This window comes from Pseudomonas sp. RW3S2, from assembly GCF_014268955.1.
Classification (GTDB): domain Bacteria; phylum Pseudomonadota; class Gammaproteobacteria; order Pseudomonadales; family Pseudomonadaceae; genus Aquipseudomonas; species Aquipseudomonas wayambapalatensis.
In genome coordinates, this window is record NZ_JABWRM010000012.1 from 57497 (window position 1) to 115167 (window position 57671).

Below are 57671 nucleotides of genomic sequence, written 5' to 3' on the forward strand. Positions count from 1 at the left end.
TTCTGCAAGGATCACCATGACGCTCGTCAAACTGACTGCCGTCGCCCTGCTGGCGTTGACCCTCGGCGCCTGCCAGAGCTTGTTCACGCCCAACTATCGCGCACCGCTCGAGGTCAAGCGCGAAGCCTGGGAGCACGTCAAACCCGGTTGCAGCGAGCGCGATTGCCCGCTGGTGAACATCGACACCGTACACTTCCCGGCGCTGCCCAAGCTCGATGCCATCGTCGAGCGTCGCTTGCTGCAACTGACCGAAGACAACCAGCGCGGCACCGCACCCACCACGCTGCAGCAGTACGAGCAGCAATACCTGGCCAGCGCGCAAGCGCGCAACAGCAGCTACCTGCAGGCCAAGGTACGCGAGCAGCATGACGGACTGGTGATCGTCGAGCTGTCCAGTTACCTGGACAGCGGCGGCGCCCACGGCATGCCAGGGCGGGCCTTCATCAACTATTCACGCAAGCAGGACAAGGTCCTCACGCTGCAGGACATGCTGGTGCCCGGCCAGGAGGAGACCTTCTGGAAGACCGTCGAGGAGTCGCACCGCGCCTGGCTGATCAGCACCGGCATGGACAAGGACGCCGAGTTCGTGAAGACCTGGCCATTCAAGCGCTCGCCGCACATCGCCCTGACGTACGGCGCGGTGGTGGTGAAGTATGAGGTCTACGCGATCGCGCCCTATTCCATGGGCCACGTCGAACTGAAGATCCCTTATCCGCGCCTGAACGGCGTCATCAAGCCTGAACTGTTTCCCGGCCGCGGATAGCACGCAGCACCCCATATAGGCCACCTGCCAGCAGCAAGGCTGGCAGGGTCGCGCCCAGCTCCGGCGCCTTGTTCGCCAGCAGGTGGTAGACCACCACCCCCGCCAGCCAGGCCAGCAGCGCCGGCCAATGCAGCCCCGGCACCTGCTGCGGCATGCGGCGACGGCGGATCACGAAGTGATCCATCAGCACCACGCCGAACAGCGGCGCGAACACCGAACCGATCAGCAGCAGGAAGTTCTGGTACTGGGCCAGCGGCGCCAGCAACGCGATCAGGGTGCACAGCAGGCCGATCGCCAGCGCCAGGTGCTCGACCTTGAGCTTTACCAACAAGCCTGTGGACACTGCCGCCGAATGAATGTCGGCGAAGGCGTTTTCCGACTCGTCCAGCAGGATCAGCAACAGCGGGATACCAAGCCCGGCGCCAGCCAGGGCCAGCAGCAGGGCATTCACCTCACCGCTCGGGGCGAACGCCAGGGTGTAGGCCACGCCCAGGCTCATCAGCCAGGCGTTGCCGATGAAAAAGCCCAGCGCGGTGCCACCGAAGACTCGGCTGGCACGCTTGCCGAAACGCGAGTAGTCGGCGATCAGCGGCAGCCACGACAGCGGCATGGCGATGACGATATCGAAGCCCACCGCCAGTGACAGCGAGCCATCGCCGGGGCGACGCCAGAGGTCGGCAAGATCGGCCTTGGCGAACAGGTTCCAGGTCAGCCACAGGCAGGCACCGAGCAACAGCCAGATCCCCCACTTGCGCAGCACCTTGCGCACGAAGGCCAGCGGCCCGCTGACGGCGAGCAGGGTTGCCAGTGCGCCGAAGCACAGGGTCCAGAGCAACGGGCTGTTCCAGGCACTGCCCTCGCCGAAGGTGCGTGCGCCCAGCAGGCTGGCGGCGTCACGCATGACAATGATCTCGAACGATCCCCACCCGACCAGTTGCAGCAGGTTGAGCAGTGCCGGCAGGCGCGCGCCATGGCGCCCCAGCGACAGGCGCAGACCGGCCATCGCAGAGAGGCCGGTATCACTGCCGGTCACCCCGACCGCTGCCAGCAACAGCACCCCGACCGCAGTCCCGAGCACGATCGCCAGCACCGAGCCCGCCAGGCCCAGGCCCGGCGCCAGCAAGGCGCCGACCTGCAGCACCATCAGGCCGATGCCGAGGGAAAACCACAGCGAGAACAGGTCGCGGGCGCCGAACAGGCGCTGGCTGGAAGGGACCGGGTGATCGGGGGAGAAATGGCTGGGGGTGGTCATTGGAAGGGTCGCCAAAGGAGTTGGGGTCTGTGGTGAAGTCTCCGGCCCTTTCGCGGGCAAGCCCGCTCCCAAAAACCTGTAGGAGCGGGCTTGCCCGCGAAAGCGCCAGAGGCCTCGATACAAATGCAACGGCAGAGTGGCTCACCACCACCCTGCCGGCATCACTTACACCTTGTGATAAAGCTGGCTGCCTTCCTGGCGGAAGCGCTCGGCCTGCTCGCGCATGCCTTGCTCGGCAGTCACATCCACGGTCTCGATCTTGGCCGCGTACTCACGCACTTCCTGGGTGATCTTCATCGAACAGAACTTCGGCCCGCACATCGAGCAGAAGTGCGCAACCTTGGCCGACTCCTTGGGCAGGGTCTCGTCGTGGAACGAGCGGGCGGTGTCCGGGTCCAGGCCGAGGTTGAACTGGTCTTCCCAGCGGAACTCGAAGCGCGCCTTGGACAATGCGTTGTCGCGGATCTGCGCGCCCGGGTGGCCCTTGGCAAGGTCGGCGGCGTGCGCGGCGATCTTGTAGGTGATGATGCCGGTCTTGACGTCATCCTTGTTCGGCAGACCCAAGTGCTCCTTGGGCGTGACGTAGCAGAGCATGGCGCAGCCGAACCAGCCGATCATCGCCGCACCGATACCGGAGGTGATGTGGTCGTAGCCCGGAGCGATGTCGGTGGTCAGCGGGCCGAGGGTGTAGAACGGCGCCTCGTCGCAGCACTCGAGCTGCTTGTCCATGTTCTCCTTGATCAACTGCATCGGCACGTGGCCTGGGCCTTCGATCATGCACTGCACGTCGTGCTTCCAGGCGATCTTGGTCAGCTCGCCGAGGGTTTCCAGCTCACCGAACTGGGCCGCGTCGTTGGCGTCGGCGATCGAGCCCGGACGCAGGCCATCGCCCAGCGAGAAGCTGACGTCGTAGGCCTTCATGATTTCGCAGATCTCGTCGAAATGCGTATAGAGGAAGTTCTCCTTGTGATGCGCCAGGCACCACTTGGCCATGATCGAACCGCCACGGCTGACAATCCCGGTGACACGCTTGGCCGTCAGCGGCACATAGCGCAGCAATACGCCGGCATGGATGGTGAAGTAGTCCACGCCCTGCTCGGCCTGCTCGATCAGGGTGTCGCGGAACAGCTCCCAGGTCAGGTCTTCGGCAACGCCGTTGACTTTTTCCAGGGCCTGGTAGATCGGCACGGTGCCGATCGGGACCGGCGAGTTGCGAATGATCCACTCGCGGGTCTCGTGGATGTGCTTGCCGGTGGACAGGTCCATGACCGTGTCCGAACCCCAACGGATACCCCAGGTCAGCTTGGCCACTTCTTCCTCGATCGAGGAACCCAGGGCGCTGTTGCCGATGTTGCCGTTGATCTTCACCAGGAAGTTGCGGCCGATGATCATCGGCTCGAGTTCGGTGTGGTTGATGTTGGCAGGGATGATCGCGCGACCGCGAGCGATCTCTTCACGCACGAACTCGGGGGTGATCTCCTTCGGGATGCTGGCACCGAAGCTGTGCCCGGCGTGCTGCTGGTCGAGCAGGCCGGCAGCGCGCGCCTCCTGCAGTTTCATGTTCTCGCGGATGGCGACGTATTCCATCTCGGCGGTGATGATGCCCTGGCGCGCGTAGTGCATCTGCGAGACGTTGGCGCCGGCCTTGGCGCGGCGTGGATTGCGTACGTGGGCGAAGCGCAGCTTGGCGAGTTCGGCGTCGTTCAGCCGCTGCTGGCCGAAATTAGAGCTCAGGCCTTCCAGGCGCTCGGTGTCGCCACGCGCGTCGATCCAGGCCGAGCGCACATCGCCTAGGCCCTTGCGCACATCGATGATGACGTTGGGGTCGGTGTAGGGGCCGGAAGTGTCATAGACCAGCACCGGGGCGTTCTTCTCGCCGCCGAAGTCGGTAGGGGTGTCGTGCAGGCTGATCTCGCGCATCGGCACGCGGATGTCCGGGCGCGAGCCCTGGACGTAGACCTTGCGCGAATTGGGCAGGGGTTGCACGGACTGCTGGTCGACTTTGGCCGACTCGCTCAGGCTGATCGCTTTTTCTTGTTTACTCATCACGGGCTCTCCAGACAGCTTCCTAGCGGGCGGAATGTCGGGGAGAACCTGAAAGGCGCGGACGCACCCCTTGGATGGAGTGCAGTGCCGGATACATGGGGGTGCCTTGGCTGCATGACAGCGCTGACATTCCCGGACCTGGCACAAGAGGCTCCCCGGGAAGGCGAGCAATCTTGTTCCCTACGCAGGCGCTAACCTGATCAGGTTCAACGGGATCCGGAAACTCTCCGATCTCAGCCTTCGATTCAAGGCACCCCGACAAGAACGTGCGCAGTCTAGACTGGAGTGGTCGGCAAAGCCAAGCCCGTAAATGCACGGGAGACGAAAGGCGCAACAGGCGGATTGTTGCCGACGGCGCGCGGCACTACACTGGCGCATCGCACGATACTCAACAGTTCAGAAATTCAATTTCGTACAAGGATTGCCCTATGCTGCGCAAACTTTCACTGGCGATTGCCGTGTCTTGTGCGTCCAACGGAGTGGTCTGGGCAGCGGATGTGCCCACGACGGTGAAGACCGACCTGGTCAGCGTCTACCAGGAAGCGGTGAACAACAACGCCGACCTCGCCGCCGCCCGCGCCGACTACGGCGCCCGCCGCGAAGTGGTGCCCCAGGCCAGGGCAGGCCTGCTGCCCAATCTGTCCGCCGGTGCAGAAATGATGAACACCCGCACCAAGCTGGACGAACCCTCGATCACCTCCAACCGCAGCGGTAACTCCTGGAGTGCCACGCTGTCGCAGCCGATCTTCCGTGCCGACCGCTGGTTCCAGCTGCAGGCCGCCGAGGCGGTCAACGAGCAAGCGGCGCTGGAGCTGTCGGCCACCGAGCAGAACCTGATCCTGCAAACGGCCGAAAACTACTTCGCTGTCTTGCGCGCGCAGGACAACCTGGCCTCGACCAAGGCCGAGGAAGCAGCATTCAAGCGCCAGCTCGACCAATCCAACGAGCGTTTCGACGTCGGGCTCTCCGACAAGACCGACGTACTGCAATCCCAGGCCAGCTACGACACCGCCCGTGCCAACCGGATCATCGCCGAGCGCCAGGTGCAGGACGCGTTCGAGGCGCTGGTGACCCTGACCAACCGTGAGTACGGATCGCTGCAGGGTGTGGTCCACAGCCTGCCGGTGCAGGTGCCGGCGCCCAACGACGCCAAGGCCTGGGTGGAGACCGCCGCACGGCAGAACCTCAACCTGCTGGCGACCAACCACGCCGTCGATGCCGCCGAGGAAACCTTGCGCCAGCGCAAGGCCGGCCACGCTCCGACCCTCGATGCCGTGGCGCGCTACCAGAAAGGCGACAACGACAACCTCGGCTTCACCAACCCAGCGCCACAACCCGGCGTGCGCTACGGCGGTGATGTGGAGCAGACCAGCATTGGCCTGCAGTTGAACATCCCGATCTACAGCGGCGGGCTGACCAGCTCGCAGGTGCGTGAAGCCTATGCCCGCCTGAGCCAAAGCGAACAGCAGCGCGAAAGCCTGCGCCGCCAGGTGGTGGAGAACACCCGCAACCTGCACCGCGCGGTGAATACCGATGTGGAGCAGGTGCAGGCCCGCAAGCAGTCGATCATCTCCAACCAGAGCGCCCTGGAAGCTACCGAGATCGGCTATCAGGTCGGAACCCGCAACATCGTCGATGTGCTCGACGCCCAGCGTCAGCTCTACACTTCGGTGCGCGACTACAACAACAGCCGCTACGACTACATCCTCGACAACCTGCGCCTCAAACAGGCCGCTGGCACCCTGAGCCCGCAAGATTTGCAGGACCTGGGGCGCTACCTGAAAGCCGACTACAACCCGGACAAGGACTTCCTGCCACCGGATCTGGCTGCGGCAGCGGCGAAGAACTTCGAACGGCGACCCTGAACCAGACCCCAACGCACTTCAAGGGAGCGGCCTGCACGTGCGCCCCACGTGCAGGCCGCTCGCCACTTCAGTTCATTGTGAATCGCACATCGAGCACTTCACCGTTCATCTCGATCGAGCTCCTGCAGTCTGCCAACTCCGACCCGGAGGACGTCGTGCTGGCCCTCACCTCGCGGCTCGATGCATCGAAACGAAGGGTGAACTTGCAGCGCTTGCCACCACTGGTCAGGGTGACGGATTCCTTGAAGTTCTTCCCTCCAAACGCTTTCTCCAGGAACCACAGTCGCCCCCTGGACTCATCGTCCACTGCGAAGGAGGCGTTCCAATCCGGAGTGAGGAATTCCCCGGCATGATCGATCTTCGCCTTGGAGTCCGCGTAATCGACCATCATGCTGACCCGTGGCGCCGGGGCGGCCTTTCCCGGGTAGGGCCGCGGTACGATGAAGGCATGAGCCGGCAGGACCACTACCGACAGCAATAGCGCTAATGTCTTGAATACCATGATGTTTACCTTGATCAAAGCGCGCCGGCATGGCGCGCGTCTTGATCAAGGTAAACAAGGGTCAGTGGGCAGAGGCCTCACTTAATTACCGACACCCCAGCAAGCCGCCCAGCCCCTCGAGCAGGCGTTGCAAGGCCCCTTGATTGGCTTGCATCACCGCCCTGCCCGCCTTGCCCATGCGCCGGCCGTCCTGCGGCAACTCGATCAGACGACGCACTGCCACGGTCAAGCCTTCCGTATCGTCCACCTGCTGCAGCGCCCCGGCCTCACGCAACATCGCAGTGATCTCGAGGAAGTTGAACACATGGGGCCCAGTGATCACCGGCAATGCCAACGCCGCCGGTTCCAGCGGATTGTGTCCGCCCGTGGGCACCAGGCTGCCGCCGACGAAGGTGATATCGGCCAGGGCATAGAGGAACATCAACTCGCCCATGGTATCGCCAAGCAGGACCTGGACCTGCCCGTCCACCGCCGTTCCTGAAGAACGCCGCACTGTAGTGAAACGTTCGCGACACAGCGCGTGTACTGCATCGAAACGCTCCGGGTGACGCGGCACCAGGATCAACAATGCATCGCCATGAACCTGCAACAGGCGCTGATGAGCCTCGAGAATGAGCGCATCTTCACCCTCATGCGTGCTGGCGGCGATCCATACCGGGCGCTGCGTCGCCGCCCACTGCTCGCGCAATTGGCGTGCGCGTGGCAGCAGTTGATCATCCACCTTCAGGTCGAACTTGATCGAGCCGGTCACCTGCACGCACTGCGCGCGGGCGCCCAGGCTGCGGAAGCGCTCTGCTTCAGTCTCGGTCTGTACCGCAATCAGGCTCATCTCTTCGAGCATCGGCCGAGTCAGCCCGGCGAAGCGGGCATAACCGCGTGCCGAGCGCTCCGACAGCCGCGCATTGGCCAGGGCAACGGGGATACCGCGCCTGGCACACTGGTGGATGTGGTTGGGCCACAGCTCGGTTTCCATGATGACGCCAAGCTTCGGACGCACATGATCGAGGAAACGCGCCGCTGCCCAGGGCAGGTCGTAGGGTAGATAGCAGTGCTGGACCCGCGGCTCGCTGGCGAACATCGCGCGGATACGCTCCGAGCCGGTCGGGGTCATGCAGGTCAGCGTGATGGGCAGGTCCGGGTAGGCCTTGAGCAGTGCCTTGACCATCGGCGCCGCAGCGATGCTCTCGCCCACCGACACCGCATGCACCCAGATGCCACCCTGGCGCATGGCCGGGAGCTTGCAGGCAAAGCGCTCGGCGATGCGCTGGCGATACGCTGGCGCCTTGCGCCCACGCAGGAACAGGCGCAGCGCAACCAGCGGCAGGCCCAGGTGAAACAGCAGGGTGTAGAGGGTTCTGTTCATGGCGTCGCAGTTTACTAGGGTCTGTCTGAAATGTGTCTGCACTCGCCCATAGAGCGTTGAAGACGGCCCCTGGGATCGGCAGCAAAAGGGCTGTTGGCCTAGCCGATTGCCCGCAGGTGCATGGCAAAGCGTTCAGCCAGCCACTGAGCTGCCGGCCCAAGCGGCTCGTCGCGCCGCCACGCCAGCTCAGCGACCAGCGCAGGCGGACGCCATTCGCTGTCGAGTTCGACCATGTGCGCCTGGTACGTCGGGTACTGCACCACATGACGCGGCAGCCAGGCCCAGCCCAGGCCTCGCATCAGCAGTTCGGCCATGACATAGAAGCTGTCGGCACGCCAGACCTGAGCGCTGACCGGCTCGCCGCCCGGATAGTCGCTGTCCTGTGGGGCGATGAGCAACTGCCGGTGGCGCGCCAGCTGCTGGCAGGTTACCCGCCCGGCATGGGCAAGCGGATGATGCGTAGCACAGACCGTGACCATCTCGACGCTGCCCAGGGTGCGACGCTCCAGCGAGTCCGGGATGCTTTCGTGATGGAAGAACAAGCCGAGGTCCGCGCGTCGCTCAACCAGCTTGCGCGCCACGTCGCCCTGCGCACCGCTGGCCAGCTGCACCTGGAGAAAGGGGAACTGGCTGGCCAGTTCATCGAGGCTGTCGATCACCGGCTGGTAGGGCATGGCTTCATCCTGGGCCACCCGCAGCAGCGGTTCCTGGCCGCGCATCAAGGCCTGGGCGCGACCATCGAGCCGCTCGCACTGACGCAACAACTCCTGGGCGTCACGCAGCAAGGCTTCGCCACTTTCGGTCAGGCGCGGCTGGCGACCACTGCTGCGTTCGAAAAGTGTCACGCCAAGGTCTGCTTCGAGCAGCGCAATGGCGTTGCTCACGGCCGACTGCGCTTTGCGCTGGGCACGGGCGACGGCAGAAAACGAGCGTAGCTCGGCGACCTGGACGAAAAGCCGCAACTGTTCAAGGTTCCACTGTTCGGCCATTACCTATCTCCAGAATCGATAGGTAATGACTTTACCGCAATCAGGAACAACCTAGAATGCCCGACCAGTAAACAGAGGAACCTGATCATGAATGCCTACACCTATCTCACCATCGCCATCTGCGCCGAAGTCATCGCCACCGCTTCGATGAAAGCGGTCAAGGGCCTGAGTACGCCGTTGCCGCTGCTGCTGATGGTGTGCGGCTATGCCGTGGCTTTCTGGATGCTCACGCTGGTGGTGCGCAGCATCCCGGTGGGTATCGCCTACGCGGTGTGGTCCGGCATGGGGATCGTGCTGATCAGCCTCGCAGCGCTGGTGATCTATGGGCAGAAGCTGGATGTGCCGGCCATGCTGGGGATGGCGATGATCGTAGGGGGCGTGGTGGTGATCCAGCTCTTCTCCAAGACTGCTGGGCATTGATCGATAGGCAACATTGCCGGGCACGGGCTGTATACTGGGCAATCGTTCCAGTTTTCGAGGTGCCCGCATGCCATCCGCCATTTCCACTGACGTCCTCATCGTCGGCGCCGGGGTCGCAGGCCTCTGGCTCAATGCCCGGCTACGTCGCCTGGGCTATTCGACAGTGCTGGTGGAGCGCGCCAGCCTTGGCGGCGAGCAGACCATCAAGTCCCAGGGCATCATCCATGGCGGCACCAAGTACGCCCTGCATGGCGCGCTGACCGGCGCTTCGGAGGCCATCGCCGACATGCCGCGGCGCTGGCGCGAGGCGCTGGCCGGCAGCGGCGAGCTGGACCTGCGCGACACCCGCCTGCTCTCGGACGCCCACTATCTCTGGTCGCCGGGCACCCTGGCCGGCAACCTCACCAGCTTCTTCGCCAGCAAGGCCGTGCGAGGCCGGGTCGACCAGGTCAAGGGCGAGCAACTGCCCCCTGCCCTGCAGGATCGCGCGTTCAAAGGCAAGGTCTACCGCCTGGCCGAGCTGGTCATCGATGTGCCCAGCCTGCTCGCCAACCTCGCGCAGCTCGCCGGTGACAGCCTGCTCGCCGGCGAGCGGATCGAGCCTCTGCGCGACGGCCAGGCGCTGGTCGGCCTGAAGGTCGATGGCCGCGAGATCCGTGCCCAACGCATCGTGCTCAGTGCCGGCGGCGGCACCGAGGACCTGTTGCATGCCCTCGGCCTGAGCCAGCCCGCGCAGCAACGCCGCCCCTTGCACATGGTCCTGGCCAAGGGCCCCAACCTCAAGCCACTGTACGCCCACTGCCTGGGCGGTGGGCCCAAGCCACGGGTCACCGTGACCACCCACCCGGCGGCCGATGGCCAGTGGGTCTGGTATCTGGGCGGCGACCTCGCCGAAGCCGATGGCGTGGCACGCGAGCCGGCCGCGCAGATCGCTGCGGCGCAAAAAGAGATCGCCAGCCTGCTGCCCTGGGTCGATCAAAGCCAGGTGCGCTGGGCGACCTTGCGCGTCGATCGCGCAGAGCCCGCACAGTCGGGCCTGGTGCGCCCCGACAACGCGTTCCTCAGCGAGCAGGATCGCCTGCTGGTTGGCTGGCCGACCAAACTGGCGCTGGCGCCAGACTTCTCCGACCGCATCCTGGCCGCCTTCGAACGCGATGGTATTCGCCCGAGCGCCCAGGTCGATCTGACGGACCTACCGCGTCCACCGCTCGGCGTGCCCGCCTGGGAGCAACTGCTGCCATGAGCCTGCCGACCCTGCACGATTTCCACCGCCCGTTGGGCAGCACCGGCCTGAAGGTATCGCCACTGGGGCTGGGCACGGTCAAGCTTGGCCGCGACCAGGGCGTGAAATATCCCAACGGCTTCACCATTCCCGGCGACGACGATGCCCGCCTGCTGCTGTCGCAGGCTCGCGAGCTGGGCATCAACCTGATCGACACCGCGCCGGCCTATGGCCGCAGCGAAGAGCGTCTCGGCCCGCTGCTGCGTGGCCAGCGTGACGAGTGGATCATCGTCAGCAAGGTCGGCGAAGAGTTCGAAAACGGTCTGTCGCACTTCGACTTCAGCGCCGCCCATACCCGACGCTCAGTCGAGCGCAGCCTCAAGCGCCTGGAAACCGACCGCATCGAACTGGTGCTGGTGCACTCCGACGGTAACGACCTGGCCATCCTCGAGCAGCAAGAGGTCTACCAGACGCTCGCCGCACTCAAGCAGGAGGGCAAGATCCTCGGCTACGGCTTCTCCGGCAAGACCGCCGCCGGCGGCCTGAAAGCGCTTGAGCAGGGCGACTGCGCGATGGTTACCTACAACCTCAACGAGCAGGCGGAGCGCCCGGTGCTGGACTACGCTGCCGAACACGGCAAGGCCATCCTGGTGAAGAAGGCCCTGGCCAGCGGGCATATCTGCCTGTCTGCAGGCGTGGACCCGGTCCAGGCCAGCTTCGAGCTGCTGTTCACCCATCCGGGGGTGAGCAGTGCTATTGTCGGCACCATCAATCCGTTGCACCTGGCCCACAACGTGGCCACCGTCGCCCGTATTCTGGGCCAGGCCTGAGCCGCTCACGCGGCCGCCGAATGCAAGGAGGAGCCTCGTGGCGCGTACGCTTATCCGCAAGAACCCGAGCAACTTCAAGACCCTGCCGCTGCATGTCGAAGCCACCCCCGAACGCCTGAGTTACCAGAGCATCGGTATGCCGCTGAACTTCGCCCAGACCCTGCAACGGCGCAAGGCGATCCAGCTGGATGACAGCCAACGCTTCGTCATCGAACTGGCCAACCTGGGCGTTTCGGTACGCCTGACCCTCAACTGGCAGAACCGCGACTACTGGGTGCTGGTGCGTCAACGCCGCCAGGACCGCGGCGACGTGGTACTCAAGCTGATCTCCGGTTACGTACCTGCCCAGGAGCTCAACCTCCCACTGCACACTGCCATTCAGGAAGTGGCAGAAGAGTGCCTGCTGGAAACCCCGGAAGGCTGGCTGAGCGGACGCTTCAACGACACCTGGCTACCCGCCCCGTATGCCGCTGCCCTGCACTACCGCGAAGCCCTGCCCTTCACCCTGAGCCCGGCCTCGGGCGCGGCGCGGCCGGTACACTGCGGCAACCTGATGCTACTGGAGCGGCCACGGGCCTATGTGCACCTGCCCACCGCCTCGCTGCAACTGATCTACGATCTGCGCCTGCAAGTACCCAAGGAGGCCAAGTCGCTCAGCCTGTTTCACGTCGACGAGCGCCTGGAAGGTGACCAACTGGTGGCCCGGCTCAACCGCAAGCGCCCCGACCTGTACCTGATGCCCCTGAAGGACGGCCAGCCATTGGCGGAGCTGTACACCCTGAAGAAGGATCAGCTTGTTCCCGCGAGCACGCGCGGGCTGTACCTGGCCGAAAGCTTCGCCCTGCAGGATGGCTGGGTAGTGAGAGAGGAACGCGTACGTTGGCGGGAATGGGTGCGTCAGCAAGGGCTGGTGGAGAGTCGGCCCGAGAAGCCTTCGCACCTGCAGCGTTTCAGCGACAAGGCGCGGGCGTTGTTGCAGCGGGCGAAGACCACACTGCATAAATAGCAGCAGCGGCGCTTGGCCGCTGCCACCTGCCCTGCGCCTTCAAGGGCAGGTCAGTTCTTGCGAATTTTCTCGACGATCGCGGTGGTCGAGCTGTTCTCGACCAGGCCCAGCACTTTCACCGTGCCGCCATAGGCCTTGACGATATCCGCCCCAACCACTTGGTCGATCCCGTAGTCGCCCCCCTTGACCAGCACATCCGGCTTGACCTGGCGCAGCAGGTTTTCAGGGGTTCCCTCAGGGAAACTGATGACCCAGTCCACCGCGCCCAGGCCGGCGAGCACCGCCATCCGGCGATCGACGCTGTTGATCGGACGCCCAGGCCCCTTGAGACGGCTGACCGAAGCATCGTCGTTGATCGCAACGATCAGGCGATCCCCTTGGGCGCGAGCCTGCTCCAGGTATGTCACATGCCCAGCGTGGAGAATGTCGAAACAACCGTTGGTGAAGACGATCTTCTCGTTGTGCGCACGCGCGTCGTCGATGGCCAGCAGCAGTTGCTCGAGCCCCAGCACCCCGCGCTCGGAGCCTTCTTCACGCTGGATCGCGCGGCGCAATTCCGGGGCGCTGATGGCCGCCGTACCCAGCTTGCCGACGACGATGCCAGCGGCCAGGTTGGCCAGGGCCACCGCGTGCGGCAGGTCCTCGCCTGCGGCAATGGCAGCCGCCAGCGTCGAGATAACGGTATCGCCAGCACCAGTGACATCGAACACCTCGCGGGCACGGGCCGGCAGGTGCAAGGCCGGATGCCCGGTGCGCAGCAGGGTCATGCCGTGTTCCCCGCGCGTCACCAGCAACGCGCCGAGGTCAAGATCATCGAGCAATTGCAGGCCTTTGGCGACCAACTCGGCTTCATCGGCGCAACGCCCGACGATGGTCTCGAATTCGCTGAGGTTGGGGGTAATCAGGCTGGCACCGCGATAGATGGAAAAATCCTTGCCCTTGGGGTCGGCCAGTACCGGAATGCCTTTGCTGCGAGCAGCCTGGATCAGCGACTGGTGATTCTTCAGTGCGCCCTTGCCGTAGTCCGACAGCACCAGCACCTTGACGCCTTCGAGCAGTGCATCGACCTCGGCACCCAGCGACAGCGGATCGGTGGCGAAGGGCTCTTCGAAATCGATGCGCAGCAGTTGCTGGTGGCGGCTCATGACCCGCAGCTTGACGATGGTGGGCTGGTGCGCAATACGCTGGAACACCGAACGCACACCTGCGGCCTGCAGGCTGTTGGCCAGACTGTCGGCTGCTTCGTCCTGGCCGGTGACACCCACCAGCGAAGCCGGGGCCCCAAGCGCCGCGATGTTCAAGGCAACGTTGGCCGCACCGCCAGGCCGATCCTCGATCTGGTCGACCTTGACCACCGGCACCGGCGCTTCAGGCGAGATACGCGAGGTACCGCCATGCCAGTAGCGGTCGAGCATCACATCGCCGACCACCAGTACCGGGGCTTGATCGAAACGCGGCATGGACAACTTCATGGGCAACCCATATGAAAAAATGAACAGGGGCAGGATATTAGCACACGGCAGCCGGCGGCTTTAACGCCAACTGCGGTGGGGACAATTCCAGTGACAATCGGGGCGCACACGCCCCGATTCATGAGGGTTTCAGGTGATATCGGCCTTGTCCGGCTCATCGAGCCCCATGGCGTGCAGGCGGGCATAATGGCCATTAGCCTCAAGCAACTCGACATGGGTACCACGCTCGACCAGACGCCCCTGGTCCATGACCAGAATCAGGTCGGCCTTCTCGATGGTCGACAGCCGATGCGCGATCACCAGGGTGGTGCGCCCCTCCATCACATGGTCGAGCGCCGCCTGGATATGCCGCTCGGACTCGGTGTCCAGCGCCGAGGTCGCCTCGTCGAGGATCAGCAGCGGGGCGTTCTTCAACAGCGCCCGGGCGATTGCCAGGCGCTGACGCTGACCACCGGACAGCAGCACGCCATTCTCGCCCACCTCGGTGTCGAAACCCTTGGGCAACTGGTCGACGAACTCCTTGGCGTAGGCATCGGCCGCGGCAGCCTCGATGGCCTCGCGCGGCGCACCGGCCAGGTCGCCATAGGCGATATTGTTGGCCACGGTGTCATTGAACAGGGTGACATGCTGGGTCACCTGGGCCACATGCCGACGCAGGTTGCGCAGGCGATAGTGTTCGATTTCCACACCGTCGAGCAGGATCTCGCCCTTGTTGTGGTGATAGAACCGCGGGATCAGCGCCGCCAGTGTCGACTTGCCGCTGCCCGAACGCCCCACCAGGGCAATCATCTGCCCGGGTTCGGCGACGAAGCTGATGTCGGTCAGTACCTGACGCTCGGTGCCTGGGTAGGTGAAGCTCAGGTTGCGCACCTCCAGACGACCCTCGACACGCTCCTTCTCCACGGTACCGCCATCCACCTCAGGCTTCTCGTCGAGCTGCTCGAAGATGCTCTCGGCGCCGGCCAGGCCCTTCTGGATGGTCGAGCTGACCTCCGAAAGCTGGCGAATCGGCTTGGGCAGCAGACCTGCCGCCGTGATGTAGGCGACCAGGTCGCCAGCCGAGGCATCGCCACGCAGGAACAGCACCAGGAACATCAACGCGGCCATGGCGCTGTAGATCACCAGTTGCAGCGCCGGGGTGTACAGGGCGCCGGTCTTGTTCATGCGCAGCTGCTTGTCGGTGTTGCTCTGGCTGGCATTTCTGAAGCGACGCTCTTCGTAGGCTTCGCCGCCGAAGCTGCGCACCACGCGGTAGCCCTGGATGGTTTCGGAGGCCACGTGGGTGACGTCGCCCATGGCCACCTGGATCTTCTTGCTCTGCTTGCGGAATTTCTTGCTGGCGGTACTCACCATCACTGCAATGACCGGCAGGATGGCAACCATCACCAGAGTGAGCTTCCAGTTCATCCACAGCAGGTAGACGAACAGGAACACCACCGTCAGGCCTTCGCGGATCACTACCTTGATCGCGTCGGTGGCAGCACCGGTGACCATGGTGACGTTGAAGGTGATGCGCGAGATCAGGTGCCCGGAGTTATGACTGTCGAAGTAGCGGTTGGGCAGCACCAGCAGCTTGTTGAACAGCTCCAGGCGCAGATCGTGGACCAGGCAGAGGGAGACCTTGGCCAGATAGTAGTTGCCGAGGAACGACCCGAGCCCTTGCCAGGCAGCGATCAGGATGATCAGCAACGGCACCGCCTGCAGCAATTGCAGATCGCGCAGATAGGGAACGTCGGGGAACAACACCGCTTGCGGATTGCTCAGGCCATCGACGAAGTACTTGAGGATCCCCGCCAGCATCGGCTGGGTCGAGGCAAAGATCACGAAACCGACAATGCTCAGCAGGAAAATGCCGATGTAGGGTTTCACATAGCCCAGGAGCCTGAAATAGATCTTCAGGCTGGTGGGGTTCTCCGCCGGTCGCGGTGTTTCGGCCATCATCGAGCTCGCTGTTCAGGTTGAACCGGAAATTTTACCACAGGCTTTTCGCTCGGCATGCACCCACGGCAACATCATCGCCAGACCGACCGGCAACCAGCTGATGAACCACTCCGCCCGTGGCGTGCCAGTCAGGCTTGCCGCATCGAGTTGCATGGCCACAGTTGAAAACACCCAGACCGCCAGCGCCAGCTTGCCCAACATGGTCTCCCGGGCACGCAGGATCTCGCGCAGGGCGAACAGCCATACCGCTATCCACAGCAACATACCGGGCAGCCCCAGCTCGACGGCGACGTGGGTGAGCATATTGTGGGTATGGTCGAACTGGATCCCCAGTGCCTCCACGCGGTAGAACGCGCCAAGCCCCAGGCCGGTCCATGGGTGCTGTTCGATCATCTGCATCGAGGACTGGAATATCTCGGGCCGATAAGAGGAACCCCGCTGCATGATCAGGTCCTGGAACAGGAATATCGCGACGGCAGTGATCAGCAGCGATGACACGAAGACCAGCTTGCTAAGCCGATCACGCATCCAGAATGGCGCCAACAGCACAGTGAGCAGCAAGGCCACGCCCGCGCCGCGGCTCTGGCAAAAGGCAATGAAAGCCCCCAGGCAGGCCAGAGCCAGCAGCCAACCCGACTGCACGAAGCGGTTGCGCGGACAATCGTTGAGCATCAATACGGCCATGACACCGACGACATAGGCGCCCAGGATCGGATGGCTGATTTCACCGATTCCCTCAAGACGAGAAACCAGTACGTTGCCGGCCACATGATAGAAGCGGTAGATCGAAATCAGTGCAGCAACCGCCATCAGGACTCCACCGATGCGCAACAACATACGCACACGGTGGGCACCAAGCTGCGCCAGCAATGGGAAAGCCATAAGGAACAGCAGGATATAGACCAGCCGCTTACCCTCGCGTCCGCCCTCTGCGGTGGATGACCACACCAGGCTCAACGCTCCCCAGGCCAACAACAGTGCAATCGCCGTCCAGAGTGCCGGCTGACGTCGCCACCCGCTCACGAACAGGTGCCGGGCGGACCAGGCGAAGACCAGGGTCGGTAGCCAGAGGAACAGGATGAGGCCTTGCTGGTAGAGCTTGTTGCTCGGCGCCAGGGCGATCGCAGCCAGGAACCAGACGAAACCGAATCCGAGCCAGGCCTGGGCCCAGCGCTTTTCATACAACATTCCTTCCCCCGATCAGTCCAATGACACCGTCATGGTGCAACCGCATTATTTTCGGCATTATTGCCAGTCATTTTGCTTGCAGAAGACAAGGCACCCATCCATGCAATGCTCCCGACTCTCCCAGCCCGACTTCGATCAGCTGACACTCGGCGCCAGGGTTCTGGAGGCCGACAGTCACGGCGCCAAAGTCTACCTGCTCGAGGATGGCAATATCCTCAAGGTTTTTCGTCGTAAGCGTCTGATTTCATCTGCGCTGCTGCGTCCCTACTCCCAGCGCTTCATCGACAACGCTGCGCGCCTGGTGCAACTGGGCATTCCCACTCTGGAAGTGATCAGCCATCACAAGCTGGACCTGCCGGGGCGCACCGCGGTGCTCTACCGCCCGCTGCCGGGCGAAACTCTGCTGCAGCGCTCGCGCCTGCCGGGGTTCAGCTGGAATGACTACCTGCCGGCACTGATCGCGCTGATCCGCCACCTTCATCGCTCAGGGATCTACTTCCGTTCATTGCACCTGGGCAACGTCGTGGTCACCCCTGAGCAACAGCTTGGCCTCATCGATGTCGCCGACATGCGTTTCCTGCGCCCTCCGCTGTCGGCACGCATGGTTCGGCGCAACGTGCAGCATCTGGCGAACTACATCGAACGGGAGCGGCTCGGCGACCACTTCCCACTCACCGAACTGAAGTCGGCGCTGCTCGAGCGCTGAGCCTCAACCCCGCAACAACGTCCGCGAGCCCTGGCTGAATGCCCGCCAGGCCTGCTCCGGGGCCAGCGCCTCACGCTGCCCGGCAGCCGTCTCCTTGACGCTGAGCGTGTTGCACTCCCCGATGGCATGCGCCCAGGCGGCCTGGTCCCCTACCGGCAGGTAGCGTCCGGCCTGCCCCAATTGCTCGCGGAACACCGGCAGGTCGCTGCACAGCACCGGCACATCGGCCAGCACCGCCTCTTGTAGCACCAGCCCCAGCCCTTCCGAACGCGAAGGCACCAGCAGCCAGTCGAAGGCACGATAGAGCTGAGATAGATCGGGACGATAACCGCACAGTTGCACGCTTTCGCCCAGCCCGAGCGCCTGGATACGGGCGCTGAGGCGCTCTCGCAGCTCGCCGTCGCCGAGGATCACCAGGCGAGCGTCCGGCTGCTGCCGGTGCACCTGGGCAAAGGCCTCGATCAGCATCTCGAAACCTTTGCTTTCCACCAGCCGGCCTACCGCGCCGAATACAGGCCCCGGACGCTGAACGAGGGCAAGCTCTCGTCTGGCGTGGTCACGCTCGAAGAGTGCTGCGTCGAACACCTGTGGGTCCAGCGCGACACGCAGCGTTTCGACAGAACGTCCAAGCGCCTGCTCCAGCGCCTGGGCAAGGGTGTGGGAAACCGCAGCGATGCTCAGGCGGTGCGCCTCGACCGCACGCAGCAAGCGAATGTCGCTGCCGCGCAAGCGAGTCGACCCATGAAAAAGCACCGTCACTCGCGCATCAGGGAAATGGCGCATCAACGGCAAGACAAGGCGCGCAACACCCATGCCGTCGAGCAGCAAGACATCGGGGCGGGTCTGCTGCAGTGCCTTGTACAAACGGCGCCGCAACACAGGCGTCAGCCAGCGCCAGAAACTTCGGCCTTTGAGTGTGCGAGGCGGCATGTGCCACTCTCGGGTCGTGCCCTCGCCGCAGCACAGGCCATCGCCCAGCAGCAGCCAGTTGCTGATCTCGGCCCCTTCTGCAACATGGCACAACATCTGACGGTGCACCTTGTGAACTGACATGTACGGGGCACCTCCCGACCACATCACATTGACAACATTCATCGGTAGAGCTCCCTCATACCCGGCGGGCCGACCGCCAGGTCAACCGATTCAATGAGCAAGAAAGCCGATTCCAATACCGACCAATGTTCCTACAACGAGCGCGGCCACCAGCTTGATCCGATCGCGCTGGCGACGCTTGGCCTTGCGCTGAACTTCCTCGGGCAAGGTCACATGGCTACCGAAACCAGTATGCAGCACCGCATCGCCCTCGAGCGTGACCGCAGTCAGGCCCAGCTCGGCATAACGACGCGACAGCGCCTTCTCTCCAGAATAGGCAGCAAATGGTGCGCAGGTTTGGTAATCGCTCAGGCGGCGCAATCCTGGGTTAAGCGAAAACGCTTGCCAATCGGCTTTATCCGAAAGCAGCGGGTAACACGGCACCTGCGCGATGACCTGCCGGTCGCCCAGGCGAATGTAGGGGCTATGGATCGCCAGGTCGTGAGCATGGCTGCGCAGCCACACCTGCAGGATCTGTGGGCTGGCCTCGAGGATCAGCCGGGAGTCCTCGACAAAGTGCTGGCGATAGAAGCTCCAGTCATCCTCGCAGTGGAAGATGTAGGGCGTCTTGACGTGGCTGTAGGCCAGGTCGATCGACGCCAGCTGCCCCAGCTTGGGCCGGTTGACGAACACCTTGCAGTGGGCCTTCCAATGCTCGGGAACGGCCGCGTGAACCGCATCGTCTCCCGAGTCTTCGGTGATGAACACCTCACGGATCGACGCGGTGTTGTAGCGGTCGAAGCTTTCCAGCGTTGTCTTGAGCAGGTCGAAACGCCCGCAACTGGTTACCACCAGCGTGATGTCACTGTTTTCCGAGAAGCGCACTGGGCTCCCTCCGCCTTGCGGCCATTTCCGATCCGTCCGACGGACAGGTTGATGTGGTTCAAAGCCCCAGTTTCAGACGCAGGCGCTGCCAAGCACTAAGCGGCGCTCGCGGTCTGAGGGGGGGCATCATGTGGTCGACGATGCTACGCCCGACCTGGGCAAAACTAAAGCCAGAAACCGCCAGTTCGCGGCCATTGGCGGCGATGCGTTCGGCGAGCGCCGGATCGGCGCGTAATGTCCGCAACTTCTCCTGCAGCACCGGGATGCTGTCGTACAGCACCACGTTGTGCATGTCCTCAAGACCCAACGCACGGTTTTCCGCCTCGCCCTGGTCGAAGGCCAGCAGCACGCAGCCACAGGCCATGGCCTCGAAGTTCTTGATCATGTACTCGCCCATGCCAACGTCGGCACTGACGAAGAAGCGGATACGGTTGAGCGTGTTGCAGTAGTCTTCACCGGACTTGGTGCGAGTCACCACCAGGTTTTCCACCTGCCCCAGTTCATCGAGCAACGCCTTGCGGCCGCTATAGGCGACACTCTTGGTGCTGCCGACAAAGGCCAGTTCGATATCACGCTCGCGCCCCTGGTCGGTCAGCAATTGCTCGTCATAGCCCTTGGGCACGAACACCGCATCGAAACCTTCCTGGCGCAGGCGCTCGCTGACCATGTAGCCAGAGCTGATCACTCGCGCCCAAGGCAGCTTGCGGTAGTGCGCGCTGAACTTGCCGGTGTATTTGCAGGGAATGTAGTTCTGGTAGGCATCGTGCTCGAGGATCACCAGATTAGGGACCGTGCGGATAAAGCCGACCTGGCGAATCTCCTGCTTGAAGCGCAGGAAAAAGACGATACGGTCATAACGCTCGACGTCCACTTCACGCTTGAAGTAGCGCCGCAGGTTGCGCTGGTCGTCGCTCGACAGCCAGCGCAAGTCGCACTCGCAGTTGGCCGCGACGCCGTCGTACAGGCGATCGAGGATGGCCCGTTGTTCCTTCTGCACCAGAAATAGGACTTTCATTGCATTCCTTGGGGGCGTGACGCCATCGCGGTCAATCATCGGGCACTCACAGCTCGCGGCGCCAGAACAGTTCATGTCGACGCACCGCCTTGCGGAAGAATTCGTTCTCCCCGTAAGGCGACGGTCGCCGCCCGGCCAGCCAGCGCTGCAACAGACGGCGCAGGCGACGCTTGAACGGGGCCGGCGGCTGCAGGTCGTGCATCATGCCCAACGCCATGGCCTTGTCGCGCTGGGTCGGCACGTCCAGCACCAGGCTGCAGGGCGCCCAGGGCTGAGCGGCTTCGAGTTGCGGCGGCAGGGCAACACCGTCGCCGCTGTCACCCATGGGCCAGCGGTCGTTGTCGTGCAGGTGGTTGGCGTAGCACAGCAAGGTCTGCGGCTGCCAGTCCAGCCCCTGCAGGGCTTCGAGCACGGCGGCCTGGGCGCAGAGATGATCCGGGTGCGGATCGAGCTGCGGGTGCGGCATGACCAGGATTTCCGGGCGAGCCATCTGCAGCAGTACGCGCAAGTCGGCCAGCAGGTTGTTCCAGGTCGGCGCACCATCGGCATCGGCCGGTAGCGGAAACGGATTGAAGCGACGGAACGGCCGGATATCGGCCATATCCGCCTCGCGCGAGGCCGCTGGCTGATCCGGCGCAGCCTGCATGGCAGGCAATTGCAGACAGAAGTAACCCAACTGCACGCAACGGGCCTCCGGCACCCCGGCCCAGCGTGGCACGGCGATGCTGTCCCAGGCGCGCAGGCGCCCTTTGAGCTGCGCCGCCTCGGCCTTGGCCAGGCCCATCTGCTGATAGTGCTCGGCCTCGATCTCGCCTGCGGTCAAGGTAACCACCCAGGCCTCGTCGGCCTGGCTGTAGAGCCCATAGGCCGCCAGCTCTGCATCGTCAGCATGGGGCGCGACCACCATGATCCGACGCTGGCGCAACACCACCGCCGGGGTTATCCACAGGCGTGGTTCGCCCAGCAGCCGACAGTGACGCCCCGACAGGCGCAGTCGCCCATCGCGCAGGGCCGCAGCAAGGCCGGTCAGGTTGAGAAAACGCACGCCATCGACACCGCGCTCGAAGGTCTGGCTGTCACGCATGGCGTCCGCGACCAGCTCGACCCGAGGATCGAGAAAGCGACCAAGCCACCCGGACTTCACACGAATCTCGAGGATCAGCGTGTCATCATCGCCGAACGATGCATCGCTGTTCAGGACGCCGCCTTGAATGCTGACGGCCTCGACACGGCTGTGCTCACCGAAATCGAAGGTGTAATCCTCGCCGGGCGCGTAGAACAGATGGTCGGCGAACCAGGCTTCGTGGGCAGCCCAGACGAGCGGCAGCAGCAGCAGTGGCAGCCACCACCAGCTCAGCGCTCCCAATGCGATCAGCAGCAACAACGCGATCACCAACCCGAGGCGCTTGTTGCGCCGGTGGCGCTTGAGCAATTGCTGCTTGCGACTCATGCCTGATACACCGGGACCGGATGGCACCAACGGTCCTTGTATTCGCGGTCGGCACGGCCGAATGAGAAACGCAGGGCCTTGCCACGGGCGTTGGCGTCTTCCCAGGCGGCCTGGGTATTGAGGAAGCTCAGTACGCTGCCGGGGCTGAAGGCCTTGGTTTCAGGATCGACACCACCGTTGACGTACTCGACACTGATCCATTCGGGCGACTCGACCCGATAGATCAACTGGATGGCGATCGGCTTGTCCTCGAGAAACAGCACCGAGCCGATCAGCAGCTCGCGCAGGCGCTCGACGACTTCGGCCATGCGCGCAGCGCCGGTCGCGGGGAAGCTCCAGCGGCGCTGGAACAGGTCGCAGTACATCGCGGCGATCTCCGCGGCGCTGAAGTCGCTGATTGGACGCACCACTCCACCGGCCTCCTCCAGCAGGCGCAGTTCGCGGCGCTGGTTGTAGCGGAATTTCTTCGAAAGGTCTTCATGCGGGCGCGCCATGGCCAATTGCTCGGCCTGGGGTTTCAAACCCTCGAAACGCCCGTGATTGAGCTCCGACAGGTAGCGCCCGGCATGGCGCAAGGGCGCACCCGCTTCAACGGCTGCAGGCAGGATGAGCTCGGCATTGCCCAGGTCGAACAGCCCCTTCTTGCCATGACGCTTGAGAACATCCTTGGACAACGCCAGGTGCCGTCCCCAGGTAGGGACTGCCGCCACAAGCTCGCCGCCCCGGCGCCAGCCCAGGTAGCGCACCGGAATCTGTGCAAGTTCAGCCAGTTGCTCGACCACCAGCGGATGGGTGGCGACACTGCCGCCGAACCGCTGCCAGGCGTCGGCGTACTGGTTCGCATCGATAACGGCCCAGCCGCGTTCGCGCCAGGCTTGCAGATGATTGAGCATCAGGCCCGAGCCTCCAGTGCGCGCACCTGCGGCAACTGCCAGAACGCCAGGCGCACGGCTGCGTCGGAAAACCGCTCGCGCAGGCGCTGCAGCATCAGTTGCGCGCATTCGCGACGCTGATCGTCGCTCAGCCCGGCCATGTGCTTCAGCCCCTGCGCCAGTTGCCCGGCATCGCCCAGCGGGAACAGCACGCCTACGCCTTCAACCACTTCGCGCGCACCACCACAGGCCGTGGCCAGCAACGGCACACCGGCGACCATCGCTTCCAGCAGGACCATGCCGAAAGGCTCGTGGTCAGAGCTCAGGGCGAATACATCGAACGCCTGGAAATAGCGGCGGGCATCCGGCACCTGGCCAAGGAAGTCGACACGGTCGGCAATCCCCAACTCGCTCGCCTGGGCCTTGAGCGTGTCTTCCAGCCGCCCCTTGCCCAGCACCACCAACCGCGCATTGGCCGGCAGGCCCGGCAACGCCTCGGCGAAACCGCGCAGCAGGGTCGCCTGGTCCTTGTCCGGGTGCAGGCGGCCGACGTTGCCGACGATCCACGCCTGGGCATCGAGCCCCAGGGCACGCCGCGCCTCGTCGCGCGGCACGAGACTGGCCTGCAACGCCTCGACGTCGATACGGTTGTACAGCGTTTGGATGCGTTCGTGCGGCCACTGCGCCAGACAGCGGCGCATGTCGTCACGCACGGCGTCGGACACACCCAGCAGACTCAAGCGCTTGCGAAACAGGTTGGCGAAAAGGCGTCGCCCCTTGCGCTGGTAATCGCCGAAGGCATGATGCACGCCGATCACCGGCAAGCCGGTGCCCAGCAGCGCGACATAGATCGGCTTGAAGCGGTGGGCGATGCAGAAGCTGAAACGACGCTCGGCCGCAATCTTGCGCAGCGCACGGATCGCGCCCAGCTTCAGGCCGCGCACGGCCTTGGAGCTGAACTCGAGAAACAGCACTTCGTCTGAGGCACAGCCAGCGGCCACCTGCGGGTCGGCCTTCCCGGTCAGGAAGACTGTGGTGACCTTGTAGCCACGCCCCTCGAACAGGCTGGCGTACTGACGGGCGCAGTCGAGGAACGGCCCGTCGTAGCCATGGCAGAACTGCAGGACGCGCAGGTCAGAGCGGCTGGTCATACGGGGCCGCGCCGTCCTTGACCACCAGGATGTCTTCCATGATCAGGTATTGCAGGTCCGAACCGTAGAACATGTTCAGCGCGTCGGTAGGCGAGCAGATCATCGGTTCGCCACGGCGGTTGAGCGACGTGTTCAGCGACACGCCGTTGCCGGTCAGCTCCTCGAGCGCCTTCATCATGTCGTAGTAGCGCGGGTTGTACTCGCGCTTGAGCACCTGGGCACGCGAGGTGCCGTCCTCGTGCACCACTTCCGGCACGCGGGTTTTCCACTCCTCGGCCACTTCGAAGGTGAAGGTCATGAACGGAGCAGGATGGTCGATCTTGATCATCTGCGGCGCAACGGTGTCGAGCATCGACGGGCAGAATGGTCTCCAGCGCTCGCGGAATTTGATCTGCTCGTTGATACGGTCGGCGACGTTCGGCACGCTCGGGCAACCGATGATCGAACGACCACCCAATGCGCGCGGGCCGAACTCCATGCGCCCCTGGAACCAGGCCACCGGGTTGCCGTCGACCATGATCTTGGCGATGCGCTGCGGCATGTCGCTGAGCTTGCGCCATTTCGGTGCATTCGGATGGCGGGCACAGGCGGCGATCACGTCCTCGTTGGAGTACGCAGGGCCGAGGTAGACGTGCTCCATCTTCTCGACCGGCACACCACGGGCGTGGGATACATAGGCCGCTGCGCCGACCGCAGTACCGGCGTCGCCGGAGGCCGGCTGGACGAACAGTTCCTTGAGGTCAGGGCGGACGATGATCTTCTGGTTCAGCTTGACGTTCAGCGCACAGCCACCAGCGAAGGCCAGCTTGCCGGTCTCTTTGAGGATGTCGCCCAGGTAATGATCGATCATCTGCAAGGCGAGCTTCTCGAACAGCGCCTGCATGCTGGCCGCGTAATGGATGTACGGCTCGTCGGCGATATCGCCTTCGCGCTTGGGGCCCAGCCATTCGATCAGCTTGGGCGAGAAGTAGAAGCCCTTGCCCTTCTCTTTATAGCGACGCAGGCCGATGACGTTGGCGTACTCGGTGTTGATCACCAGTTCGCCGTTCTCGAAGCTGGCCAGGCGGGAGAAATCATACTTGCTGGCGTCGCCATACGGGGCCATGCCCATGACCTTGAATTCGCCATCGAGCATCTCGAAGCCCAGGAACTCGGTGATCGCGCCATACAGGCCTCCCAGCGAATCCGGGTCGAAGAACTCCTTGATCTTGTGGATCTTGCCGTTTTCGCCGTAGCCGAAGAAGGTAGTGGCGTACTCGCCCTTGCCGTCGATGCCCAGGATCGCGGTCTTTTCCTTGAAGCCCGAGCAGTGGTAGGCGCTGGAGGCGTGGGCCAGGTGGTGCTCGACCGGCTCGATCTTGACCTTTTTCGGGTCGAAGCCCAGTTGCTCCAGGCACCAGACGATCTTCTTGCGGTAGCGCTTGTAGCGACGGTTGCCCATCAGGATCGCGTCGAGGGCGCGATCCGGGGCGTACCAGTAGCGCTTGGCGTAGTGCCAGCGGGCCTTGCCGAACAGGCTGATGGGGGCGAACGGAATGGCCACCACATCGACGTCGGACGGCTTGATACCGGCCTGCTCAAGGCAGAACTTCGCCGATTCGTAGGGCATGCGGTTCTTCGCATGCTTGTCACGCACGAAGCGCTCTTCTTCTGCGGCGGCAACCAGCTTGCCGTCGATGTACAAGGCCGCGGAAGGGTCATGGCTAAGGGCGCCGGACAGGCCAAGAATCGTCAATGCCAAGGGACTAGCCTCTTCATTCGGTAGAGATGCGCCAGCGGCCTCGTGGGCGGCTGGCGGCTAAAGGGCGGGATTATAACGCAAAGATCAGGGGCACACCGCCCCTTGTCGCGCGGGGCTATTCGGCGATCAGCCAGTCCATGCGGAAGCTGCCCGAAGTCTGCGCCAGCTCCCTGGCCAGCCAGGGCAGCAACTCCTTGAGCTCATCCTCCAGCCCCCATGGCGGGTTGGCGATGGCGAGGCCCGAGCCGTTCAGCCCCTGCGGGCTGTCCTGGTGATGCACATAGAGTTCGACGCGCAGCAGCTTGGGCGCGCCCGTGCTGGTCAGGTCCTGATAGAAGCGGGTCAGCGAACGCTGGTCCTTGATCGGGTACCAGATGGCCGCGACGGTCTGGCGCATGCGGCCGATCGCCTCCTTCATCGCCACGGTACAGCGCTTGAGTTCGTCGGCCTGCTCGAAGGGCGGGTCGATCAGCATGATCGCGCGCTTTTCCTGCACCGGCAGCAGGGCGCGCGGCACATGCCAGCCCTCGCCCAGGTGCACGGTGACCCGCGGATCCTTCTTCATGTTTTCCTTGAGCAAAGGCCCGTCTTCAGGGTGCTTCTCGTTGAGCAGTGCGCGATCCTGCTGGCGCATCAGGCGCCGTGCCAACTCCGGCGAGCCGGGGTAGTAGCGCAACTCGCCATCCGCGTTCAGGCGCTTGATGATGCGCAGGTAGTCGGCGGTCGCAGCCGGCAGGTCTTCGCGATTCCACAGGCGGGCAACACCTTCGAGATACTCACCGGTACGCGTCGCCTGGTCGCCTTGCAGGTCGTACAGCCCCAGGCCGGCGTGGGTGTCGATATAGGCGAACGGCTGTTCCTTGCGCGACATCAGGGCGATGAGGCGGGTCAGCACGATGTGCTTGAGGACGTCGGCATGATTGCCGGCGTGGAAGGCGTGACGATAGTTCATGGCAACTCCTGCGGGGGCGGCAAGTTTACCTTGCCTTGCGGGCGGAGTCAGGCCTGGCCGTCGATCGGCACAAGGGCCACTCGCGGGCAGGCCCGCCCCCACAGGAGCGGGCCCGCCCGCGAAGCAGCCGTCGCCGAATCAGCAGATGTTACTTGTCTGCGTGATATGCAGCATCAGCCGTTTCAAACCGCGAAACCATGCTGCCGCTCGGACGCCCCAGCTTGCTCACCACGATGATGGCGATGGTGGCGAACAGGAAGCCCGGGATGATTTCGTACAGGCCAAGCCCGACGTAGTTCTTCCACAGGATCACGGTCAGCGCACCCACCACGATCCCCGCCAGGGCACCGTTGCGGGTCATGCCCTTCCACAATACCGACAGCAGCACCACCGGCCCGAACGCAGCACCGAAGCCCGCCCAGGCATAAGCCACGAGGCCCAGCACACGGTTGTCAGGGTTCGCCGCCAGGGCGATGGCGATCAATGCCACGGCCAGCACCATCAGGCGACCGACCCAGACCAGTTCGGTCTGCGAAGCACCCTTGCGCAGGAAAGCCTTGTAGAAGTCCTCGGTCAGCGCACTCGAGCACACCAGCAACTGGCAGCTCAGGGTGCTCATGACTGCCGCCAGGATGGCCGACAGCAGCACACCGGCAACCCACGGGTTGAACAGGATCTTCGCCAGCTCGATGAACACACGCTCGTGGTTCTCGGTGACCGGGCCAGCCAGATCAGGGTTGGCCGAGAAATACGCAATCCCGAAGAAGCCCACGGCGCAAGTGCCGGCCAGGCACAGAATCATCCAGGTCATGGAGATACGACGGGCATTGGCGATCGACTTCACCGAGTCGGCGGCCATGAAGCGCGCCAGGATGTGCGGCTGGCCGAAGTAGCCCAGGCCCCAGCCCATCAGCGAGATGATGCCGATGAAGGTGGCGCCGCGGAACATGTCGAAGTTCGCCGGGTTCTGCGCCTCGATCGCCAACATCGTGGTGTCGAAGCCGCCAGTGGAGATCAGCACGATGATCGGCGTGAGGATCAGCGCGAAGATCATCAGCGAGGCCTGCACGGTGTCGGTCCAGCTTACCGCCAGGAAACCACCGATGAAGGTGTAGGCGATGGTCGCCGCAGCACCGGCCCACAGGGCTGTCTCGTAGGACATGCCAAAGGTGCTTTCGAACAGGCGCGCACCCGCCACGATGCCCGAGGCGCAATAGATGGTGAAGAACACCAGGATGACGATGGCCGAGATCACCCGCAGCAGGCCGCTGTGGTCTTCGAAACGGCTGGCGAAGTAGTCGGGCAGCGTCAGCGCATCGCCGTTGTGCTCGGTCTGCACCCGCAGACGGCCGGCGACGAACAGCCAGTTCAGGTAGGCACCGACAGTCAGGCCGATGGCGATCCAGGCCTCCGACAGGCCCGACATGTAGATGGCGCCCGGCAGGCCCATCAGCAGCCAGCCGCTCATGTCGGAAGCGCCAGCAGAAAGCGCGGTGACCACGCTGCCGAGGCTGCGACCGCCGAGGATGTAGTCGGAGAGATTCTTGGTGGAGCGATAGGCCGCGAAGCCGATCAGCACCATTACCGCGATGTAGACCACAAAGGTGATCGTGATTGGATTGCCCATGGTTGTGCCCTGGCGTTGTTGTTATCTCTTGCAGCCGACCTTCGTGAGACGGTTGCACCCAGGCGGCGAATCCTATGCAACAACATGAAGCGGGTGCAACCATTTTTCATTTGCAAGTTGCACCTGGAAATGTCTTTTCAGTCAAAACCCCTTTTTTGCTCCTTTTTGAAGCAAAAACGTCGCTTTTAATAAGCAAGAGCAGCAAAAACGACCCTTTCCGCTGTTTAGCGTTTTACGCCAGACGAGTTGCACCTTTTTCATGAAAAATTCGGGTTGCACCCGGTTGCACCCGAGAGGTGCCTGGCGCTAATCTTGCCGCCAGCTTAGCCACGCCCGTGGCAATAACGAGGATAAGAAATGGCGACGACCACCCTTGGGGTCAAACTCGACGACCCGACCCGTGAGCGACTCAAAGCGGCTGCGCAGTCCATCGACCGCACCCCGCACTGGTTGATCAAGCAAGCGATCTTCAATTACCTGGAGAAGCTCGAGGGTGGTGCAACCCTGAACGAAATCAACGGCCACGCTGCGCAGTTCGGTGACGACGCTGGCGAACTCCCGGCCGACCACACCCACCAGTGCTTCCTCGAATTCGCCGAGAGCATTCTGCCCCAGTCCGTGCTGCGCGCAGCGATCACCGCAGCCTACCGTCGCCCCGAGCAGGAAATGGTGCCGATGCTGCTGGAGCAGGCCCGCCTGCCGGCCCCGCTGGCCGAAGCGACCAACAAGATGGCCGCAGGCCTTGCCGACAAGCTGCGCAACCAGAAGAGCGCCAGCGGCCGCGCCGGCATCGTCCAGGGCCTGCTGCAGGAGTTCTCGCTGTCGTCCCAGGAAGGCGTGGCGCTGATGTGCCTGGCCGAAGCCCTGCTGCGCATCCCCGACAAAGGTACGCGCGACGCCCTGATCCGCGACAAGATCAGCACGGGCAACTGGCAGCCACACCTGGGCAACAGCCCGTCGCTGTTCGTCAATGCCGCAACCTGGGGCCTGCTGCTGACCGGCAAGCTGGTCTCCACCCACAACGAATCCGGCCTGACCTCCTCGCTCACCCGCATCATCGGCAAGAGTGGCGAGCCGATGATCCGCAAGGGTGTCGACATGGCCATGCGCCTGATGGGCGAGCAGTTCGTCACCGGCGAGACCATCGCCGAAGCCCTGGCCAACGCCAGCCGCTTCGAATCCAAGGGCTTCCGCTACAGCTACGACATGCTCGGCGAGGCCGCGCTGACCGAGCACGACGCCCAGAAATACCTGGCCTCCTACGAGCAGGCGATCCACTCGATCGGCAAGGCCTCGCACGGGCGCGGCATCTATGAAGGCCCGGGCATCTCGATCAAGCTCTCGGCGCTGCACCCGCGCTACAGCCGCGCGCAATACGAGCGTGTGATGGAAGAACTGTACCCGCGCCTGCTGTCGCTGACCCAACTGGCCAAGCAGTACGACATCGGCCTGAACATCGACGCCGAGGAAGCCGACCGCCTGGAGCTGTCGCTGGACCTGCTCGAACGCCTGTGCTTCGAGCCATCGCTGACGGGCTGGAACGGTATCGGTTTCGTCATCCAGGCCTACCAGAAGCGCTGCCCGTACGTGATCGACTCGGTCATCGACCTGGCCAAGCGCAGCCGTCACCGCCTGATGATCCGCCTGGTCAAGGGCGCCTACTGGGACAGCGAGATCAAGCGCGCCCAGGTCGAAGGCCTGGAGGGCTACCCGGTCTACACCCGCAAGGTCTATACCGACGTGTCCTACATCGCCTGCGCCCGCAAGCTGTTGTCGGTGCCGGAAGCCATCTACCCGCAGTTCGCCACGCACAACGCCCACACCCTGTCGGCCATCTACCATATTGCCGGCCAGAACTATTACCCAGGCCAGTACGAGTTCCAGTGCCTGCACGGCATGGGCGAGCCCCTGTACGAGCAGGTCGTCGGCAAGATCGCCGATGGCAAGCTGAACCGTCCATGCCGCGTCTATGCACCCGTCGGCACCCACGAAACCCTGCTGGCCTACCTGGTACGCCGCCTGCTGGAAAACGGCGCCAACACCTCGTTCGTCAACCGTATCGCCGACCACTCGATCTCCATCCAGGAACTGGTCGCCGACCCGGTCGCGAGTATCGAGCGCATGGCCACCCAGGAAGGCAGCATCGGGCTGCCGCATCCGCGCATTCCGCTGCCGCGCGACCTCTATGGCAGCGAACGGGCCAACTCGGCCGGCATCGACATGGCCAACGAACACCGCCTGGCGTCGCTGTCCTGCGCCATGCTGGCAACCGCCCACAACGACTGGAAGGCTGCCCCGCTGCTGGCCTGCGCCACCAGCCAGGAAGCCGCCGCACCGGTACTCAACCCTGCCGACCACCGCGACGTGGTGGGCCATGTGCAAGAGGCGAGCGTCACCGACGTCGACAACGCCATCCAGTGCGCCCTCAATGCCGCGCCGATCTGGCAAGCCACCCCACCAGCCGAGCGCGCCGCGATCCTGGAGCGCACCGCCGACCTGATGGAAGCCGAGATCCAGCCGCTGATGGGCCTGCTCATCCGCGAGGCCGGCAAGACCTTCGCCAACGCCATCGCCGAAGTGCGCGAAGCCGTCGACTTCCTGCGCTACTACGCCGTGCAGGCACGCAACGATTTCAGCAACGACGCCTGCCGCCCGCTCGGCCCGGTGGTGTGCATCAGCCCATGGAACTTCCCGCTGGCGATCTTCACCGGCCAGGTGGCCGCCGCACTGGCCGCCGGTAACCCGGTGCTGGCCAAGCCGGCCGAACAGACCCCGTTGGTCGCGGCCCAGGCCGTGCGTCTGCTGCTCGAAGCCGGCATCCCCGAAGGTGTGCTGCAACTGCTGCCGGGGCGCGGCGAAACCGTCGGTGCCGGCCTGGTCGGTGACGAACGGGTCAAGGGCGTGATGTTCACCGGCTCCACCGAAGTGGCGCGCCTGCTGCAACGCAACGTCGCCGGCCGCCTGGATGCCCAGGGTCGTCCGATCCCGCTGATCGCCGAAACCGGCGGGCAGAACGCGATGATCGTCGACTCCTCGGCGCTGACCGAGCAGGTGGTGATCGATGTGGTGTCGTCGGCCTTCGACAGCGCCGGTCAACGTTGCTCGGCGCTGCGCGTACTGTGCCTGCAAGAGGATTCCGCAGACCGCGTGATCGAGATGCTCAAGGGCGCCATGGCGCAGAACCGCATGGGCAACCCCGAGCGCCTGTCGATGGACATCGGCCCGGTGATCGACGCCGAAGCCAAGGCCGGCATCGAGAAGCACATCCAGGCCATGCGCGAGAAAGGTCGCAGCGTCTACCAGGTGGCCATTGCCGAATCCGAGGAGTGCAAGCGCGGCACCTTCGTCATGCCGACCCTGATCGAGCTGGAGAGCTTCGACGAGCTCAAGCGCGAGATCTTCGGCCCGGTGCTGCACGTGGTGCGCTACAACCGCAAGCACCTCGACCAGTTGATCGCGCAGATCAACGCCTCCGGCTACGGCTTGACCCTGGGCGTGCACACCCGCATCGACGAAACCATCGCCAAGGTGGTGGACAACGTCAACGCCGGCAACATGTACGTCAACCGCAACATCGTCGGTGCCGTGGTCGGCGTGCAGCCATTCGGTGGTGAAGGGCTGTCGGGCACCGGCCCGAAAGCCGGTGGCCCGCTGTACCTGTACCGCCTGCTGTCGACCCGCCCGGCTGACGCCATCGCCCGCCACTTCCAGCGTGCCGACGGTGAGACCAAGGCCGACACCACCCTGCGCGACCAGCTGATCAAGCCGCTGCAGGTGCTCAAGGCCTGGGCTTCGAGCAACCAGCCCGAGCTGGTGGCACTGTGCGAGCAGTTCGCCGAACAGTCGCAAAGTGGCATCACCCGTGTACTGCCTGGCCCGACCGGCGAGCGCAACACCTACACCGTGCTGCCTCGCGAGCATGTGCTGTGCCTGGCTGACAACGAGGCCGACCTGCTCGCGCAGTTCGCCGCGGTGCTGGCGGTTGGCAGCTCGGCGGTGTGGGCCGACGGCGAGCCGGCCAAGGGCCTGCGCGGTCGCCTGCCGAAAGACCTGCAAGGCAAGATCAAGCTGGTGGCCGACTGGAGCAAGGATGACGTGGCGTTCGACGCGGTCATCCACCACGGCGACTCCGACCAGCTGCGCGCGGTGTGCCAGCAGGTCGCCAAACGCGCCGGTGCCATCGTTGGTGTGCATGGGCTGTCCAGCGGCGATCAGCAGATCGCGCTGGAGCGGTTGGTGATCGAGCGTGCGGTGAGCGTGAACACCGCGGCTGCAGGGGGTAACGCCAGCCTGATGACCATCGGCTGACCGTACTGACGCCATCGCGGGCAAGCCCGCTCCCACCGGTTCAGCAGCGAAACGGTGGCAGCGGGCAACCCGCCTATTGTTGTTTATTCGATTTCCAGAATTTGAATCTGGATAAAACGGGCGACTTTTTGGGCACCGGTTGCTCCGGCAAAACATGCAAAAGCGTTATCTTTTGCAGGCTGGGCACATGCTTCTGGAGGTTATAATTTACCTCTCCGTTCTCGATAGATGTGGCCAGAAATACAGTGTGCTGGGTAATCGCATCAACCTTAGCTATAAACTCACCTGTCGCCACGTCCTTCAGGCTGAAGACCTGTCTCGAGCTGATCGAGACCTCGTCCGGCTCGCCTCTTGCGCCCCTGTGAATCTGGTATTCAGAGGCCGCGCCCGGGGCCGCTGACCATATGCCGCGCACCTGGCCTTGCTCGTTGAACGCACCGCCGGCTGGCTCGATGGAGTAGAGTAAGCTTGTTATCTCGGCAGCCAGTGCTTGATGTGCAAGCATCGAAATAATCTCTAGCTGCTGCGAGCTGAAATACTTCTCAACGTTGTGTACAAACAAGGGAGTTTCCTCGCCGTTTTCTATCAGGGTGTACGTGTCACGCGTAAAGTCCTTGGCAAACTGTTCAGTCACCCCTAGATCCTGCGCGAGCTGCGAAGCCGGGCCAAGAGCTTCTTGCTCGCTGTTGCCCGACGGACCTATGACCCTTTCCAGTTCAGTGGGTTGATACGCTTCACTCTCACGCATCCAATACACCGTTAATTTCTTTCGACGTTGCGTGTCCTGACTGACATTGCCCTTTAGTACAACACCAGGCTTCAGATTTTTAAAAATCTCCGGAAACTCGATCAACTTGTCCAACGCAGCGAAGTCAGACCCGAACTCCGTCTCAAAACTGTGTAATCCATTGGCATCCCTGCGCGTCACCGGGTTGTTGCGCACCATGCAATACAAGTTGAGGCCCTCCACCGCACCCGCCGGGTCTGCGCTCAGCCACCGCCCGACCCACGGCTGGTAGTAGCGATAACCGTAGTAGTACAGCCCAGTCGCATCTCGTTCCTTGCCTGAATAACGCAAGGTCTTGTAACTCCCTTCAAGCTCGCTACGGGCTGCCCACAACGCGGTTCCCCCAAAAGGGTAATACGCTTCATGGCTGATCAGCCTGCCCGCGCCGTCAACCTCCAGGATGCCGCTACCCAATGACGTGTCGTAGCTGTAGCGCAGTTGATCGTTCTCCAACCCGTCTGGCACCTCGCTGCACCAGTGCAACATTCGCACCTGTGCATGACCGGGCTCACCGACCGAAATAACCTGCAACTCCTCCTCAAGGGAGGCATCGCGGGTAGTGCAGCGCAATTCAAGCCCGGGTAAATAAGTGACTCGAAGCGTGTGCCGGCTTGCAGCGGCCCACTGCGTGTTGACTTTCAGGACTCGCATGCTGGCACTGTCATAACGGTAGTGCTCATGGTCATGCCGCCCCTCCTCGCGTTGCTGGGAGATGACCTGATGCAACTCCCCTTGAGGCGTCCAGCACAGGGGATTGCCGGGCAACAGCGAGATCTGCTGACCCTTTGCCGTGAACAACGCCTCCACCTCGGCGGGTGTCTTCGCCATTATGCCCAGCACCGCCCGATTGCTGCGGCCACTGACTGTGATCTCGACGACACGACAGTGATTGCTGGCCGGCACCCGGTGCACGATGCGCGTCAGGTTGCCAGCAGTGTCATAGATATAGTTGCGGGTATAACGGGTAACGAGTGTCTCATCGTAGGGAGAGGGAGACGGTGTGTTGTACTCTCCCGCCCGCGATGACGCATTGACCTGCTCTCTTCCGCAGGCGCCGACCAATTGATAAAGGCTGTCGTAACAGTACGTGGTCTGCGGCTCCGCCACCTGGTTCCGCCAGAATCTTCTGTTGTCGGCCTCGTCCCGTTCGCTCACCACATTGCCCACCGGGTCGAACGAATACTGCAAATCCTGCAGGAGCCTCGCCCCCAGGGCATGACTCGCAGGCCGCTCGATCCGTAGCTGAACCTGGCGTTGCGTTCGTGGCTCAAAGAAATAGGTGCTCGACACACCGTTACCCTGCAGTTCACGGGTCTTATGTCCACCTGCCAGGTAACTCGTCGACCGGACGATCTCGCACTCTTGAGAGTCTTTGCGTCTCAGCCAACTTGCTTGGAGCCGACCCGCAATATCATAGGTGACACGCCGCCGGTTCCCGGCTGCATCGACGATGCTCGATACGGTTCCGGTTGCGTCCACGACCGAACACGTAGTGTGTGCCTGCGCAGTCGTTTCAAGTGCGCGGTCCCATTCATCGATACTCTCACCTTGCCAATCAACCACTGTCTGTACTTCATCTCCCTGCCCCAGAAGACGACGGGTGACAGACAGCGTGGTACCGGTCATGGCGATGGCGTCGTGCAACGCAAGGCCAGCAGTGTCGTAAAGACGTGTACAGCGACCAGCCAGGTTTCGCCCCCGCTCCAGTGCACTGCTCCCCCCATAGACAAAGCGCTGGGTCATGCGGGGAACACCACCGCCAACTGTATCGCTGATGCTCGACAAACGACCCGCCAGACCGTGAGCCTCGTACATCGATCGACGTACCACCGCCTGGCTGTAGTCGTCACGCCCTTCTGCGCCTGCCGCGATTGCACTGACATGCACCAAAGGCCGACCATCGATATCAGCCAAGGCAACTTCTATGCCCGCGTCGACACTCTGAACACGCAGCACTTTGCCAGTGAAATCGTTGCCCAACGCGAAGTTCACCAGACCGCGCCCAGCCATACGCGGGTCGACGCTCCGATCCAGGAAACCACGAGGATCGTACCTGTGCCGCGTGATGAGCAGTGTGGTCTGTCCAAGCGCAAGCGCATCACGATGGCAGGCGATTTCCCGTACCTTCAGCTTGCGAGCAAACGCCGATACCGATGGGGTTTGGCGATGGACTAATGGCGCGTTGCTGGTCATTGGGCGATGCTCCGGCTCAGGTCTAGATGGCATGCAGCCCCCAATCAGGGCTCAACGGGGATCCGGCAAAGGCCTAGGCTACGCCAGTGATGTACAGGCCACACCTGACAGAAATACCAGTAGAGCAGCGCAAAGGATCTCGAGAAGCAGCGAGCGCCACCAATCGCACACCTATGCTCAGCCTTCTGGAGTGTCATCACGCGCACCCATGAGCCTGTGCAGCCCCTCCCACTGGCTCTAGACTCGCAGCATCTCGAACCCAGGAATCCCGCCATGTCCGAGCATCTCCTCAGCAGCCGCAACCTCGCCTTCGAACTCTACGAAGTCCTCGACGCCGAGGCCCTGACCCAGCGCCCGCGTTTCGCCGAGCACAACCGCGAGACCTTCGACGCCGCGCTCGGTACTGCTCGCGCGATTGCCGAGAAGTACTTCGCCCCGCACAACCGCAAGGGCGACGAGCACGAGCCGCGTTATGTCGACGGCCGCGCCGAGTTGATTCCCGAGGTCAAGCCTGCGGTAGAGGCCTTCCTCGAGGCGGGCTTCCTCAATGCCAACCGCGACTTCGACGTCGGCGGCATGCAGTTGCCGAGCCTGGTCTCGCAAGCCTGCTTCGCCCATTTCCAGGCCGCCAACGCTGGCACCACGGCCTACCCCTTCCTGACCATGGGCGCAGCCAACCTGATCGAGAGCTTCGGCAGCGAGGAGCAGAAGCGCCTGTTCCTGCAGCCGATGATCGAAGGCCGCTACTTCGGCACCATGGCCCTGACCGAGCCCCACGCCGGCTCGTCGCTGGCCGATATCCGCACCCGTGCAGAGCCCGCTGGCGATGGCAGCTATCGGCTCAAGGGCAACAAGATATTCATCTCCGGCGGCGACCACGAGCTGTCGCAGAACATCGTGCACATGGTCCTGGCCAAGCTGCCGGATGCACCGCCTGGGGTGAAGGGCATTTCGCTGTTCATCGTGCCCAAGTACCGGGTCAACGACGACGGCAGCCTCGGCGCCCGCAACGACGTGCTGCTGGCCGGACTGTTCCACAAGATGGGCTGGCGTGGCACCACCTCCACGGCGTTGAACTTCGGCGACAACGGCCAGTGCGTCGGCTACCTGGTGGGCCAGGCGCACCAGGGCCTGGCGTGCATGTTCCAGATGATGAACGAAGCGCGCATCGGCGTCGGCATGGGTGCGGTGATGCTCGGCTACGCCGGCTACCTGTACTCGCTGGACTACGCACGCCAGCGCCCGCAAGGCCGCCAGGTGGACAACAAGGACCCCAACAGCCCAGCAGTGCCGATCATCGAGCACGCCGATGTAAAACGCATGCTGCTGGCGCAGAAAGCCTACGTGGAAGGCGCCTTCGACCTGGGTCTGTACGCCGCACGGCTGTTCGACGACACCCACAGCGCACCCGACGAGGCGGCACGCGCCCAGGCCCAGGAACTGCTCGACCTGCTCACCCCGATCGTCAAGTCCTGGCCTTCGACGTTCTGCCTCAAGGCCAACGAACTGGCGATCCAGATCCTCGGTGGCCACGGCTACACCCGCGAATACCCGGTAGAGCAGTACTACCGCGACAACCGCCTGAACCCGATCCACGAAGGCACCGAAGGCATCCAGTCGCTCGACCTGCTCGGGCGCAAACTGGCGCAGAACGGCGGCGCCGGGCTCAAGCAACTGATTCGCCTGATCGCCACCACTGCCGAGCGCGCCAGCCATCACCCCAACCTGGACGCACTGCGCCAGCCGCTGGAGCAACTGGTCAACCGCCTGCAAGCCGTGACCCTGGCACTGCTCGGCGACCTGGCCCAGGGCAAGGTTGCCGGAGCCCTGGCCAACTCGGCCCTGTACCTCAAGGTGTTCGGCCATTGCGTGATCGGCTGGCGCTGGCTGGAGCAGGCCATCCATGCTGAGCTCGGGCTGATGAAAGGCGTCGAGGTCGACCGCGATTTTTACTACGGCAAGTTGCAGGCCGCACGTTATTTCCTGACTTGGGAAGTGCCAGGCTGCCATACTGAGCTCGCACTGCTCGAGGCACGCGACGACACCTGCCTGGGCATGCAAGAGGGGTGGTTCTAGGGGGAGCCACCGCGAACAGGAGGTTCCCGCATGTTCGATTCCAGCGCCCTGCTGCGCCAGCGCTTCGCAGCGCTGCGCAGCAAGGCCGAACTGTTCTCGCTTCGCCACGTGAAGCAATCGCATCAATCGCTGTCGGTGCGGCGCAACGTCGCCGAACCGCCATTCTTCAGCCAGGACGAAGGTGCCATGCTCACCGTGCGCCTGAACGGCGTCGAGGCCTACGCCGCCACCGCCGACCTGTCGCAGAGCGGCCTGCAACGCGCCCTGGAACACGCCGAGGCCCTGGCCCGGCAGATCACCGGCCACCACCTGCTCGACCTGCGCGACCAACCGGTGCCGAGCACGCGCCACGACCATATCTCGCCCAACTTCGACCAATCGCTGCCAAACCTTGCGGATTGCCTCGAGCTGCTCGCCACCGAATCGGCCAGCGTGCCCAAGGACGAACGTCTGGTGGACTGGCAGGCGAGCCTGGGCATCACCCTGGTCGAGCAGACTTACCTGAACTCGGCCGGCGCCGAGCTGCGCAACGCGCAGCGCTTCATCTTTCCGGGCCTTGGCGTCACTGCCAGCGATGGCCGCGACAGCCAGAGCCGCAGCCTGGGCCGGGAGAACTTTGGCCAGCAGGGTGGCTTCGAAGTCGTCCAGCGCTGCGGCCTGGTCGGCGCCGCCCGGCGTATCGCCGACGAAGCCCTGCAACTGCTGCTGGCGCCCAACACCCCGAGCGGTGCGCGCGACCTGCTGCTGATGCCCGACCAGATGATGCTGCAGATCCATGAGTCCATCGGCCATCCGCTGGAGATGGACCGTATTCTCGGCGACGAGCGCAATTACGCGGGCACCAGCTTCGTCAAGCCCAGCGATTTCGGGCAGTTGCAATACGGCTCGCCCCTGCTGAACGTGACCTTCGACCCTACCATCGACGAGGAGCTGGCCAGCTACAGCTTCGACGACGACGGCACCGCGGCCAGCAAGCAGTTCCTGATCCGCGAGGGCAAGCTGCTGCGCCCGCTGGGCGGCGCCCTGTCGCAGTTCCGCTCGGGGCTCGACGGCGTGGCCAACAGCCGCGCCTGCGGCTGGAACCGCGCTCCGATCGACCGCATGGCCAACCTCAACATCGAGCCGGGCGACCAGTCGCTCGACCAGCTCATCAAGGGGATCGAGCACGGCATCCTGATGCGCACCAACCGCTCCTGGTCCATCGACGATGCGCGCAACAAGTTCCAGTTCGGCTGCGAATGGGGCCAACTGATCGAACACGGCGAGCTCAAGGGCGTGGTCAAGAACCCCAACTATCGCGGCATCTCCGCGCAGTTCTGGCGCAACCTGTCGGCCGTGGGCGATAGCAGCACCTTCCAGGTGCTTGGCACCCCCAACTGCGGCAAGGGCGAACCCAACCAGGTCATCCGGGTCGGCCATGCCTCGCCGGCCTGCGTGTTCCGCCAGATCGACGTATTCGGAGGAGACGCCTGATGAGTACCCCCTATCAAGAACGCTTCGAGGCATTGGTCAGTGCCCTGCGCGAGGCGCTGCACCCCGGCGAGCAATTCACCCTCGGCTACAACGCCGAACAGTCGCGCTTCGTGCGTTTCAACCATGCCAAGGTGCGCCAGGCGGGCGATGTGGCCCAAGCTAGCGCGCAGTTGCGCCTGATACGTGAAGGACGCCAGGCCGAACAGCAGTTCACCCTCGGTGACGATGCGCAACTGGATCGCCAGCGCCTGCAGGATGCCCTGAAGCAATTGCGCCAGACCTTGCCGCTGCTGCCGCTCGACCCCTACCTGAAACTCGACGAAAGCGCCTGGCACAGCCACAGCGTGCAAGATCCAACACTGCCCGACTTCAGCGAAGTGCTGACGCTGGTCGAGCAGCAGGCAGGCGACCTCGACCTGGTCGGCATCTACGCCGCCGGCCCGATCTGCCGGGGCTTTGCCAGCTCGTTCGGCGCCTTCGGCTGGCACCAGGCCAACAGCTTCAATTTCGACTGGAGCCTGTTCCACACCAATGGCCAGGCCGTGAAGGCCAACTATGCAGGCCAGGTCTGGAGCGGCGAGGCCTTCAGTGCACGCCTGCAACTGGCCCGCGAACAGCTAGAGTACCTGGGGCGCCCGACGATCACCCTCAAGCCTGGCAGCTACCGCGCCTACCTGGCACCCGCGGCCATGGACGAGATCGCCGGCATGCTGGCCTGGGGCGGTTTCTCGGCCCAGGCCCTGGCCACCGGCAACAGCCCACTGCAGCGTCTGTACACCGGTGATGACAAGCTCGATCCGCGGGTCAGCTTCTCGGAGCAGGTCAGCGGTTCGCTGAGCCCGGCGTTCTCCAGCGAGGGCTCGCCCCGCAAGGACGTAGCGCTGATCGTCGAAGGCCGGGGCCACGCACGCCTGGTCAGCCCCCGCAGCGCAGTAGAGTTCGACCTGCCGGGCAACGGCGCCGACAGCTACGAGGCACCGTGCGCCCTGAGCCTGGCACCGGGCGAGCTGGCGTCGGCGGATATCCTGGCGCGCCTGGATACCGGGCTGTACATCAGCAACCTCTGGTACCTGAACTATTCAGACCTGCCGGCAGCGCGGATGACCGGCCTGACGCGCTTCGCCACCTTCTGGGTGGAAAACGGCCAGATCCAGGGCCCGGTCAGCACCATGCGCTTCGACGACAGCCTCTATAACCTGCTGGGTAAGCAGTTGGAAGAGCTGACCCGTGACCGCGAGCTGATCCTGTCGACCAGTACCTATGGGCAGCGGCAAACCGGATCGAGTCATCTGCCCGGGGCGTTGGTCAGAGGATTGACGCTGACACTGTAACGTCACGCCCCTGTGGGAGCGGCGGTTCGCCGCGCCCGCAGGGAACTGCGCACTTTTCAGGATTGAGGCCATGCCCGAACGCGCCCCGCTCGACCCCACCACCGCCCGCTGGATCCCCTGGGTGGTGGCCATCGCCTTCTTCATGCAGTCGCTCGACGGCACCATCCTCAACACCGCACTGCCAGCCATGGCCCGCTCGCTGGCAGAAGACCCGCTGCGCATGCAGGGTGTGATCATCGCCTACATGCTCACCGTGGCGCTACTGATCCCGGCCTCGGGCTGGATCGCCGACCGCTTCGGCACCAAGCACATTTTCTTCGGCGCCATCCTGTTGTTCAGCCTGGGTTCGCTGCTGTGCGCGGCGGCCAACAGCCTGGGCTTCCTGATCATCGCCCGCGTCATCCAGGGCCTGGGCGGTGCCCTGATGCTGCCGGTCGGGCGATTGGTGGTGCTGCGCGCCTACCCGCGCTCGGAGCTGGTGCGGATCATGAGCTTCATCACCATCCCCGGCCTGCTCGGTCCGCTGCTGGGTCCGACCGTCGGCGGCTGGCTGGTGGAAATCCTCAGTTGGCACTGGATCTTCCTGCTCAACCTGCCGGTCGGCGCACTGGGCTGCTACGCAGTATGGAAGTTCATCCCCGACCTGCGCGGCAGCGAACGCACCACCTTCGACGGGCCCGGGTTCATCCTGTTCGGTGCCGCGATGGTGCTGATCACCATCGCCATGGAGGGCCTGGGCGAGTTGCACCTGCCGCACCTGCGGGTGATGTTGCTGCTGTTTGCTGGCATGGCCTGCCTTGCCGCCTACTGGCTGCGCGCCGGGCGTGACCCGGAGCCGCTGTTCTCGCCCAGCCTGTTCCGCGTGCGCACCTTTGCCATCGGCATCCTCGGCAACCTGTTCGCCCGCCTGGGCAGCGGCGCCCTGCCCTTCCTGGTGCCGCTGCTGCTGCAGGTGGCGCTAGGCTACTCGCCGGCCCAGGCCGGCATGAGCATGATCCCGCTGGCCGCCGCGGCGATGATCGCCAAGTCGGTGGCACGGCCGCTGATCGAGCGCCTCGGCTACCGCATCATCCTCACCGGCAACACGCTGTTGCTGGGCGTACTGCTGGCCAGCCTGGGGCTGGTCGACGAACAGACACCCTATTGGCTGCTGCTGGTGCAACTGGGCTTGCTGGGGGCGGTGAACTCGCTGCAGTTCACTGCAATGAACACAGTGACGCTGATCGACCTCGACGACGCCAGCGCCAGCAGCGGCAACAGCCTGCTGTCGGTGGTCGCGCAACTGTCGCTGAGCCTGGGCGTAGCCTGCGCCGGTGCGCTGCTCGGCGGCTTTACCGCCTCCGGCAGCGCCGAGGGTGTGGAAACCACGCTGGGCGCGTTCCAGTTGACCTTCCTGACCATCGGCCTGATGGCGATGCTGGCCGCGGCGATCTTCCTGCAACTGTCGCCGACGGACGGAAGGCGTGCCCGTCGTCCGGAAGAGCACGTGGAAACGTAGGGCGAATGGCCATGAGGCTGGTAGACTGTGCGGCATTTTTCGCTTCGCACCGCAGGCCCGCCTCGTGACCACCGAATCCACCGCTTTCGCCTCCCTGCCGCTGTCCGCCGCCATGCTGGCCAACCTGGACGCCCTGGGCTATGCCTCGATGACCCCGATCCAGGCCCAGAGCCTGCCGGTCATCCTCAGGGGCCAGGACCTGATCGCCCAGGCCAAGACCGGCAGCGGCAAGACCGCCGCCTTCGGCATCGGCCTGCTCAATCCGATCAACCCGCGCTTCTTCGGCTGCCAGGCGCTGGTGCTGTGCCCGACGCGCGAACTGGCCGACCAGGTCGCCAAGGAGCTGCGCCGCCTGGCCCGCGCCGAAGACAACATCAAGATCCTCACCCTCTGCGGTGGCGTCTCGCTGGGTCCGCAGATCGCCTCGCTGGAGCACGGTGCGCATATCATCGTCGGCACCCCGGGCCGTATCCAGCAGCACCTGGACAAGGGCACCCTGGACCTGAAAGGGCTCAACACCCTGGTACTCGACGAAGCCGACCGCATGCTCGACATGGGCTTCTTCGACGCCATTGCCGCCATCATCGGCAAGACCCCGTCGCGCCGCCAGACCCTGCTGTTCTCGGCCACCTACCCGGCCGGCATCGAGCAACTGGCCGCCGACTTCATGCGCAAGCCGCAGCAGGTCACGGTCGAGAGCCAGCACAGCGACAGCCAGATCGAGCAGCGTTTCATCGAGATCGATCCACAGCAGCGTCTGGAGGCGGTTACCCGCGTACTGGGCCACTACCGCCCGCAGTCTTGCGTGGCGTTCTGCTTCACCAAGCAGCAGTGCGAGGACCTGGTCGCCCACCTGACCGCCAAGGGCATCGTCGCCCAGGCCCTGCACGGTGATCTGGAACAGCGTGACCGCGACCAGGTGCTGACGATGTTCGCCAACCGCAGCAGCTCGGTACTGGTGGCCACCGATGTCGCCGCCCGAGGCCTGGACATCGACGGCCTGGACCTGGTGATCAACGTGGAGCTGGCGCGTGATGCCGAGATCCATGTGCACCGCGTCGGGCGTACCGGCCGTGCCGGCGAGAAAGGCGTGGCGATCAGCCTGGTGGCCCCGGCCGAAGGCCACCGCGCGCAAGCCATCGAAGACCTGCAGAAGCGCCCGCTGCGCTGGGAGCAGTTGGACAGCCTGAAGAACAAGGGCGGTGAGCCACTGCTGCCGACCATGACCACCCTGTGCATCGCCGCCGGGCGCAAGGACAAGCTGCGTCCGGGCGATATCCTTGGCGCCCTGACCGGCGATGCCGGGCTGCCGGGCAAGCAGGTGGGCAAGATCGCCATCTTCGATTTCGTCGCTTTCGTGGCGGTGGAGCGGGCCGTGGCCAAGCAGGCGATGCAGCGCTTGAACAGCGGCAAGATCAAGGGCCGGGCCCTGAAAGTCCGTATCGTCTGACCTATTCTGGGGCTGCTTTTGCAGCCCATCGCAGGCAAGCCAGCTCCCACAGGATCTCCACAGGCCTAAGGCCGAGTGCATTCTCTGTGAGCGCTGAGGTGCTGCGAAGCGGCCCCGGAAATCCATGAGGTAACACCGTGCACTCCACCGACGTGATCATCCTCGGCGCCGGCGCCGCCGGCCTGATGTGTGCCCAACTCAGCGCGCGCCGTGGCCGCCGTGTGCTGCTGCTCGACCATGCCAACAAACCGGGCAAGAAAATCCTCATGTCCGGCGGCGGGCGCTGCAACTTCACCAACCTGTACACCGAGCCCGCCAATTTCCTCTCGCAGAATCCGCACTTCTGCAAGTCGGCGCTGGCCCGCTACACCCAGTGGGACTTCATCGAGCTGGTGGCCAAACACGGCGTGCCGTACCACGAGAAGAAGCTCGGCCAGCTGTTCTGCGACAACAAGTCCAGCGACATCCTCGACATGCTCCTGGCCGAATGCGACGACGCCGGCGCCGAGCTGCGGATGAACACCAGCATCGAGCAGATCGAGAAGACCGACAGCGGTTATCTCCTGCAGACCAGTGCCGGTGTATTTGCCTGCCAGTCGCTGGTGATCGCCACCGGCGGTCTGTCGATCCCAACCCTGGGCGCAACCGGCTTCGGCTACCAGGTCGCCCGCCAGTTCGGCCACGCCCTGCTGCCGACCCGCGCTGCGTTGGTGCCGTTCACCATCACCGAGCCCCAGCTCAAGGCATTGTGCACCGAGCTCTCCGGCACCTCGCTGGACTGCATCGCCAGCTGCAACGGCACCAGCTTCCGCGAAAACCTGCTGTTCACCCATCGCGGCCTGAGCGGCCCGGCGATCCTGCAGATTTCCTCGTACTGGGAAGCGGGCGACACCCTGGAGATCAATCTGTTGCCCGACCGCGACGCGCTGGAGTGGCTGCAAGGCGTGCAGGCCGAACGCCCCAACAGCGAGCTGAAGACCGTGCTGGGCGAGGTGTTCACCCGCAAGCTGGCGACCCTGCTGGCCGAGCAGTGGTTCGTTTCGAAACCCTTGAAGCAGTACACCCCGGCAGAATTGACCCAGATCGCCGGGCAGCTCGCGGCCTGGCAACTGGTACCGGCAGGCACCGAGGGCTACCGCACCGCGGAAGTGACCCTGGGCGGCGTCGACACCCGCGAGGTGTCGTCCAAGACCATGGAGTCGCTCAAGAGCCCGGGATTGTTCTTCATCGGCGAGGTGCTGGACGTCAGCGGGCACCTGGGCGGGTTCAATTTCCAGTGGGCGTGGGCTTCTGCCAACGCAGCGGCGCAGTTCGTTTAGAGTAGAATCCTTTCAGCACGGAACGCTTCTTGCTGGTCTGTGCCGGGAAGGTTTGACCGAGTGCGCTGCCCTTCGCGGGCAAGCCCGCTCCCACAGGATTGCGCTGGCCCTGTAGGAGCGGGCTTGCCCGCGAAAGGCAGCGCAGCCGCGTCGGTCCCAAGGTCCTCATTCGAACTCTGTCCAGCAGGCCACTATGTCATCGAGCTCGTTCCGCCATTCATTGCGTCGCTTGTGGGGCCAAGACAAGTTCAGCTACGCCATCCGGGTGACCATCGCCCTGACCGGCACCATGGCCTGGTGCTGGTACCAGAACGAGATGAGCCTGCTCATCCCATTGTTCCTCGGCATCATCGCCAGCGCCCTGGCCGAGACCGACGACGGCTGGCAGGGCCGTCTCAGTGCGCTGGCCGTCACCCTCGTGTGTTTCGCCATCGCCGCGCTGTCGGTCGAGCTACTGTTCCCCTACCCTTGGCTCTTCGCCGGCTCCCTGGCCCTGGCAGCCTTCGGCCTGACCATGCTCGGAGCACTGGGCGAACGCTATGGCGCCATCGCCTCGGCGACGCTGATCCTGTCGGTGTACACCATGATCGGCGTTGACCAGCGCGGCGGCGTGGTCACTGATTTCTGGCACGAGCCGCTGCTGCTGGTGGCTGGAGCCGCGTGGTACGGGGCGCTCTCGGTGCTCTGGCAGGCGCTGTTCTCCAACCAGCCGGTGCAGCAGAGCCTGGCCAAGCTGTTCTACGAGTTGGGCAGCTACCTCAAGCTCAAGGCCAGCCTGTTCGAGCCGGTGCGCACCCTCGATGTCGAGGCCACGCGCCTGGAGCTGGCCAAGCAGAACGGCAAGGTGGTGGCCGCGCTCAATGCCGCCAAGGAAATCATCCTGCACCGGGTCGGCAACAGCCAGCCCAACTCCAAGGTCAGTCGTTACCTGAAGCTGTACTTCCTGGCCCAGGACATCCACGAGCGCGTCAGCGCCTCGCACTACCCCTACAACGCCCTGAGCGAGGCGTTCTTCCACAGCGATGTGATGTTCCGCTGCCAGCGCCTGCTGCGCAAACAGGGCTCGTCCTGCCAGGAGCTGGCCCGTTCGATCCGCCTGCGCCAGCCATTCGTGCTCGCCAGCGGCTACCCCGAGGCGCTGGAAGACCTGAACGCCTCGCTGGAGCATCTACGCACTCAGAACAACCCGGCCTGGCGCAGCCTGCTGCGCTCGCTGCGGGCGCTGGCAGCCAACCTGGCCACGCTGGACCGCTTGCTTGGCGCGGCCAGCAACCCCGACAGCCTTGCCGACGCCAGCGACAGCAGCCTGCTCGACCGCTCGCCGCGCACCTTCAAGGAGGTGTGGAAACGCCTGCGCACCCAGCTCACGCCCACCTCGCTGCTGTTCCGCCACGCCCTGCGCCTGCCGCTGGCGCTGTCGATCGGCTATGGCATGGTGCACCTGATCCACCCCACGCAAGGCTACTGGATCATCCTCACCACCCTGTTCGTCTGCCAGCCCAACTATGGCGCGACGCGACGCAAGCTGGTGCAGCGGATCTTCGGCACCGCCATCGGCCTGACGGTTGGCTGGGCGCTGTTCGACCTGTTCCCAAACCCGATCGTCCAGTCGCTGTTCGCGGTGGTCGCTGGCGTGGTGTTCTTCGTCAACCGCACCACCCGCTACACCCTGGCCACGGCGGCGATCACGCTGATGGTGCTGTTCTGCTTCAACCAGATCGGCGATGGCTACGGGCTGTTCCTGCCGCGCCTGTTCGACACCCTGGTGGGCGCCCTGATCGCGATCCTCGCGGTGTTCCTGTTCCTGCCAGACTGGCAGGGGCGGCGCCTGAACAAGGTGCTGGCCAACACCCTGAGCTGCGCCAGCCTGTACCTGCGCCAGATCATGCAGCAGTACGCCAACGGCAAGCGCGACGACCTCGCCTACCGCCTGGCCCGGCGCAACGCCCACAATGCCGACGCGGCGTTATCGACCACGCTGTCGAACATGCTCATGGAGCCGGGGCACTTCCGCAAGGAGGCCGATGTGGGCTTCCGCTTCCTGGTGTTGTCGCACACCCTGCTCAGCTATCTGTCAGGGCTCGGCGCACACCGGGATACGGCACTGCCTGCCGAGGTGCACGAACAGTTGATCGATGGGGTCGGCAGCAGCCTGGCACGCAGTCTCGACGAGATCGCCAATGGCCTGGCGGCGCGGCTGCCGGTGGCCATTCACAGCGATGAAGAAGAAGCGCTGGCCAACCAGCTGGAGCAGATGCCCGAGGAGCTGGATGAGCATCAGCGACTGGTACAGACCCAGTTGGCGTTGATCTGCCGGCAACTGGGGCCGTTGCGTACATTGGCAGCGCATCTGATCAAGGAAGGGGAGCCGGCTTGAGGCCGGCGCCGACACCCCAGGTCACAAGCCATACTGCTTCAACAACCGCGCATAGCTGCCATCGGCCTTCATCGCTGCAATCGCTCGCTCGAAACGCTCGACGATCTGCCGATGCTCAGGGTGCTGAAGGCTGACGAGGATATGCAGGCTGTTCTCCCCCAGCGGCCGCTCGACAAAATCCACCGCCTCGCGCACCTCCTGCGGCTCACGCTGCAGGTTGTAGCGCGCCACGTACTCGTCCTCCACCGCCAGGTCCACGCGCCCTGCCGCCAGCATGCGGATCGCCGACGGGAAGCTGCGCACCGCCACCTTGTTCAGCCGGCTGTCGCCATCGAACGCCGGTGAGTAGGCGTAGTCACGCACCACGGCGATGCTGTAGGGATACAGATCGGCCAATCGCTTGAAGCCAAGTGCCTCGCGCTGACGCTTGAGCAGGCGGATACGGTTGGTCAGATAGGCCCCGGAGAACTGGCCCAGGCGAGTACGCGATTCGTTGTACCACGCATTGATGAGCACGTCGTAGCGCCCTTCGCCAATCCCCAGCAGCGCCCTCGCCCAGGGCACTTCCTCGAACTCGCTGGCGTAACCGGCGCGGGTGAGTGCCGTGGTGACGATGCTGGTGGCCAGGCCTCCGCCCGGCATGGCGCTGTCGGAGAACGGCGGCCATTTGTCAGCCACCAGGCGCAGCGGTGGCTGCGCCGCCGCGAGCGCCGTGAACATCATTGCGGTCAATCCCAGAACGCAAAGCAGTGGCCGCATGCTCAGTTCCTTTCGCAGTTGAGGGCCCCACACTGATTACGCGAGAGTACACAAAGGCGACAGTCGACGGCAGCGGACAATGATGTCATTTAGCCTCTATTTTAGCCGAGCTGTGCGAGCAGGTCTCCTTGGCGGCTTGCCCCAAGGGACATCAATGCACACCGCGCGATCTGCGCGTCCTGCACCGCCACGCCGGTCAGGTCAGCCAACGTGATCGCGGCATCCTGCGTGCGACCACTCGCCTGCCCAGCCAGCAACGCGCCGATCTCGATCAGATCGGTAGCTGCAATCAGCCCGGCCTCCAGCGCGTGGGACACCTCGCCGTAGCGGCTGCATTGGCCGATAGCGTCCACCACGATGCAATCGGCGGCGGCCACCAGCGCTGGATCGAGCTCCTGCTTGCCAGGGCCATCGGCTCCCACGGCGGTGATATGGGTGCCGGGCTGTATCCATTCACGCTGCAGCAGCGGCTCGCGCGAAGGCGTGGTGCAGACGATCAGGTTGGCGGACTCGGCCAGCTCGCGGGCATCATGGGTGGTGCGCACCTCGAAGCCCAGCCCTTCGGCGAACCGTCGGTAGTCCGCAAGCCGCCCGGCATCACGGCCCCAGGCGATCAGACAACGGCAGTCGGTGACCGGTAGCAGTTGTTCGAGCTGCATCCGCGCCTGCACCCCGCTGCCCAGTACACCGATTGCCCGTACCTTGCGCGGCGCCAACAGGCGGGCGGCGATTTGCCCGGCCAGCGCGGTGCGCAGGCAGGTCAGCCAGCCTTGGTCCTGGAGCAGCGCCAGCGGTTGGCCGGTACTGGCCGAAAACACCAGCATCAAGCCATCGTTGCTTTCCAGCCCCTTGGAAGGGTTGTCGTAGAAACCGGTGGAGACTTTCACCGTGAAGCTATCGCTGCCCTGCAGCCAGGCGGACTTCACGCAGCAGTCGCCGTTTTGTTCAGGGAAGGCGAAATTCTGCACCGGTGGCACATGGACCTTGCCCGCGGAAAAGGCGATAAAACCCTCTTCGATCAGGCGTACCGCCAAATCCCGGTCGAGGATTTCGACCAGTTGCGCCTTGTCGATGATCCTCATTGGATCGCCTCCAGGAACTTCTCCAGCACGATGTTGCGCCCGCACAGCACCACCGCGACCTTCTTGCCCTGGAACTCACCGGCCAGTTTCTGCATGCCTGCGACGGCAACCCCTGCCGCCCCTTCGATGATCCAGCGGTCGTGGCCTGCGACGTCGCGCATGGCTGCGCTGATCTCAGCCTCGCTGACCAGCACGGTGCGATGCAGCAACTGCTGGCACAGGGGGAAGGTGATGGCGCCGGGCTCGACGCCGCCGGCCGTGCCGTCGGACAGGGTATCGAGCTCTTGCATCTCGATGATCCGTCCCTCCTCCAGCGAGCGCTGCAGGGTGGGCGCGTTGGCCGGCCAGCAGCCGATGACCTGCACCGAGGGTGCAAGCGCGCGCAATGCAGCGCCAATGCCCGAGATCAAGCCGCCACCACCGACAGCGACGAAAACCGCGTCCAGATCCGGCGCCTGCTCGAACAGCTCCATGCCGATGGTGCCCTGGCCAGCGATGATCTGCGCGTCATTGTAGGGGGAGACGAAAGGCTTGCCCTGCAGATTGGCCTGGCGAGCCGCTTCAAGCTCGACCGACAGCGGGTCAGCGTCGAGTTCGATCACCTCGGCCCCCAGGCCGCGCATGGCCCGGATCTTCAGCGGCGAGGCGCTGCTGCTGACGTACACGGTGACCGGCACACCCAGCAATTGCCCGGCCAGTGACAGGCCCTGTCCGTGATTGCCGGAAGAGGCGGTGATCACGCCAGCCTGACGCTGCGCAGGGTCGAGCAGGCGCAGCTTGTTGCTGGCCCCTCGGAATTTGAAGGAGCCGGTGTGCTGCAGGTGCTCGCACTTGAGATGGACATTGCAGCCGCTCTGACGGGAAAGCCCCGGGCTGTGGCTGAGCGGCGTGACAGCCACCTGGGGGCGAAGGGCTTCATGGGCTTCGCGGATGGCGTGTGGCAGGGTGTCCAGGATAGTCATGGTGGCTCCTTGGGCGATGCGCAGGGGCAAACGCCACGATATAGAATTAAATTCTACCGTAGACTATTTTTCCACGCACTGAAAGCCTGTCGTTTGCCAGCGATGGCCTCAGCCTTGGCGCAACGCCTTCACATACTTGTATACCGTCGCCCGCCCCATCCCCAGCACGTTGGCCACGTAGTCATGGGCGCTCTTGCCACGGAACGCGCCCTCCCCGTGCAGCGCCTCGACCAACTGCCGCTTCTGCTCGCGGTCCAGCCCGCCCAGGCTCAATCCACGCGCCTGCAACCAGGCATGCAGGAAGGTGTTGATGCGCTCCTGCCAGTCGTCGCGGAACAACGCCTGCGGTTGCGGCAACAGGCGGCTGGCCTGGAAGAACGCCTCCAGCGCATCGCGCGCCTGCTCGAGAATCGAGACGTTGAGGTTGATGCAGATCAGCGCCTCGGGCTGGCCGCTGGCGTCGCGCATCACGCTGCTGATCGAACGGATCTTCTGCCCGTTCCAGTTGAGCTTTTCATACGGCCCCAGGCGGGTGCTGTCATCGAGCTGGCTGGGCAGGTCGTCGAGCCCGGAATCATCGCCGAGCTGGCGCTTGGAAATGTTGTTGGCGATATGCACCACCGTCTGGCTGGCCAGGTCGTGCACCACCACTTCGGCATGCGGGAACAACAGGGCTGCGATGCCCTCGGCCATGGCGGCGTAGTTGCTGAAGCGGCTGGACGACATGAACGGGTCCTGGAGGGTGGTCATGGATAGCCGAGCACTTCGCGAATAGTGCGCAGGTGCTGGATGATCCACTGCTTGTCGATCGCACCCCAGTCGTGGATGCGGTAATGCCCGGCGTGGTTGCGCGCACCGCTCTGCTGCTCGAACTCGCAGACGATGTCCAGGTCCGCCAGGGCGGCGATGGTGTCCTGGGCCGTGCGTCGCGGCATGCCGGTGGCTTCCATCAGCGCGGGCACGCTGGTGGCGGTCTGGCTGTCGATCAGCCAGGCCACGTAGAGGCGGCGATAGAAGCTGCTCTTGGTCTTGCTCACGTCCATGCTGGTGGGATCCTCATGCATTGCCTGGCAATTCGCGCCAGGTCAGGTAGACACGCAAGTCGAACTCCAGTTGATGGTAGTCCGGCTCCATGTGCTGGCACAGCTGGTAGAACGCCTTGTTGTGGTCGCGCTCACGCAGGTGCGCCAGCTCGTGTACCACGATCATGCGCAGAAACTGCGGCGCCGCGTCCTTGAACAGCGAGGCGATGCGGATTTCCTTCTTGGCCTTGAGGTTGCCACCCTGCACCCGTGACACCGCCGTGTTCAGGCCCAGGGCCCGGTGGGTGAGGTCGAGACGGTTGTCGTAGAGCACCTTGTCCAGCGGCGGCGCGCTGCGCAGGTATTGCTGGCGCAGGTCCTGGGCATAGAGGTACAGCGCCTTGTCGCTCTGCACCTCGTGGCGGGCGGGGTAGCGCTGCTGCAGGTAGCCGCCCAGGCGATCGCTGGCGATCATCTGACGGACCTGTTCCTGCAGGTGCGGGGGATAGGCTTGCAAGTAGCGTAGGGTGGTCATGGGGTGGGAGTTTACCGAATTGGCGGGGGCCTGTGGTTGGCAGGGCTGGCCCTTTCGCGGGCAAGCCCGCTCCTACAGGACGCAAAATTTGGCTAGGATGCAGTATTCACCCCCTGCTCGAAGCACTCACCATGCCCAAAGCCAGCAAGATCACCGACCCGTCCTACGAACTGATGGACGACCACGAAGGCCATTCGCTGATCTATCGCCAGCACGGCTTCCCGAGCCCGCTGGTGCGCTGGCACTTTCACAAGGAATACGAGCTGCACTTGATCGTCGCCAGCTCCGGCAAGGTGTTCATCGGCGACTACATCGGCAACTTCGCCCCGGGCACACTGTTTCTCACCGGGCCGAACCTGCCACACAACTGGATCAGCCAGGTGGCCGCCGACGAGGTCGTCGACACCCGCGACATGCTGGTCAATTTCACTGACGAAGTGCTCGAGCAAGGCAGCCAGGTGTTCTCCGAGCTCAACCAGCTGACGCCACTGCTGGCCCGCGCCAGTTATGGCATCGAATTCCGCGATCCGCGCCTGATCGCCGAGAGCCAGCAACTGATGCAACGTATCTCGCAAAGTGCCGGCATGACGCGCCTGGGATACTTTTTTATCCTCATGGAACAGCTGGCTGGCTGCGAGGACTACCAGTTGCTGTCCACCGTCACCTCCTCGCAGCTGGCCGACGAACACAACGTCGACCGCATCAACCGCGCGGTGGACTACATCTTCCAGCACTACGCCCAGGACCTCACCCAGAACGAGGTCGCCGAGCACCTGGGCATGACCCCCACCTACTTCTCGCGCTTCTTCAAGCAGGCCGCCGGGCGCGGCTTCGTCGAGTTCGTCAATCGCCTGCGGATCAGCAAGTCCTGTGAACTGCTGGCGCGCAGCGACCTGCCGGTGACCGAGGTGTGCTTCGAGTCCGGCTTCAGCAACCTGTCCAACTTCAACCGGCGTTTCCAGCAGCTCAAAGGCATGACACCGTCGGGCTACCGCAGCCTGGTCACCCAGCGCCTGACCGAGCAAAACCTTTAGTGAAGCGCTTGAGCAGTGCATCGCACTGCCAATACCCCAGTGCAAAAAAGTATCGGCCTGCGTGCAGTCGAGGCTTTGTTGCGCTGGCGATGCAGGAGTGTAATCGGCAACCAGCGACACAAAAAAAACAATAGTGACTTCCGCGCCGCCCTGCGGTCCGGAAGAGGAGTTCAACGATGAACGACTCGATCAAGGCCTGCGTGGCCATTGCCTGTCTGAGCCTGCCGGTGTTTGCCCAGGCTGCCGAAACCCTGACCATTGCCACCGTCAACAACAACGACATGATCCGCATGCAGCGGCTGTCCAAGGTGTTCGAGGAGCAGCACCCGGACATCAAGCTCAAGTGGGTGGTGCTCGAAGAGAACGTCCTGCGCCAACGCCTGACCACCGATATCGCGACACAAGGCGGACAGTTCGACGTGCTCACCATCGGCATGTACGAAGCCGCGCTGTGGGGCGCCAAGGGTTGGCTGGAACCCATGAAAGACCTGCCTGCCGACTACCAGCTCGACGATATCTTCCCTTCGGTGCGCGACGGCCTGTCGGTCAAGGGCACGCTCTACGCCCTGCCCTTCTACGCCGAAGCCTCGATCACCTACTACCGCAAGGACCTGTTCCAGCAGGCCGGGCTGCAGATGCCCGAGCAACCGACCTGGACCCAACTGGGCGAATTCGCCGCCAAGCTCAACAAGCCCGAGGCCGGCCAGTACGGCATCTGCCTGCGCGGCAAGGCCGGCTGGGGTGAGAACATGGCGCTGATCGGCACCCTGGCCAATGCCTTCGGCGCCCGTTGGTTCAACGAGCAGTGGCAGCCGGAGTTCACCGGCAGCGAGTGGACCAAGGCCCTGAACTTCTACGTCGACACCATGAAGCAGTACGGCCCGCCCGGCGCCTCCAGCAACGGCTTCAACGAGAACCTGGCGCTGTTCAACAGCGGCAAGTGCGCAATGTGGGTCGATGCCAGCGTCGCCGGCTCGTTCGTCACCGACAAGAGCCAGAGCAAGGTCGTGGACGACGTGGGCTTCACCTTCGCGCCGAAGGAGGTCACCGACAAGGGCGCGACCTGGCTGTACTCGTGGGCGCTGGCGATCCCCACCAGCTCCAAGTCCAAGGACGCCGCCAGGACCTTCAGCACCTGGGCCACCTCCCAGGCCTATGGCCAACTGGTCGCCGACAAGGAAGGCGTGGCCAACGTGCCGCCAGGCACCCGCGCCTCCACCTACAGCGAGGCCTACCTGCAGGCCGCACCGTTCGCCAAGGTCACGCTGGAGTCGCTGAAGAAGGTCGATCCCAACCACCCGACCCTCAAGCCCGTGCCCTACGTGGGTATCCAGCTGGTGACCATTCCTGAGTTCCAGGCCATCGGCACCCAGGTCGGCAAGCTGTTCTCCGCCGCCCTGACCGGTCAGATGAAGCCTGAACAGGCGCTGGCCGCCGCCCAGTCGTCCACCGAACGCGAGATGAAACGCGCCGGCTACCCCAAGTAGACCGCCCCTGGCCGCCAGCACGCCGCCCTCGGTGTGCCGGCGGCCGGCTGCTCGCCTCTTTCTGCCGAACACGGAGTCGTCATGAACACCTCGGCCCTCGACACCCCGACCCACGCCACCGCGCGCCCCGGCAAACGCCGCGTCGGCCCCGGCTGGTTCCTGGTCAGCCCTTCGGTGGCGCTGCTGCTGTTATGGATGATCGTGCCCCTGGGCATGACCCTGTATTTCTCGCTGATCCGTTACAACCTGCTGTATCCCGGCGAGAACGACTTCGTCGGCCTGGAGAACTTCAGCTTCTTCGTCACCGATGCCGGCTTCCTGCCCGGCGCCCTGAATACCCTGACCCTGGTCGGCAGCGTGCTGGCGATCAGCGTGGTGTTCGGCGTGCTCATCGCCGCGCTGCTGGAGGCGGGTGAGTTCTGGGGCCGCGGCGTGGTGCGCGTGCTGCTGATCTCGCCGTTCTTCATCATGCCCACGGTCAGCGCGCTGCTGTGGAAGAACCTGATCTTCCACCCGGTGTCCGGGATCCTCGCGGCGGTCTGGCGCCTGTTCGGCGCCCAGCCGGTGGACTGGCTGGCGCACTATCCGTTGCTGTCGATCATCCTGATCGTGTCGTGGCAGTGGCTGCCGTTCGCCATCCTGATCCTGATGACCGCCATGCAGTCGCTGGACCAGGAGCAGAAGGAGGCCGCACGCCTGGACGGTGCAGGCCCGCTGGCGATCTTCTGGCACCTCACCCTGCCGCACCTGGCGCGGCCGATTGCCGTGGTGGTCATGATCGAAACCATCTTCCTGCTGTCGGTGTTCGCCGAGATCTTCACCACCACCAGCGGCGGGCCGGGCTATGAATCCACCAACCTCGCCTACCTGATCTACAACCAGGCGCTGCTGCAGTTCGACGTCGGCATGGCGTCGGCCGGTGGCCTGATCGCCGTGCTGATCGCCAACATCGCCGCCATCGTGCTGGTGCGCATGATCGGCAAGAACCTCACCGAGCGCAGCTGAGGAGCCCGCCATGCTGACACTCAAGCAAACCCGCCGCCTGCGCGATGCGCTGATCGGCCTGCTGTGCTGGGGCATTGCCCTGGCGATCTTCTTCCCGATCTTCTGGATGCTGCTGACCAGCTTCAAGACCGAACTCGACGCCTTCGCCACGCCGCCGCAGTTCATCTTCCACCCGACGCTGGAGAACTACCTGCACATCAACGAGCGCAGCGACTACTTCGCCTACGCCTGGAACTCGGTGCTGATCTCGTTCTCCGCGACCCTGCTGTGCATGCTGATCGCCGTGCCGGCAGCCTACTCCATGGCCTTCTTCGAGACCCGCCACACCAAGCGCACGCTGTTGTGGATGCTGTCGACCAAGATGCTGCCGCCAGTGGGCGTGCTGATGCCGATCTACCTGCTGGCCAAGCAGTTCGGGCTGCTCGATTCACGGCTGTCGCTGATCATCGTGTACACCCTGATCAACCTGCCGATCGTGGTGTGGATGGTGTACACCTACTTCAAGGACATCCCCGTCGACATCCTCGAAGCGGCGCGCCTGGACGGCGCCGGCACCTGGCAGGAAATCCTCCGCGTGCTGCTGCCGATCGCCCGTGGCGGCCTGGCCTCGACCGTGCTGCTGTCGCTGATCCTGTGCTGGAACGAGGCGTTCTGGTCGCTCAACCTGACTTCTTCGGCCGCCGCACCGCTGACCGCGCTGGTGGCCTCCTACTCAAGCCCCGAAGGCCTGTTCTGGGCCAAGCTTTCGGCCGTCTCGACACTGGCCTGCGCACCGATCCTGATCTTCGGCTGGATCAGCCAGAAGCAACTGGTGCGCGGGCTGTCGTTCGGAGCGGTGAAATGAATACCCCCAACTACACCATTCCTGTAGGAGCGGGCTTGCCCGCGAAGCAAACACTGCGGTGCATGGCACCGGCTAAGCCGGTGTTCGCGGGCGAGCCCGCTCCTACAGGATTCTGCAAAACCTCAATTTTTCCTGGCCACTGCACAGGTAACTCGACATGGCTGACCTGAAGATCCGCAACCTGCAAAAAGGCTTTGATGGCCACGCCATCATCAAGGGCATCGACCTGGACGTACACGACCGTGAATTCGTGGTGTTCGTCGGGCCGTCCGGCTGTGGCAAATCGACCCTGCTGCGGCTGATTGCCGGCCTCGAAGAGGTGAGCAGCGGCAGCATCACCCTCGATGGCGTCGACATCACCGACACCGCTCCGGCCAAGCGCAACCTGGCCATGGTGTTCCAGACCTACGCCCTGTATCCGCACATGACCGTGCGCAAGAACCTGTCGTTCGCCCTGGACCTGGCGGGCGTGGCCAAGGCCGAGGTCGCCAGCAAGGTCGACAACGCCGCGCGCATCCTCGAGCTGCAACCGATGCTCGAGCGCAAGCCGCGCCAGCTCTCCGGCGGCCAGCGCCAGCGGGTGGCAATCGGCCGGGCGATCGTGCGCAACCCGAAGATCTTCCTGTTCGACGAGCCGCTGTCCAACCTCGATGCTGCCCTGCGCGTGCAGATGCGCCTGGAGCTGTCGCGCCTGCACAAGGACCTGGCCGCGACCATGATCTACGTGACCCACGACCAGGTCGAGGCGATGACCCTGGCCGACAAGGTGGTGGTGCTCAACGCCGGTCGTATCGAGCAGGTCGGCTCGCCGCTGGAGCTGTACCACCATCCGGCCAACCTGTTCGTCGCAGGCTTCCTCGGCACACCGAAGATGGGCTTTTTGCGCGGACACCTGAGCCGCAACCAAGGCAACCAGTGCGAGGTCGCCCTCGAGTGCGGCGCCCGCATCGCCCTGCCGCTGTGCGCAGGTGAACTGACCGCCGGCAGCCAGATCACCCTGGGCATCCGCCCGGAGCACCTGAGCATCAGCCGCAGCGGTCACGGTGAACAGGGTTCGCTGCAGGTCACCGCCGATGTCAGCGAGCGCCTGGGCAGCGACAGCTACTGCCACGTGCGCAGCGCCTCCGGCGAGATGCTCACCGTGCGAGTGCGCGGCGATTTCGCGCCCGAGTACGGCGAGCAACTGGAACTGAGCTTCGATCCGGCGCACTGCCATCTGTTCGACAGCACCGGCAAGGCCCTGGACAAACGACTGCAACAGGCGGCCTGAGCCGTCTTCAAGGATTTCTCGATGAAACTCAACCAGCGCAATCTTGACAAGCTGCCCGCCCCGGTCGCCCGCCCCACCTATGACCCAGCGCAGCTGCGCCAGGGCATCGTGCACATCGGCGTCGGCGGCTTTCACCGCGCCCACCAGGCCGCCTATACCGACGCCCTGATGAACCGCGGCGAAGCCCTCGACTGGGCGATCTGCGGCGCCGGCCTGCGCAGCGAAGACCGCGCCATGCGCGACGCCCTGGCAAGCCAGGACCATCTCTACACCCTGTTCGAACTGGGCGAAAAACCCAACACCGAGGTGCGCGTGATCGGTGCCATCAGCGGCATGCTGCTGGCCGAAAGCGACAGCCAGGCGCTGCTCGACAAACTTGCCGACCCTGCAGTCCGTATCGTCTCGCTGACCATCACCGAAGGCGGCTACTGCATCGACGACAGCACGGGCGAGTTCCTCGAGAACCTGCCGCTGATCCAGCACGACCTGGCCAGACCTGACCAGCCGCACAGCGTATTCGGTTTTCTCTGCGAGGCCCTGCGCCGTCGCCGCGAGGCCGGCACCCCGGC

At 64.1% G+C, this 57671-nt stretch carries 46 protein-coding genes and 1 riboswitch (1 of these 47 cut by a window edge); of the genes, 22 read left to right on the plus strand and 24 right to left on the minus strand.

The window, feature by feature from the left end; translation table 11 throughout:
* Positions 1–16 precede the first annotated feature (16 nt).
* Entirely contained in the window at positions 17–763 is a 747-nt protein-coding gene (locus HU748_RS17780) for an RsiV family protein (RefSeq protein WP_186665896.1), read from the plus strand.
* On the opposite strand, the gene cytX is transcribed toward HU748_RS17780, so the two are convergent.
* Together cytX and thiC are read right to left on the minus strand one after the other, a co-directional pair.
* Positions 732–2015 carry a putative hydroxymethylpyrimidine transporter CytX gene (cytX, locus tag HU748_RS17785; protein WP_186721277.1) on the minus strand — a complete coding sequence of 428 codons (1284 nt, stop codon included), beginning with the start codon at positions 2013–2015 and terminating at the stop codon, positions 732–734. The two genes, HU748_RS17780 and cytX, sit on opposite strands and share 32 nt — an antisense overlap.
* A 165-nt stretch (positions 2016–2180) precedes the next feature.
* The gene (gene thiC / locus HU748_RS17790) at positions 2181–4061 is read right to left on the minus strand and encodes a phosphomethylpyrimidine synthase ThiC (protein WP_186711420.1); all 1881 of its coding nucleotides are present in this window, start codon (positions 4059–4061) and stop codon (positions 2181–2183) included.
* A gap of 160 nt (positions 4062–4221) precedes the next feature.
* Positions 4222–4329: riboswitch (TPP riboswitch) on the minus strand.
* A 160-nt stretch (positions 4330–4489) separates the two neighbouring features.
* On the opposite strand from thiC, the gene HU748_RS17795 reads away from it, so the two are divergent.
* Positions 4490–5926 carry a TolC family outer membrane protein gene (locus tag HU748_RS17795; protein WP_054893157.1) on the plus strand — a complete coding sequence of 479 codons (1437 nt, stop codon included), beginning with the start codon at positions 4490–4492 and terminating at the stop codon, positions 5924–5926.
* A 67-nt stretch (positions 5927–5993) separates the two neighbouring features.
* Here the strand turns inward: HU748_RS17795 and HU748_RS17800 are convergent, their stop codons facing one another.
* The 3 genes from HU748_RS17800 to HU748_RS17810 form a co-directional block, all read right to left on the minus strand.
* Positions 5994–6428 (minus strand): hypothetical protein, encoded by a 435-nt coding sequence (locus tag HU748_RS17800; protein ID WP_186721279.1) that lies wholly within the window; start codon positions 6426–6428, stop codon positions 5994–5996.
* Between the two features lie 85 nt (positions 6429–6513).
* Positions 6514–7791, minus strand: a complete 1278-nt coding sequence (waaA, locus tag HU748_RS17805; RefSeq protein ID WP_186721282.1) for a lipid IV(A) 3-deoxy-D-manno-octulosonic acid transferase — start codon at positions 7789–7791, stop codon at positions 6514–6516.
* A 98-nt stretch (positions 7792–7889) separates the two neighbouring features.
* Positions 7890–8780, minus strand: a complete 891-nt coding sequence (locus HU748_RS17810; protein WP_186708219.1) for a LysR family transcriptional regulator — start codon at positions 8778–8780, stop codon at positions 7890–7892.
* An 87-nt stretch (positions 8781–8867) separates the two neighbouring features.
* Between HU748_RS17810 and HU748_RS17815 the strand changes: the two genes are divergently transcribed.
* The 4 genes from HU748_RS17815 (at position 8868) to HU748_RS17830 (ending at position 12258) form a co-directional block, all read left to right on the plus strand.
* Entirely contained in the window at positions 8868–9200 is a 333-nt protein-coding gene (locus HU748_RS17815; RefSeq protein ID WP_186665890.1) for an SMR family transporter, read from the plus strand.
* Positions 9201–9267: 67 nt separating this feature from the next.
* Positions 9268–10443 carry an FAD-dependent oxidoreductase gene (locus HU748_RS17820; protein WP_186708223.1) on the plus strand — a complete coding sequence of 392 codons (1176 nt, stop codon included), beginning with the start codon at positions 9268–9270 and terminating at the stop codon, positions 10441–10443.
* A complete protein-coding gene (locus HU748_RS17825; protein ID WP_186665887.1) occupies positions 10440–11252 on the plus strand; it encodes an aldo/keto reductase in 813 nt (270 codons plus the stop codon). The genes HU748_RS17820 and HU748_RS17825 overlap by 4 nt, the downstream gene beginning before the upstream one ends.
* Positions 11253–11289: 37 nt before the next feature.
* On the plus strand, positions 11290–12258 hold the full coding sequence (locus HU748_RS17830; protein ID WP_186708225.1) for a metal ABC transporter ATPase: 969 nt from the start codon (positions 11290–11292) through the stop codon (positions 12256–12258).
* A 50-nt stretch (positions 12259–12308) separates the two neighbouring features.
* Here the strand turns inward: HU748_RS17830 and hldE are convergent, their stop codons facing one another.
* The 3 genes from hldE to HU748_RS17845 all read right to left on the minus strand — a co-directional run bounded on the left by hldE (position 12309) and on the right by HU748_RS17845 (position 16859).
* The gene (gene hldE, locus HU748_RS17835) at positions 12309–13730 is read right to left on the minus strand and encodes a bifunctional D-glycero-beta-D-manno-heptose-7-phosphate kinase/D-glycero-beta-D-manno-heptose 1-phosphate adenylyltransferase HldE (RefSeq protein ID WP_151926040.1); all 1422 of its coding nucleotides are present in this window, start codon (positions 13728–13730) and stop codon (positions 12309–12311) included.
* A gap of 129 nt (positions 13731–13859) precedes the next feature.
* Complete coding sequence (gene msbA / locus HU748_RS17840) at positions 13860–15668, minus strand: lipid A export permease/ATP-binding protein MsbA (protein ID WP_186708227.1); 1809 nt, start codon at positions 15666–15668, stop codon at positions 13860–13862.
* Between the two features lie 15 nt (positions 15669–15683).
* On the minus strand, positions 15684–16859 hold the full coding sequence (locus HU748_RS17845; protein WP_186708229.1) for an O-antigen ligase family protein: 1176 nt from the start codon (positions 16857–16859) through the stop codon (positions 15684–15686).
* A gap of 100 nt (positions 16860–16959) precedes the next feature.
* Here HU748_RS17845 and HU748_RS17850 point away from each other — a divergent pair, with 100 nt between their 5' ends.
* A complete protein-coding gene (locus HU748_RS17850) occupies positions 16960–17565 on the plus strand; it encodes a toluene tolerance protein (protein WP_186708231.1) in 606 nt (201 codons plus the stop codon).
* Between the two features lie 3 nt (positions 17566–17568).
* On the opposite strand, the gene HU748_RS17855 is transcribed toward HU748_RS17850, so the two are convergent.
* From HU748_RS17855 to putP, 9 genes are all read right to left on the minus strand, one after another.
* Positions 17569–18660 carry a glycosyltransferase gene (locus HU748_RS17855; protein WP_186708233.1) on the minus strand — a complete coding sequence of 364 codons (1092 nt, stop codon included), beginning with the start codon at positions 18658–18660 and terminating at the stop codon, positions 17569–17571.
* A gap of 48 nt (positions 18661–18708) precedes the next feature.
* The gene (locus tag HU748_RS17860) at positions 18709–19482 is read right to left on the minus strand and encodes a glycosyltransferase family 2 protein (RefSeq protein ID WP_186665881.1); all 774 of its coding nucleotides are present in this window, start codon (positions 19480–19482) and stop codon (positions 18709–18711) included.
* Between the two features lie 58 nt (positions 19483–19540).
* Entirely contained in the window at positions 19541–20497 is a 957-nt protein-coding gene (locus tag HU748_RS17865) for a glycosyltransferase (RefSeq protein ID WP_186665879.1), read from the minus strand.
* Between the two features lie 46 nt (positions 20498–20543).
* Positions 20544–21947: a PIG-L family deacetylase gene (locus tag HU748_RS17870; protein WP_186665877.1), complete on the minus strand. Its 1404-nt coding sequence runs from the start codon at positions 21945–21947 to the stop codon at positions 20544–20546.
* Complete coding sequence (locus tag HU748_RS17875; protein ID WP_186721284.1) at positions 21944–22840, minus strand: antimicrobial resistance protein Mig-14; 897 nt, start codon at positions 22838–22840, stop codon at positions 21944–21946. Before HU748_RS17875 ends, HU748_RS17870 begins: the two co-directional genes overlap by 4 nt.
* Positions 22840–23970 (minus strand): glycosyltransferase, encoded by a 1131-nt coding sequence (locus HU748_RS17880; protein ID WP_186721286.1) that lies wholly within the window; start codon positions 23968–23970, stop codon positions 22840–22842. The genes HU748_RS17875 and HU748_RS17880 overlap by 1 nt, the downstream gene beginning before the upstream one ends.
* Positions 23954–25711, minus strand: a complete 1758-nt coding sequence (locus HU748_RS17885) for a carbamoyltransferase (RefSeq protein ID WP_186721288.1) — start codon at positions 25709–25711, stop codon at positions 23954–23956. Before HU748_RS17885 ends, HU748_RS17880 begins: the two co-directional genes overlap by 17 nt.
* Positions 25712–25826: 115 nt before the next feature.
* Positions 25827–26663 (minus strand): 23S rRNA (adenine(2030)-N(6))-methyltransferase RlmJ, encoded by an 837-nt coding sequence (rlmJ, locus tag HU748_RS17890; RefSeq protein ID WP_186665870.1) that lies wholly within the window; start codon positions 26661–26663, stop codon positions 25827–25829.
* A gap of 148 nt (positions 26664–26811) precedes the next feature.
* On the minus strand, positions 26812–28290 hold the full coding sequence (gene putP / locus HU748_RS17895; RefSeq protein ID WP_186665868.1) for a sodium/proline symporter PutP: 1479 nt from the start codon (positions 28288–28290) through the stop codon (positions 26812–26814).
* A 74-nt stretch (positions 28291–28364) separates the two neighbouring features.
* Here putP and HU748_RS17900 point away from each other — a divergent pair, with 74 nt between their 5' ends.
* Both HU748_RS17900 and putA read left to right on the plus strand, forming a co-directional pair.
* Complete coding sequence (locus HU748_RS17900) at positions 28365–28553, plus strand: hypothetical protein (RefSeq protein ID WP_186721289.1); 189 nt, start codon at positions 28365–28367, stop codon at positions 28551–28553.
* 94 nt (positions 28554–28647) lie between these two features.
* Positions 28648–32598, plus strand: coding sequence for a trifunctional transcriptional regulator/proline dehydrogenase/L-glutamate gamma-semialdehyde dehydrogenase (gene putA, locus HU748_RS17905; protein WP_186721290.1), 3951 nt, complete (start codon positions 28648–28650; stop codon positions 32596–32598).
* A gap of 73 nt (positions 32599–32671) precedes the next feature.
* Here putA and HU748_RS17910 read toward each other — a convergent pair whose 3' ends face one another.
* Complete coding sequence (locus tag HU748_RS17910; protein WP_186721291.1) at positions 32672–35578, minus strand: RHS repeat protein; 2907 nt, start codon at positions 35576–35578, stop codon at positions 32672–32674.
* 273 nt (positions 35579–35851) lie between these two features.
* Between HU748_RS17910 and HU748_RS17915 the strand changes: the two genes are divergently transcribed.
* The 7 genes from HU748_RS17915 to yccS all read left to right on the plus strand — a co-directional run bounded on the left by HU748_RS17915 (position 35852) and on the right by yccS (position 47102).
* Positions 35852–37654: an acyl-CoA dehydrogenase gene (locus HU748_RS17915; protein ID WP_186721292.1), complete on the plus strand. Its 1803-nt coding sequence runs from the start codon at positions 35852–35854 to the stop codon at positions 37652–37654.
* A gap of 30 nt (positions 37655–37684) precedes the next feature.
* The gene (locus tag HU748_RS17920; protein WP_186721293.1) at positions 37685–39127 is read left to right on the plus strand and encodes a TldD/PmbA family protein; all 1443 of its coding nucleotides are present in this window, start codon (positions 37685–37687) and stop codon (positions 39125–39127) included.
* Entirely contained in the window at positions 39127–40458 is a 1332-nt protein-coding gene (locus HU748_RS17925; RefSeq protein WP_186721294.1) for a TldD/PmbA family protein, read from the plus strand. The genes HU748_RS17920 and HU748_RS17925 overlap by 1 nt, the downstream gene beginning before the upstream one ends.
* Before the next feature lie 70 nt (positions 40459–40528).
* Positions 40529–41956, plus strand: coding sequence for a multidrug transporter subunit MdtD (mdtD, locus tag HU748_RS17930; RefSeq protein ID WP_186665860.1), 1428 nt, complete (start codon positions 40529–40531; stop codon positions 41954–41956).
* Between the two features lie 112 nt (positions 41957–42068).
* Positions 42069–43406, plus strand: coding sequence for an ATP-dependent RNA helicase DbpA (gene dbpA, locus HU748_RS17935; protein WP_238343404.1), 1338 nt, complete (start codon positions 42069–42071; stop codon positions 43404–43406).
* A 137-nt stretch (positions 43407–43543) separates the two neighbouring features.
* Positions 43544–44725 (plus strand): aminoacetone oxidase family FAD-binding enzyme, encoded by a 1182-nt coding sequence (locus HU748_RS17940; protein ID WP_186721298.1) that lies wholly within the window; start codon positions 43544–43546, stop codon positions 44723–44725.
* Positions 44726–44918: 193 nt separating this feature from the next.
* Positions 44919–47102 (plus strand): YccS family putative transporter, encoded by a 2184-nt coding sequence (gene yccS, locus HU748_RS17945; protein WP_186721300.1) that lies wholly within the window; start codon positions 44919–44921, stop codon positions 47100–47102.
* A gap of 21 nt (positions 47103–47123) precedes the next feature.
* On the opposite strand, the gene HU748_RS17950 is transcribed toward yccS, so the two are convergent.
* From HU748_RS17950 to HU748_RS17975, 6 genes are all read right to left on the minus strand, one after another.
* On the minus strand, positions 47124–47861 hold the full coding sequence (locus HU748_RS17950) for a transporter substrate-binding domain-containing protein (RefSeq protein WP_186708261.1): 738 nt from the start codon (positions 47859–47861) through the stop codon (positions 47124–47126).
* A gap of 101 nt (positions 47862–47962) precedes the next feature.
* Positions 47963–48943 (minus strand): ornithine cyclodeaminase family protein, encoded by a 981-nt coding sequence (locus HU748_RS17955; protein ID WP_186721302.1) that lies wholly within the window; start codon positions 48941–48943, stop codon positions 47963–47965.
* Positions 48940–49905, minus strand: coding sequence for a threonine/serine dehydratase (locus HU748_RS17960; protein WP_186721304.1), 966 nt, complete (start codon positions 49903–49905; stop codon positions 48940–48942). Before HU748_RS17960 ends, HU748_RS17955 begins: the two co-directional genes overlap by 4 nt.
* A 108-nt stretch (positions 49906–50013) precedes the next feature.
* Positions 50014–50655, minus strand: a complete 642-nt coding sequence (locus tag HU748_RS17965; protein WP_238343402.1) for a PAS domain-containing protein — start codon at positions 50653–50655, stop codon at positions 50014–50016.
* Positions 50652–50948 (minus strand): winged helix-turn-helix domain-containing protein, encoded by a 297-nt coding sequence (locus HU748_RS17970; RefSeq protein ID WP_186665854.1) that lies wholly within the window; start codon positions 50946–50948, stop codon positions 50652–50654. Before HU748_RS17970 ends, HU748_RS17965 begins: the two co-directional genes overlap by 4 nt.
* Positions 50949–50961: 13 nt before the next feature.
* The gene (locus HU748_RS17975) at positions 50962–51462 is read right to left on the minus strand and encodes a M48 family metallopeptidase (RefSeq protein ID WP_054895460.1); all 501 of its coding nucleotides are present in this window, start codon (positions 51460–51462) and stop codon (positions 50962–50964) included.
* A 131-nt stretch (positions 51463–51593) separates the two neighbouring features.
* On the opposite strand from HU748_RS17975, the gene HU748_RS17980 reads away from it, so the two are divergent.
* The 6 genes from HU748_RS17980 to HU748_RS18005 all read left to right on the plus strand — a co-directional run.
* Positions 51594–52496, plus strand: coding sequence for an AraC family transcriptional regulator (locus HU748_RS17980; protein ID WP_186721306.1), 903 nt, complete (start codon positions 51594–51596; stop codon positions 52494–52496).
* A 176-nt stretch (positions 52497–52672) separates the two neighbouring features.
* Positions 52673–53983, plus strand: a complete 1311-nt coding sequence (locus HU748_RS17985; protein WP_186665853.1) for a sugar ABC transporter substrate-binding protein — start codon at positions 52673–52675, stop codon at positions 53981–53983.
* Between the two features lie 81 nt (positions 53984–54064).
* On the plus strand, positions 54065–54988 hold the full coding sequence (locus HU748_RS17990; RefSeq protein ID WP_186665851.1) for a sugar ABC transporter permease: 924 nt from the start codon (positions 54065–54067) through the stop codon (positions 54986–54988).
* A gap of 10 nt (positions 54989–54998) precedes the next feature.
* Complete coding sequence (locus HU748_RS17995; RefSeq protein WP_063546497.1) at positions 54999–55832, plus strand: carbohydrate ABC transporter permease; 834 nt, start codon at positions 54999–55001, stop codon at positions 55830–55832.
* Between the two features lie 157 nt (positions 55833–55989).
* Positions 55990–57102, plus strand: coding sequence for a sn-glycerol-3-phosphate ABC transporter ATP-binding protein UgpC (gene ugpC, locus HU748_RS18000; protein WP_186721308.1), 1113 nt, complete (start codon positions 55990–55992; stop codon positions 57100–57102).
* Positions 57103–57123: 21 nt separating this feature from the next.
* Positions 57124–57671 carry the beginning of a mannitol dehydrogenase family protein gene (locus tag HU748_RS18005; protein ID WP_186708269.1) on the plus strand. The gene runs 928 nt beyond the window's last position, so 548 of the gene's 1476 nt are visible here — the first part of the coding sequence; it begins with the start codon at positions 57124–57126; the stop codon falls past the right edge of the window.

Bases quoted from the DNA above. Each gene is read 5' to 3' on its own strand.
- HU748_RS17780 (WP_186665896.1), top strand. From the start codon at position 17: ATGACGCTCGTCAAACTGACTGCCGTCGCCCTGCTGGCGTTGACCCTC.
- cytX (WP_186721277.1), bottom strand. From the start codon at position 2,015: ATGACCACCCCCAGCCATTTCTCCCCCGATCACCCGGTCCCTTCCAGC.
- thiC (WP_186711420.1), bottom strand. From the start codon at position 4,061: ATGAGTAAACAAGAAAAAGCGATCAGCCTGAGCGAGTCGGCCAAAGTC.
- HU748_RS17795 (WP_054893157.1), top strand. From the start codon at position 4,490: ATGCTGCGCAAACTTTCACTGGCGATTGCCGTGTCTTGTGCGTCCAAC.
- HU748_RS17800 (WP_186721279.1), bottom strand. From the start codon at position 6,428: ATGGTATTCAAGACATTAGCGCTATTGCTGTCGGTAGTGGTCCTGCCG.
- waaA (WP_186721282.1), bottom strand. From the start codon at position 7,791: ATGAACAGAACCCTCTACACCCTGCTGTTTCACCTGGGCCTGCCGCTG.
- HU748_RS17810 (WP_186708219.1), bottom strand. From the start codon at position 8,780: ATGGCCGAACAGTGGAACCTTGAACAGTTGCGGCTTTTCGTCCAGGTC.
- HU748_RS17815 (WP_186665890.1), top strand. From the start codon at position 8,868: ATGAATGCCTACACCTATCTCACCATCGCCATCTGCGCCGAAGTCATC.
- HU748_RS17820 (WP_186708223.1), top strand. From the start codon at position 9,268: ATGCCATCCGCCATTTCCACTGACGTCCTCATCGTCGGCGCCGGGGTC.
- HU748_RS17825 (WP_186665887.1), top strand. From the start codon at position 10,440: ATGAGCCTGCCGACCCTGCACGATTTCCACCGCCCGTTGGGCAGCACC.
- hldE (WP_151926040.1), bottom strand. From the start codon at position 13,730: ATGAAGTTGTCCATGCCGCGTTTCGATCAAGCCCCGGTACTGGTGGTC.
- msbA (WP_186708227.1), bottom strand. From the start codon at position 15,668: ATGGCCGAAACACCGCGACCGGCGGAGAACCCCACCAGCCTGAAGATC.
- HU748_RS17845 (WP_186708229.1), bottom strand. From the start codon at position 16,859: ATGTTGTATGAAAAGCGCTGGGCCCAGGCCTGGCTCGGATTCGGTTTC.
- HU748_RS17850 (WP_186708231.1), top strand. From the start codon at position 16,960: ATGCAATGCTCCCGACTCTCCCAGCCCGACTTCGATCAGCTGACACTC.
- HU748_RS17855 (WP_186708233.1), bottom strand. From the start codon at position 18,660: ATGAATGTTGTCAATGTGATGTGGTCGGGAGGTGCCCCGTACATGTCA.
- HU748_RS17865 (WP_186665879.1), bottom strand. From the start codon at position 20,497: ATGAAAGTCCTATTTCTGGTGCAGAAGGAACAACGGGCCATCCTCGAT.
- HU748_RS17870 (WP_186665877.1), bottom strand. From the start codon at position 21,947: ATGAGTCGCAAGCAGCAATTGCTCAAGCGCCACCGGCGCAACAAGCGC.
- HU748_RS17875 (WP_186721284.1), bottom strand. From the start codon at position 22,840: ATGCTCAATCATCTGCAAGCCTGGCGCGAACGCGGCTGGGCCGTTATC.
- HU748_RS17880 (WP_186721286.1), bottom strand. From the start codon at position 23,970: ATGACCAGCCGCTCTGACCTGCGCGTCCTGCAGTTCTGCCATGGCTAC.
- rlmJ (WP_186665870.1), bottom strand. From the start codon at position 26,663: ATGAACTATCGTCACGCCTTCCACGCCGGCAATCATGCCGACGTCCTC.
- putP (WP_186665868.1), bottom strand. From the start codon at position 28,290: ATGGGCAATCCAATCACGATCACCTTTGTGGTCTACATCGCGGTAATG.
- HU748_RS17900 (WP_186721289.1), top strand. From the start codon at position 28,365: ATGCAACAACATGAAGCGGGTGCAACCATTTTTCATTTGCAAGTTGCA.
- putA (WP_186721290.1), top strand. From the start codon at position 28,648: ATGGCGACGACCACCCTTGGGGTCAAACTCGACGACCCGACCCGTGAG.
- HU748_RS17910 (WP_186721291.1), bottom strand. From the start codon at position 35,578: ATGACCAGCAACGCGCCATTAGTCCATCGCCAAACCCCATCGGTATCG.
- HU748_RS17915 (WP_186721292.1), top strand. From the start codon at position 35,852: ATGTCCGAGCATCTCCTCAGCAGCCGCAACCTCGCCTTCGAACTCTAC.
- HU748_RS17920 (WP_186721293.1), top strand. From the start codon at position 37,685: ATGTTCGATTCCAGCGCCCTGCTGCGCCAGCGCTTCGCAGCGCTGCGC.
- HU748_RS17925 (WP_186721294.1), top strand. From the start codon at position 39,127: ATGAGTACCCCCTATCAAGAACGCTTCGAGGCATTGGTCAGTGCCCTG.
- mdtD (WP_186665860.1), top strand. From the start codon at position 40,529: ATGCCCGAACGCGCCCCGCTCGACCCCACCACCGCCCGCTGGATCCCC.
- dbpA (WP_238343404.1), top strand. From the start codon at position 42,069: ATGCTGGCCAACCTGGACGCCCTGGGCTATGCCTCGATGACCCCGATC.
- yccS (WP_186721300.1), top strand. From the start codon at position 44,919: ATGTCATCGAGCTCGTTCCGCCATTCATTGCGTCGCTTGTGGGGCCAA.
- HU748_RS17950 (WP_186708261.1), bottom strand. From the start codon at position 47,861: ATGCGGCCACTGCTTTGCGTTCTGGGATTGACCGCAATGATGTTCACG.
- HU748_RS17955 (WP_186721302.1), bottom strand. From the start codon at position 48,943: ATGAGGATCATCGACAAGGCGCAACTGGTCGAAATCCTCGACCGGGAT.
- HU748_RS17960 (WP_186721304.1), bottom strand. From the start codon at position 49,905: ATGACTATCCTGGACACCCTGCCACACGCCATCCGCGAAGCCCATGAA.
- HU748_RS17965 (WP_238343402.1), bottom strand. From the start codon at position 50,655: ATGACCACCCTCCAGGACCCGTTCATGTCGTCCAGCCGCTTCAGCAAC.
- HU748_RS17970 (WP_186665854.1), bottom strand. From the start codon at position 50,948: ATGGACGTGAGCAAGACCAAGAGCAGCTTCTATCGCCGCCTCTACGTG.
- HU748_RS17975 (WP_054895460.1), bottom strand. From the start codon at position 51,462: ATGACCACCCTACGCTACTTGCAAGCCTATCCCCCGCACCTGCAGGAA.
- HU748_RS17980 (WP_186721306.1), top strand. From the start codon at position 51,594: ATGCCCAAAGCCAGCAAGATCACCGACCCGTCCTACGAACTGATGGAC.
- HU748_RS17985 (WP_186665853.1), top strand. From the start codon at position 52,673: ATGAACGACTCGATCAAGGCCTGCGTGGCCATTGCCTGTCTGAGCCTG.
- HU748_RS17990 (WP_186665851.1), top strand. From the start codon at position 54,065: ATGAACACCTCGGCCCTCGACACCCCGACCCACGCCACCGCGCGCCCC.
- HU748_RS17995 (WP_063546497.1), top strand. From the start codon at position 54,999: ATGCTGACACTCAAGCAAACCCGCCGCCTGCGCGATGCGCTGATCGGC.
- ugpC (WP_186721308.1), top strand. From the start codon at position 55,990: ATGGCTGACCTGAAGATCCGCAACCTGCAAAAAGGCTTTGATGGCCAC.